General features: G+C 64.2%; 63 protein-coding genes and 1 pseudogene. 41 read left to right on the forward strand and 23 right to left on the reverse strand.

All coding sequences use genetic code 11. The features are described 5' to 3' along the window. Positions 1 to 72 precede the first annotated feature (72 nt). Entirely contained in the window at positions 73 to 630 is a 558-nt protein-coding gene (locus QPK31_RS24750) for a pseudouridine synthase (protein WP_290425559.1), read from the reverse strand. A 188-nt stretch (positions 631 to 818) separates the two neighbouring features. Between QPK31_RS24750 and icd the strand changes: the two genes are divergently transcribed. Further along, the gene (gene icd / locus QPK31_RS24755) at positions 819 to 2075 is read left to right on the forward strand and encodes an NADP-dependent isocitrate dehydrogenase (RefSeq protein WP_290425560.1); all 1257 of its coding nucleotides are present in this window, start codon (positions 819 to 821) and stop codon (positions 2073 to 2075) included. Positions 2076 to 2233: 158 nt separating this feature from the next. Here icd and QPK31_RS24760 read toward each other — a convergent pair whose 3' ends face one another. Beyond that, the gene (locus QPK31_RS24760; protein ID WP_020653506.1) at positions 2234 to 2437 is read right to left on the reverse strand and encodes a cold-shock protein; all 204 of its coding nucleotides are present in this window, start codon (positions 2435 to 2437) and stop codon (positions 2234 to 2236) included. 346 nt (positions 2438 to 2783) lie between these two features. Here QPK31_RS24760 and clpS point away from each other — a divergent pair, with 346 nt between their 5' ends. The 4 genes from clpS (at position 2784) to QPK31_RS24780 (ending at position 11037) form a co-directional block, all read left to right on the forward strand. Next, positions 2784 to 3086 (forward strand): ATP-dependent Clp protease adapter ClpS, encoded by a 303-nt coding sequence (gene clpS, locus QPK31_RS24765; protein WP_229438817.1) that lies wholly within the window; start codon positions 2784 to 2786, stop codon positions 3084 to 3086. Next, positions 3083 to 5383 (forward strand): ATP-dependent Clp protease ATP-binding subunit ClpA, encoded by a 2301-nt coding sequence (gene clpA / locus QPK31_RS24770; RefSeq protein ID WP_290425561.1) that lies wholly within the window; start codon positions 3083 to 3085, stop codon positions 5381 to 5383. The genes clpS and clpA overlap by 4 nt, the downstream gene beginning before the upstream one ends. Positions 5384 to 5836: 453 nt before the next feature. Continuing rightward, positions 5837 to 9223, forward strand: coding sequence for a S41 family peptidase (locus tag QPK31_RS24775; protein WP_290425562.1), 3387 nt, complete (start codon positions 5837 to 5839; stop codon positions 9221 to 9223). Positions 9224 to 9426: 203 nt separating this feature from the next. Then, a complete protein-coding gene (locus QPK31_RS24780; RefSeq protein ID WP_290425563.1) occupies positions 9427 to 11037 on the forward strand; it encodes a methyl-accepting chemotaxis protein in 1611 nt (536 codons plus the stop codon). A gap of 26 nt (positions 11038 to 11063) precedes the next feature. Here the strand turns inward: QPK31_RS24780 and QPK31_RS24785 are convergent, their stop codons facing one another. Continuing rightward, positions 11064 to 12242, reverse strand: a complete 1179-nt coding sequence (locus tag QPK31_RS24785; protein ID WP_290425616.1) for a PLP-dependent aspartate aminotransferase family protein — start codon at positions 12240 to 12242, stop codon at positions 11064 to 11066. 8 nt (positions 12243 to 12250) lie between these two features. After that, on the reverse strand, positions 12251 to 13639 hold the full coding sequence (locus QPK31_RS24790) for a pyridoxal-phosphate dependent enzyme (RefSeq protein ID WP_290425564.1): 1389 nt from the start codon (positions 13637 to 13639) through the stop codon (positions 12251 to 12253). Between the two features lie 381 nt (positions 13640 to 14020). Here QPK31_RS24790 and QPK31_RS24795 point away from each other — a divergent pair, with 381 nt between their 5' ends. Beyond that, the gene (locus QPK31_RS24795) at positions 14021 to 14683 is read left to right on the forward strand and encodes a hypothetical protein (RefSeq protein ID WP_290425565.1); all 663 of its coding nucleotides are present in this window, start codon (positions 14021 to 14023) and stop codon (positions 14681 to 14683) included. Positions 14684 to 14764: 81 nt separating this feature from the next. Here QPK31_RS24795 and QPK31_RS24800 read toward each other — a convergent pair whose 3' ends face one another. Then, complete coding sequence (locus QPK31_RS24800) at positions 14765 to 15106, reverse strand: helix-turn-helix transcriptional regulator (protein WP_290425566.1); 342 nt, start codon at positions 15104 to 15106, stop codon at positions 14765 to 14767. Positions 15107 to 15202: 96 nt separating this feature from the next. Between QPK31_RS24800 and QPK31_RS24805 the strand changes: the two genes are divergently transcribed. Beyond that, positions 15203 to 15667: a DUF2127 domain-containing protein gene (locus QPK31_RS24805; RefSeq protein ID WP_290425567.1), complete on the forward strand. Its 465-nt coding sequence runs from the start codon at positions 15203 to 15205 to the stop codon at positions 15665 to 15667. Positions 15668 to 15669: 2 nt separating this feature from the next. Here the strand turns inward: QPK31_RS24805 and QPK31_RS24810 are convergent, their stop codons facing one another. From QPK31_RS24810 to prpR, 5 genes are all read right to left on the reverse strand, one after another. Then, the gene (locus QPK31_RS24810; RefSeq protein WP_290425568.1) at positions 15670 to 16122 is read right to left on the reverse strand and encodes a hypothetical protein; all 453 of its coding nucleotides are present in this window, start codon (positions 16120 to 16122) and stop codon (positions 15670 to 15672) included. A gap of 20 nt (positions 16123 to 16142) precedes the next feature. After that, complete coding sequence (locus QPK31_RS24815; RefSeq protein WP_308634296.1) at positions 16143 to 16802, reverse strand: ADP-ribosylglycohydrolase family protein; 660 nt, start codon at positions 16800 to 16802, stop codon at positions 16143 to 16145. Between the two features lie 11 nt (positions 16803 to 16813). Beyond that, positions 16814 to 17083 (reverse strand): ADP-ribosylglycohydrolase family protein, encoded by a 270-nt coding sequence (locus tag QPK31_RS26285; RefSeq protein ID WP_313176068.1) that lies wholly within the window; start codon positions 17081 to 17083, stop codon positions 16814 to 16816. 61 nt (positions 17084 to 17144) lie between these two features. Continuing rightward, on the reverse strand, positions 17145 to 17801 hold the full coding sequence (locus QPK31_RS24820) for a CPBP family intramembrane glutamic endopeptidase (protein WP_290425569.1): 657 nt from the start codon (positions 17799 to 17801) through the stop codon (positions 17145 to 17147). 166 nt (positions 17802 to 17967) lie between these two features. Beyond that, positions 17968 to 19593, reverse strand: coding sequence for a propionate catabolism operon regulatory protein PrpR (prpR, locus tag QPK31_RS24825; protein WP_290425570.1), 1626 nt, complete (start codon positions 19591 to 19593; stop codon positions 17968 to 17970). Positions 19594 to 19794: 201 nt separating this feature from the next. Between prpR and prpB the strand changes: the two genes are divergently transcribed. The 6 genes from prpB to QPK31_RS24855 all read left to right on the forward strand — a co-directional run bounded on the left by prpB (position 19795) and on the right by QPK31_RS24855 (position 29448). After that, positions 19795 to 20679 carry a methylisocitrate lyase gene (gene prpB, locus QPK31_RS24830; RefSeq protein ID WP_290425571.1) on the forward strand — a complete coding sequence of 295 codons (885 nt, stop codon included), beginning with the start codon at positions 19795 to 19797 and terminating at the stop codon, positions 20677 to 20679. A 19-nt stretch (positions 20680 to 20698) separates the two neighbouring features. After that, positions 20699 to 21853 (forward strand): 2-methylcitrate synthase, encoded by a 1155-nt coding sequence (gene prpC / locus QPK31_RS24835; RefSeq protein WP_290425572.1) that lies wholly within the window; start codon positions 20699 to 20701, stop codon positions 21851 to 21853. Next, positions 21853 to 22389, forward strand: coding sequence for a GNAT family N-acetyltransferase (locus QPK31_RS24840; RefSeq protein ID WP_290425573.1), 537 nt, complete (start codon positions 21853 to 21855; stop codon positions 22387 to 22389). The genes prpC and QPK31_RS24840 overlap by 1 nt, the downstream gene beginning before the upstream one ends. After that, positions 22386 to 24986, forward strand: coding sequence for a Fe/S-dependent 2-methylisocitrate dehydratase AcnD (gene acnD, locus QPK31_RS24845; RefSeq protein WP_290425574.1), 2601 nt, complete (start codon positions 22386 to 22388; stop codon positions 24984 to 24986). Before QPK31_RS24840 ends, acnD begins: the two co-directional genes overlap by 4 nt. Positions 24987 to 25209: 223 nt before the next feature. After that, positions 25210 to 26400, forward strand: a complete 1191-nt coding sequence (gene prpF / locus QPK31_RS24850) for a 2-methylaconitate cis-trans isomerase PrpF (protein WP_290425575.1) — start codon at positions 25210 to 25212, stop codon at positions 26398 to 26400. A 177-nt stretch (positions 26401 to 26577) separates the two neighbouring features. Next, entirely contained in the window at positions 26578 to 29448 is a 2871-nt protein-coding gene (locus QPK31_RS24855) for an EAL domain-containing protein (RefSeq protein WP_308634301.1), read from the forward strand. A gap of 168 nt (positions 29449 to 29616) precedes the next feature. Here QPK31_RS24855 and xth read toward each other — a convergent pair whose 3' ends face one another. The 12 genes from xth to QPK31_RS24915 all read right to left on the reverse strand — a co-directional run bounded on the left by xth (position 29617) and on the right by QPK31_RS24915 (position 34991). Next, positions 29617 to 30381: an exodeoxyribonuclease III gene (gene xth / locus QPK31_RS24860; RefSeq protein WP_290425577.1), complete on the reverse strand. Its 765-nt coding sequence runs from the start codon at positions 30379 to 30381 to the stop codon at positions 29617 to 29619. 131 nt (positions 30382 to 30512) lie between these two features. Next, positions 30513 to 30692, reverse strand: coding sequence for an AlpA family transcriptional regulator (locus tag QPK31_RS24865; protein WP_290425578.1), 180 nt, complete (start codon positions 30690 to 30692; stop codon positions 30513 to 30515). Between the two features lie 2 nt (positions 30693 to 30694). After that, a complete protein-coding gene (locus tag QPK31_RS24870; protein ID WP_290425579.1) occupies positions 30695 to 30895 on the reverse strand; it encodes a hypothetical protein in 201 nt (66 codons plus the stop codon). Then, a complete protein-coding gene (locus QPK31_RS24875; protein WP_290425580.1) occupies positions 30892 to 31194 on the reverse strand; it encodes a hypothetical protein in 303 nt (100 codons plus the stop codon). Before QPK31_RS24875 ends, QPK31_RS24870 begins: the two co-directional genes overlap by 4 nt. Further along, a complete protein-coding gene (locus tag QPK31_RS24880) occupies positions 31191 to 31610 on the reverse strand; it encodes a hypothetical protein (protein ID WP_290425581.1) in 420 nt (139 codons plus the stop codon). Before QPK31_RS24880 ends, QPK31_RS24875 begins: the two co-directional genes overlap by 4 nt. After that, positions 31607 to 31774: a hypothetical protein gene (locus QPK31_RS24885; protein ID WP_290425582.1), complete on the reverse strand. Its 168-nt coding sequence runs from the start codon at positions 31772 to 31774 to the stop codon at positions 31607 to 31609. Before QPK31_RS24885 ends, QPK31_RS24880 begins: the two co-directional genes overlap by 4 nt. Next, the gene (locus tag QPK31_RS24890; protein ID WP_290425583.1) at positions 31774 to 32067 is read right to left on the reverse strand and encodes a hypothetical protein; all 294 of its coding nucleotides are present in this window, start codon (positions 32065 to 32067) and stop codon (positions 31774 to 31776) included. The genes QPK31_RS24885 and QPK31_RS24890 overlap by 1 nt, the downstream gene beginning before the upstream one ends. Positions 32068 to 32099: 32 nt before the next feature. Further along, positions 32100 to 32426 (reverse strand): hypothetical protein, encoded by a 327-nt coding sequence (locus QPK31_RS24895; protein WP_290425584.1) that lies wholly within the window; start codon positions 32424 to 32426, stop codon positions 32100 to 32102. After that, positions 32423 to 32935: a hypothetical protein gene (locus tag QPK31_RS24900; protein WP_290425585.1), complete on the reverse strand. Its 513-nt coding sequence runs from the start codon at positions 32933 to 32935 to the stop codon at positions 32423 to 32425. Before QPK31_RS24900 ends, QPK31_RS24895 begins: the two co-directional genes overlap by 4 nt. Before the next feature lie 549 nt (positions 32936 to 33484). Next, the gene (locus tag QPK31_RS24905; RefSeq protein ID WP_290425586.1) at positions 33485 to 33847 is read right to left on the reverse strand and encodes a DUF2513 domain-containing protein; all 363 of its coding nucleotides are present in this window, start codon (positions 33845 to 33847) and stop codon (positions 33485 to 33487) included. 36 nt (positions 33848 to 33883) lie between these two features. Further along, positions 33884 to 34267: an HIRAN domain-containing protein gene (locus QPK31_RS24910; RefSeq protein ID WP_290425587.1), complete on the reverse strand. Its 384-nt coding sequence runs from the start codon at positions 34265 to 34267 to the stop codon at positions 33884 to 33886. A gap of 13 nt (positions 34268 to 34280) precedes the next feature. Beyond that, positions 34281 to 34991 carry a S24 family peptidase gene (locus tag QPK31_RS24915; protein ID WP_290425588.1) on the reverse strand — a complete coding sequence of 237 codons (711 nt, stop codon included), beginning with the start codon at positions 34989 to 34991 and terminating at the stop codon, positions 34281 to 34283. Positions 34992 to 35094: 103 nt separating this feature from the next. On the opposite strand from QPK31_RS24915, the gene QPK31_RS24920 reads away from it, so the two are divergent. The 7 genes from QPK31_RS24920 (at position 35095) to QPK31_RS24950 (ending at position 40092) form a co-directional block, all read left to right on the forward strand. Then, complete coding sequence (locus QPK31_RS24920; protein WP_290425413.1) at positions 35095 to 35337, forward strand: YdaS family helix-turn-helix protein; 243 nt, start codon at positions 35095 to 35097, stop codon at positions 35335 to 35337. Positions 35338 to 35416: 79 nt separating this feature from the next. Continuing rightward, positions 35417 to 35737, forward strand: a complete 321-nt coding sequence (locus QPK31_RS24925) for a hypothetical protein (RefSeq protein ID WP_290425589.1) — start codon at positions 35417 to 35419, stop codon at positions 35735 to 35737. After that, positions 35734 to 36807, forward strand: a complete 1074-nt coding sequence (locus QPK31_RS24930) for a replication protein (protein ID WP_290425590.1) — start codon at positions 35734 to 35736, stop codon at positions 36805 to 36807. The genes QPK31_RS24925 and QPK31_RS24930 overlap by 4 nt, the downstream gene beginning before the upstream one ends. Then, positions 36804 to 38174 carry a replicative DNA helicase gene (gene dnaB / locus QPK31_RS24935; RefSeq protein WP_290425591.1) on the forward strand — a complete coding sequence of 457 codons (1371 nt, stop codon included), beginning with the start codon at positions 36804 to 36806 and terminating at the stop codon, positions 38172 to 38174. Before QPK31_RS24930 ends, dnaB begins: the two co-directional genes overlap by 4 nt. Beyond that, a complete protein-coding gene (locus QPK31_RS24940; protein WP_290425592.1) occupies positions 38171 to 38581 on the forward strand; it encodes an endonuclease in 411 nt (136 codons plus the stop codon). The genes dnaB and QPK31_RS24940 overlap by 4 nt, the downstream gene beginning before the upstream one ends. 423 nt (positions 38582 to 39004) lie before the next feature. Beyond that, entirely contained in the window at positions 39005 to 39679 is a 675-nt protein-coding gene (locus QPK31_RS24945) for a hypothetical protein (RefSeq protein ID WP_290425593.1), read from the forward strand. Positions 39680 to 39702: 23 nt separating this feature from the next. Next, positions 39703 to 40092: a hypothetical protein gene (locus QPK31_RS24950; RefSeq protein WP_290425594.1), complete on the forward strand. Its 390-nt coding sequence runs from the start codon at positions 39703 to 39705 to the stop codon at positions 40090 to 40092. A 206-nt stretch (positions 40093 to 40298) separates the two neighbouring features. On the opposite strand, the gene QPK31_RS24955 is transcribed toward QPK31_RS24950, so the two are convergent. After that, positions 40299 to 40502, reverse strand: coding sequence for a hypothetical protein (locus QPK31_RS24955; RefSeq protein ID WP_290425595.1), 204 nt, complete (start codon positions 40500 to 40502; stop codon positions 40299 to 40301). 93 nt (positions 40503 to 40595) lie between these two features. Here QPK31_RS24955 and QPK31_RS24960 point away from each other — a divergent pair, with 93 nt between their 5' ends. The 21 genes and pseudogenes from QPK31_RS24960 to QPK31_RS25060 all read left to right on the forward strand — a co-directional run. Continuing rightward, positions 40596 to 40808, forward strand: coding sequence for a hypothetical protein (locus tag QPK31_RS24960; protein WP_290425596.1), 213 nt, complete (start codon positions 40596 to 40598; stop codon positions 40806 to 40808). A gap of 1 nt (position 40809) precedes the next feature. Further along, complete coding sequence (locus QPK31_RS24965; protein ID WP_290425597.1) at positions 40810 to 41193, forward strand: hypothetical protein; 384 nt, start codon at positions 40810 to 40812, stop codon at positions 41191 to 41193. Then, entirely contained in the window at positions 41190 to 41444 is a 255-nt protein-coding gene (locus QPK31_RS24970; RefSeq protein ID WP_290425598.1) for a hypothetical protein, read from the forward strand. Before QPK31_RS24965 ends, QPK31_RS24970 begins: the two co-directional genes overlap by 4 nt. Next, the gene (locus tag QPK31_RS24975) at positions 41444 to 41602 is read left to right on the forward strand and encodes a hypothetical protein (RefSeq protein WP_290425599.1); all 159 of its coding nucleotides are present in this window, start codon (positions 41444 to 41446) and stop codon (positions 41600 to 41602) included. Before QPK31_RS24970 ends, QPK31_RS24975 begins: the two co-directional genes overlap by 1 nt. Continuing rightward, positions 41602 to 41940 (forward strand): HNH endonuclease, encoded by a 339-nt coding sequence (locus tag QPK31_RS24980; protein ID WP_290425600.1) that lies wholly within the window; start codon positions 41602 to 41604, stop codon positions 41938 to 41940. Before QPK31_RS24975 ends, QPK31_RS24980 begins: the two co-directional genes overlap by 1 nt. Positions 41941 to 42033: 93 nt before the next feature. Continuing rightward, positions 42034 to 42345 (forward strand): hypothetical protein, encoded by a 312-nt coding sequence (locus tag QPK31_RS24985; RefSeq protein ID WP_290425601.1) that lies wholly within the window; start codon positions 42034 to 42036, stop codon positions 42343 to 42345. Between the two features lie 2 nt (positions 42346 to 42347). Beyond that, positions 42348 to 44015 (forward strand): terminase large subunit, encoded by a 1668-nt coding sequence (locus tag QPK31_RS24990; RefSeq protein ID WP_290425602.1) that lies wholly within the window; start codon positions 42348 to 42350, stop codon positions 44013 to 44015. Next, a complete protein-coding gene (locus tag QPK31_RS24995) occupies positions 44016 to 45323 on the forward strand; it encodes a phage portal protein (protein ID WP_290425603.1) in 1308 nt (435 codons plus the stop codon). After that, positions 45274 to 46026, forward strand: coding sequence for a head maturation protease, ClpP-related (locus tag QPK31_RS25000; RefSeq protein WP_290425604.1), 753 nt, complete (start codon positions 45274 to 45276; stop codon positions 46024 to 46026). Before QPK31_RS24995 ends, QPK31_RS25000 begins: the two co-directional genes overlap by 50 nt. A 91-nt stretch (positions 46027 to 46117) precedes the next feature. Beyond that, complete coding sequence (locus QPK31_RS25005; protein ID WP_290425605.1) at positions 46118 to 47365, forward strand: phage major capsid protein; 1248 nt, start codon at positions 46118 to 46120, stop codon at positions 47363 to 47365. Between the two features lie 53 nt (positions 47366 to 47418). Beyond that, positions 47419 to 47577: a hypothetical protein gene (locus tag QPK31_RS25010; protein ID WP_290425606.1), complete on the forward strand. Its 159-nt coding sequence runs from the start codon at positions 47419 to 47421 to the stop codon at positions 47575 to 47577. Between the two features lie 4 nt (positions 47578 to 47581). Next, positions 47582 to 47770, forward strand: a complete 189-nt coding sequence (locus tag QPK31_RS25015; RefSeq protein ID WP_290425607.1) for a hypothetical protein — start codon at positions 47582 to 47584, stop codon at positions 47768 to 47770. A gap of 9 nt (positions 47771 to 47779) precedes the next feature. Further along, positions 47780 to 48193 (forward strand): hypothetical protein, encoded by a 414-nt coding sequence (locus QPK31_RS25020; protein WP_290425608.1) that lies wholly within the window; start codon positions 47780 to 47782, stop codon positions 48191 to 48193. A gap of 2 nt (positions 48194 to 48195) precedes the next feature. Next, positions 48196 to 48621 carry a hypothetical protein gene (locus QPK31_RS25025; protein WP_290425609.1) on the forward strand — a complete coding sequence of 142 codons (426 nt, stop codon included), beginning with the start codon at positions 48196 to 48198 and terminating at the stop codon, positions 48619 to 48621. Beyond that, on the forward strand, positions 48618 to 48992 hold the full coding sequence (locus tag QPK31_RS25030) for a hypothetical protein (protein WP_290425610.1): 375 nt from the start codon (positions 48618 to 48620) through the stop codon (positions 48990 to 48992). The genes QPK31_RS25025 and QPK31_RS25030 overlap by 4 nt, the downstream gene beginning before the upstream one ends. Before the next feature lies 1 nt (position 48993). Continuing rightward, the gene (locus QPK31_RS25035) at positions 48994 to 50508 is read left to right on the forward strand and encodes a hypothetical protein (protein WP_290425611.1); all 1515 of its coding nucleotides are present in this window, start codon (positions 48994 to 48996) and stop codon (positions 50506 to 50508) included. Next, positions 50505 to 51047, forward strand: coding sequence for a hypothetical protein (locus QPK31_RS25040; RefSeq protein ID WP_290425612.1), 543 nt, complete (start codon positions 50505 to 50507; stop codon positions 51045 to 51047). Before QPK31_RS25035 ends, QPK31_RS25040 begins: the two co-directional genes overlap by 4 nt. Continuing rightward, a complete protein-coding gene (locus QPK31_RS25045) occupies positions 51047 to 51361 on the forward strand; it encodes a phage head closure protein (RefSeq protein ID WP_290425613.1) in 315 nt (104 codons plus the stop codon). Before QPK31_RS25040 ends, QPK31_RS25045 begins: the two co-directional genes overlap by 1 nt. Then, positions 51358 to 51873, forward strand: a complete 516-nt coding sequence (locus QPK31_RS25050; RefSeq protein WP_290425614.1) for a hypothetical protein — start codon at positions 51358 to 51360, stop codon at positions 51871 to 51873. The genes QPK31_RS25045 and QPK31_RS25050 overlap by 4 nt, the downstream gene beginning before the upstream one ends. Then, positions 51870 to 52220, forward strand: coding sequence for a DUF3168 domain-containing protein (locus tag QPK31_RS25055; protein ID WP_290425615.1), 351 nt, complete (start codon positions 51870 to 51872; stop codon positions 52218 to 52220). The genes QPK31_RS25050 and QPK31_RS25055 overlap by 4 nt, the downstream gene beginning before the upstream one ends. Before the next feature lie 91 nt (positions 52221 to 52311). Next, positions 52312 to 52551 (forward strand): annotated as a pseudogene (locus QPK31_RS25060) (phage tail protein); the annotation flags it as partial.

The following is a 52551-nucleotide window of genomic DNA, read 5'->3' on the forward strand; positions in this document are numbered from 1 at the left end:
ATACACGCAACTCTACCTAAAGGCAAAAATTCAATCCTCTTCTTGCAAAACGGGTGGAGTCCATAGATACGGTCAGCGCAGCGATCCTGCCGGCACCTCGATGTATTCGCCCGGCATCAAGGGATGCGTCGCCAGCGAAAACGGCCCGATGCTGCTGCGCACCAACCTAAGCGTCGGCAAGCCCACCGCCGCCGTCATCCTGCGCACCTGCCGGTTCTTGCCTTCCTCCAGCGTGATCGCGATCCACCCTGTCGGCTTGTCCGCGCGCGCCCGGATCGGCGGGTTGCGCGGCCACAGCCACTCCGGCTCGGCAATGCGCACCGCGCGGCAGGGTTTGGTCACGAAATCGCCGAGGTCGATCGGCGCCTGCAGCCGCGCCAGCGCGTCCGCATCCGGCACGCCGTCCACCTGCACCAGATAGGTCTTGGCTTCCTTGTGGTCCGGATGGGCGATCTTGTGCTGCAGCTTGCCGTCGTCGGTGAGCAGCATCAGGCCTTCGCTGTCGGCATCGAGGCGGCCGGCCGGGTAGATGTTGGGAATGTCGAGGTAGTCGGCCAGCGACTGGCGGCCCTCCTGGGGGCTGAACTGGCACAGGACCTGGAAGGGTTTATTGAAGAGAATCAGGGGCATGGAAGGGCTGGAAAGGTTCGGACTGCCGAGCGTGGCGCATTGCACAAGACTGGTGCATAATGCAAGACGACATCTCTTATAGAGGACCCGCGGCGAAAGCCGGCATTGTAATGCAGTTCGCAGACCATGCCCGCGCGCCGGACCGGGCAAGTTTCCCGCCTGAGCACGCGATCATTTCGGAGAACACGATGTACCAACATATCAATGTACCCGCCGACGGCCAGAAAATCACCGTCAACGCCGATTTTTCGCTGACTGTACCAGACCATCCCGTCATTCCCTATATCGAGGGCGACGGCACCGGCGCCGACATCACGCCGGTGATGATCAAGGTGGTCGACGCGGCGGTGGCCCGTGCCTATGGCGGTGCGCGCAAGATCAGCTGGATGGAAATCTACGCCGGCGAAAAGTCGACCGGCGTGTATGGTCCGGATGTCTGGCTGCCCGAAGAAACCTTGACCGTGCTGAAGGATTACGTGGTCTCAATCAAGGGTCCGCTGACCACGCCGGTCGGTGGCGGCATCCGTTCGCTGAACGTGGCGCTGCGCCAGGAACTCGATCTGTACGTCTGCCTGCGCCCGGTGCGGTATTTCGCCGGCGTGCCGTCGCCTTTGAAACAGCCGGAAAAAACCGACATGGTGATTTTCCGCGAAAACTCGGAAGACATTTATGCCGGCATCGAATGGGCGGCGGGTTCCGAAGGCGTGCAGAAACTGATCGCCTTCCTGACGAATGAAATGGGCATCAAGAAGATCCGCTTCCCGGAAACCTCGGGCCTGGGCATCAAGCCGGTCTCGCGCGAAGGCACCGAGCGCCTGGTGCGCAAGGCGATCCAGTACGCGATCGACAACGACAAGCCATCGGTGACCATTGTCCACAAGGGCAATATCATGAAGTACACCGAAGGCGGTTTCCGCGACTGGGCCTATGCGCTGGCGCAAACCGAATTCGGCGCCGAATTGATCGACGGCGGCCCATGGTGCAAGTTCAAGAACCCGAAGACCGGGCGCGACATCATGATCAAGGATTCGATCGCCGACGCCTTCCTGCAGCAGATCCTGCTGCGCCCGGCCGAATACAGCGTGATCGCCACCCTGAATCTGAACGGCGACTATATTTCGGATGCATTGGCGGCCCAGGTGGGCGGCATCGGCATTGCGCCGGGCGCGAATATGTCGGATTCGGTGGCGATGTTCGAAGCCACCCACGGCACTGCACCGAAATACGCCGGCAAGGATTACGTGAATCCGGGTTCCCTGATCCTGTCGGCCGAAATGATGCTGCGCCATATGGGCTGGGTCGAGGCGGCCGACCTGATCATCGCCTCGATGGAAAAGGCGATCCAGTCGAAACGCGTGACCTACGATTTCGCGCGTTTGATGGAAGGCGCGACCCAGGTGTCGTGTTCGGGATTCGGCGACGTGATGATCGAGCAGATGGGCTGATCCGGCAGGCAGGTCGACACCCCGCACAGCCCCGTTCCGATACGGGGCTTTTTATTTGCGGAGCCGGACATATATATAAGGGCAGGGCGCGCTGAAATGCGGGCGAAAAAAAACCCCGCCGGAGCGGGGTTCTTCGCAGTGGCTTTCCACAGGGATGATTACATGCCCTGGATGTTGGAAGCTTGCTTGCCTTTAGGGCCTTGCGTGACTTCGAATTGGACTTTCTGACCTTCTTTGAGGGTCTTAAAACCGTTCATATTGATCGCGGAGAAGTGTGCAAACAGATCCTCGCCGCCGTCATCTGGAGTGATGAAGCCAAAGCCTTTGGAATCATTGAACCACTTAACAGTACCAGTTGCCATAAAAGAACTTTCAAATAAAAACAAATCACACGAGCCATAAAAGCAAGAAGCTTCTTGCCCCCTCCTCAGCCTGCTCACTTCTTATCAACAAGTACATAAGTACATGTCAATGTTTGCATTGTTGATGCACTAAAGTTGTAAGTCAAGCCCTTTAAGGCAACTGTTGCTAAATTCTTCACACGACCTGCATCACCCCCTCTTGATTTCCGCAATCGGAACGCCATCTGCGCTTTCAACGGAAAACAAGTAAGATGAAGGCGAGTCGAAGTGAGCAGAGTGAAGCGCTCCAGTCGAGTGATCTGATCTTTACGCTTTGCATCATCCTTGAAAGCATTAGAATACGCCCATGGCAACGAAGCACGATACCGAACAGCTGCTGGAGCGGCAGACGATTAAACCACCGCCCCTGTATCAGGTGGCGTTGCTGAATGACGACTACACACCGATGGAATTTGTGGTGGCCATCATTCAGGAGTACTTCAACAAGGATCGCGAGACGGCGACGCAGATCATGCTTTCCGTGCACCGCCATGGTAAAGGCGTGTGCGGCGTGTTTTCCAAAGATATAGCGTGTACCAAAGTGGAGTTTGTCTTAACGCATGCGCGCAAGGCGGGTCACCCCCTGCAGTGCGTGATGGAGGAAGTATGATTGCGCAGGAACTTGAAGTATCCCTACACATGGCCTTTGTCGAAGCCCGACAGGCAAGGCACGAGTTCATTACCGTGGAGCACTTGCTGCTTGCGCTCCTCGACAATCCCTCGGCCGCTGAAGTCCTGCGTGCATGCGCGGTCAATATCGATGACCTGCGCAAGACCCTGACCAATTTCATCGGTGACAATACCCCGACCGTGCCCGGCACGGGCGAGGTCGACACCCAGCCGACGCTCGGCTTCCAGCGTGTGATCCAGCGCGCGATCATGCACGTGCAGTCGGCGTCGAACGGCAAGAAGGAAGTGACCGGCGCGAACGTGCTGGTGGCGATCTTCGGCGAAAAGGATTCGCATGCCGTTTACTACCTGCACCAGCAGGGCGTGACCCGTCTCGACGTGGTGAACTTCATTTCGCACGGCGTGCGCAAGGACCAGCAGATCGACAGCCAGAAGGCGTCGGAAGGCGTGGAAGAGGCGCAGGTCGAAGGCGCGACAAAGGAAAGCCCGCTCGACCAGTTCACCCAGAACCTGAATAAATCGGCCGCCGACGGCAAGATCGATCCGCTGATCGGGCGCGAAGAGGAAGTGGACCGCGTGATCCAGATCCTGTGCCGCCGCCGCAAGAACAATCCGCTGCTCGTGGGCGAAGCCGGTGTCGGCAAGACCGCAATCGCGGAAGGGCTGGCATGGCGTATCGTCCAGGAAGACGTGCCTGAAATCCTGCAGAACGCAGTCGTGTTCTCGCTCGACATGGGCGCGCTGCTGGCCGGCACCAAGTACCGCGGCGATTTCGAGCAGCGCCTGAAGGCTGTCCTCAAGCAATTGAAGGACACCCCGAACGGCATCCTGTTCATCGACGAGATCCACACGATCATCGGCGCCGGCTCGGCCTCGGGCGGCACGCTCGATGCCTCGAACCTGCTGAAACCGGCCCTGGCCAACGGCCAGCTGAAGTGCATCGGCGCGACCACGTTCACGGAATTCCGCGGCGTGTTCGAGAAGGACCACGCCCTCAGCCGCCGCTTCCAGAAGGTCGACGTCAACGAGCCATCGGTCGAGCAGACCGTGCAGATTTTGCGTGGCCTGAAGTCGCGCTTCGAAGAGCACCATGGCGTGAAGTACTCGTCGTCGGCGCTCTCCACCGCGGCGGAACTGGCTGCACGCTTCATCAACGACCGTCACCTGCCGGACAAGGCGATCGACGTCATCGACGAAGCGGGCGCGGCCCAGCGCATCCTGCCGAAGTCGAAGCAGAAGAAGACCATCGGCAAGACCGAGATCGAGGAAATCATCGCGAAGATCGCGCGGATTCCCCCGCAGACCGTCAACCAGGACGACCGCAGCAAGCTGCAGACGATCGACCGCGATTTGCGCAACGTCGTCTTCGGCCAGGACCCGGCCATCGATGCACTGGCTTCGGCCATCAAGATGGCGCGTGCGGGCCTGGGCAAGCAGGACAAGCCGATCGGTTCCTTCCTGTTCTCGGGACCTACCGGCGTCGGCAAGACCGAGGTGGCCAAGCAGTTGGCCTTTATCCTCGGCATCGAGCTGATCCGCTTCGACATGTCGGAGTACATGGAGCGCCACGCGGTGTCGCGCCTGATCGGTGCGCCGCCGGGCTATGTCGGCTTCGACCAGGGCGGTCTGCTGACCGAAGCCATCACCAAGAAGCCGCACGCGGTGCTGCTGCTGGACGAGATTGAAAAAGCCCACCCGGACATTTTCAACATCCTGCTGCAGGTGATGGACCACGGCACGCTGACCGACAACAACGGACGCAAGGCCGACTTCCGCAACGTGATCATCATCATGACCACGAACGCGGGCGCCGAGAGCCTGACCAAGCGTTCGGTCGGCTTCGTGGATGCGCGTGCGACCGGCGACGAGATGGCCGACATCAAGCGCATGTTCACGCCGGAGTTCCGCAACCGCCTGGATTCGATCATCAGCTTCCGCGCGCTGGACGAAGACATCATCCTGCGCGTCGTGGACAAGTTCCTGATGCAGCTGGAAGAGCAATTGCACGAGAAGAAGGTGGAAGCCATCTTCACCGAGAAACTGCGCAAGTTCCTCGGCGCCAAGGGCTTCGATCCGCAGATGGGCGCGCGTCCGATGTCGCGCCTGATCCAGGACATGATCCGCAAGGCGCTGGCCGACGAGCTGCTGTTTGGACGCCTGGTCAACGGCGGGCGTGTGACGGTGGATTTGAACGAGAAGGACGACGTGGTGCTCGAGTTCCCGGAAGGGGATGCGCTGCCGCCACCGGCACCGGCCGAGACGGTCGAGATCGAGTAATTCAAGATGAATTGAGTTCGATCGCTTCACAAAAAAACCGCGCCTTGTGCGCGGTTTTTTTTCGTCCTGATTAATCGATGTATGTCCCGTACGGTGGGCACCCCGTGCCCACGCGGAAGCTTGCAACGCGTTAGCGCGGCGGATCATGGGGAATAAGGCGTTCCGACCAAGCATCCAAAAGCGCCTCGTTAACGCCCGCGATCGTGGTAACGCCGCGGAGCGAATCCCGGCAGCCGCCGACTCCGGACGAACACGTAACCGCGTGGGCACGGAGTGCCCACCATACGGGCAAGGCCGCAGGCCACAAATGCGCAAAGCCGCGGGCCACGAATGCACAAAGCCGCGGGCCCGCATTCCTCCGGTCGCGGGCCAGGTCTTTTTTTGCACGTATGCACGCCACCTCATGCATTCCATATGGCAAACTCATTTTCTTTTGCCAACGCCACCACTCGCATGAACCTGTCCCGCACCATCCTCGCGCAGTCATTGTCACTATCGCTCGCGCTCGTCGGCAGCCAGGCAGTCGCCGCCGATCCTTTTTTCCGCTTCCCTGCCGTGCGCGGCGACACGGTGGTCTTCACCGCCGAGGGCGACCTCTGGCGCACGACGACGAATGGCGGCAAGGCCACGCGCCTGACCACGCATCCCTCCGCCGAAACCCACGCCGCCATCTCGCACGACGGCAAGTTCGTCGCCTTTGCCGCCTCCTACGAAGGCGCCCAGGAGGCCTACGTGATGCCGATCGAGGGCGGCCTGCCCAAGCGCATCACCTTCGAGAACGGCGGCGTCACGGTCCTCGGCTGGACCAAAAACGGCGAGGTCCTGGTAAGCACCGAGAACTCGACCGGCCCCTCGAAACACCGCGTGGTCGCCGCGCTCGATCCGGTAAAACTCGCGCGCCGCGTGCTGCCGCTGGCCGATGCCAACGACGCCACCCTGAGCGACGACGGCAAGACCGTCTACTTCACGCGCATGGGCCTGGCCATGACCAACGATAACGTCAAGTCCTACCGCGGCGGCGCCACCGCCCAGCTATGGCGCTACGAGCTCGGCGGCAAAGGCGAAGCCCAGCAGCTGTTCAAGGGCAGCGATGCAAATGCCGCCAACAACCGCCGCGCCATGTGGTGGCAGGGCCGCCTCTACTTCATCAGCGACGCCAACGGCGCCGACAACCTGTGGAGCGCGAACCCGGACGGCTCCGACCGCCGTCAACTGACCAGTCATAAGGAATGGGACGTGCGCAGCGCCTCGCTCGGCGACGGCCGCATCGCCTACCAGCTGGGCGCCGACCTGCACGTGTTCGACATCGCCAGCGGCCAGGACAGCCGCCTGAACGCCAGCCTGTTGTCGGACTTCGACCAGCAGCGCATGCGCCGCGTGAAGTCGCCGCTGGATGCGCTGACCAGCATCGAGCCGGCCAGCAAGGCCGAGCGCATCGTGATCACCGCGCGCGGCCGTGTGACGATTGCCGGCACCGGCAAGCACCGCCGCGTCGAGATCGCCGTGCCGGACGGCGCCCGTGCCCGCAGCGCGGTCTTCAGCCACGACGACAAATGGGTCTACGCCTTTGTCGACGCCAGCGGCGAAAACGAGATCTGGCGCTATGCGGCCGACGGTTCCGGCAGCGGCGAGCGCCTGACCCGCGACGGCGCCTCGCACCGCGCCGCCCTGTATCCGTCCCCGGACGGCAAATGGCTGGCCCACACCGACAAGAAGGGCCGCACCTGGCTGCTGGACCTCGACAAGAAAACCAACGTCATCATCGACGACGCCGGCCAGGCCGGCATCGATCGCCCGGACCAGGTGGTATGGTCGCCGGACAGCCGCAACCTGGCGTTTGTCCGCGCCGGATCGAGCGAGCAGCGCAACCAGATCGGCATGTTCAACCTGGCCACGAAGCAGATGGCCTTCGTCACCACCGACCGCTACGAATCGCATGCGCCGGTGTTCTCGCCCGATGGCAAATGGCTGTACTTCCTCTCGGCGCGCAACTTCAACCTCGGTAACGCCTCGCCCTGGGGCGACCGCAACATGGGGCCGGTGTTCGACAAGCGCGTCGGGGTGTATGCGCTGGCGCTGCAGCCGGGCAGCCGCTTCCCGTTCAAGCCCGAAGACGAGCTGACCAAGCCGGAAGAAAAGTCGCCGGAGGCCGCCGCGCGCGAAGCGATCAAGTCGCCGGACGACCGCGACGCCGACAAGAGCGCAGCAGTGGCGGCAGCGACAGCTGCGGCCACTGCGACTGCAAAAGCATCGGCGGCGGCCGAGAAACCGAAGGCGCCGACCCCGGCCATCGTGTATGCCGGCCTGCGCGAGCGCCTGTACGAAGTGCCTGTCGAATCGGGCAACTACAGCGCACTGGCCGTCGACGACAAGCGCCTGTATGTGCTCGATGCGGAAGAAGGCGGCAAGGGTACGCTGAAGACGCTGGAGATCGCACGCAGCACGCCGAAGCTGGAAACCTTTGTCGCCAACGTGCGCGAGTTCGGTTTGACCACGGACCGCAAGCACGTCTTCTACCGTACCTTCGCCAAGGGCACGCCGGGCGACATGCTGATCGTCGACGCCGGCGCCAAGGCCCCGGCCGATCTGACCAAGGCGAAGATCAAGGTCGACGACTGGGCGGTGAGCTCGAACCCGCGCATGGAGTGGGTGCAGATGTTCAACGACGCCTGGCGCATGCACCGCGACTTCCTGTACGACGCCAACATGCGCGGCATCGACTGGAACGCCGTGCGCACGCGTTACGCGCCGCTGGTCGAGCGCGTGACCGACCGCGCCGAACTCGACGACGTGCTCGGGATGATGGTCGGCGAAGTCGGTGCGCTGCACTCGCAGATCCGTCCGGGCGAGCTGCGCCGCGCGGCCAGCGAAGGCACGCCGTCCACCCTGGGCGCGGTGCTGACCCGTACCGCCGAAGGCTACCGCGTCGACCGCGTCTACCGCAGCGAGCCGGAACTGCCGTCGGAAGCCGGTCCGCTCTCGATGCCGGACGTCGACGTGAAGGAAGGCGACATCATCCTGGCCGTGAACGGCAAGTCGCTGGTCGATGCGCGCGACATCGCCGATTTGCTGCTGGACCAGGCCGACAAGCAGGTGCTGCTGGGGGTGAAGACCCCGGGCGGCAAGCCGAGACAAACCATCGTCACGCCGGTGTCGATGGCGAAGCACGCCAGCCTGCGCTACGCCGACTGGGAACAGGGCAGGGCCCAGCAGGCCGATACGGCGTCGAAAGGCAAGATCGGCTACCTGCACCTGCGCGCCATGGTCGCACGCGACATCAACGCCTTTGCGCGCGACTTCTACGTCAACATCAACAAGGAAGGCCTGATCATCGACGTGCGCCGCAACAACGGCGGCAACATCGACAGCTGGATCATCGAGAAGCTGCTGCGCCGCTCCTGGGCCTTCTGGGCGTCGAACGGCAAGCAGCCGCAGTCGAACATGCAGAACACCTTCCGCGGCCACCTGGTGGTGCTGGTCGACGAGCTGACCTATTCCGACGGCGAGACCTTTGCCGCTGGCATCAAGGCGCTGAAGCTCGGGCCGCTGGTCGGCAAGCGCACCGCCGGCGCGGGCGTGTGGTTGAGCGACGGTAATGGGCTGCTGGATAACGGCATGGCGCGCGCGGCGGAGTTCGGGCAATTCTCGACCGACGGCGAGTGGCTGATCGAGGGCGTGGGCGTGACGCCGGACGTCGAGGTCGACAACCTGCCGCACGAGACCTTCGAAGGGCGCGACCGCCAGCTGGAGGTGGCGATCGAGCTGCTGCAGAAGAAGATGCGGGAGCAGCCGGTCAAGCCGTGGAAGCCGGCGGCGATTCCGGCGTTGAAGCGGGAGTGATGTGGTCCGCGGCGTGCGGGTGGCGCCGCGTCAATGCATGATGCGCAATGGTGGGTACGAGTACCCACCCTACGTAGGGTGGGTACTCGTACCCACCGCTTCATCCCCCGATCATCGGCAAAATCATCATCTCTCCGGCGTTCACATCCCTGTCACATTAAGTTTCTACACTGCAAGTATTCTCTTCACTTCACCCCACCGTGATGCGACTTGCAAAGCTCCACACCGGCACCAGGATCCTCGGTTCCTTCGCCATCGTTTCCCTCGTCATCGTCGTCATCGCCAGCGTCGCCCTGTGGCGCATGCAGGCCGCCGACGCCCTCACCGCCGACCTGGTCGAGGACAAGCTCGCCAAGCAGCAGCTGGTCTCCGACCTGCTTGGCCTCGAACGCCTGAACGGCTCGCGTACGATTGCCATCGCGCGCAGCGACAGCCTGGAACTGGCCGACTATTTCCAGGCCAAGCTGGCCGACGGCCGCAAGAACATCGCCGCCACCGCCGCCAAGCTGAAGAAGCTGCCCGCCAGCGAAAAAGAACGCAGCCTGAGCGCCGCCGCCGCCAGGCACGGCACGGCATTGGCCGCCGCCCAGGCCGACCTGTTCCGCGCCAAGGATCTCGGCCAGACCAGCATCGTCGAAGACATCATCCACAACCGCTGGGAACCGGCCTATCAGGCGCAGGCCGCCGCGCTGGAGGCGCTGCTCGCATATGAAAGCAGCGAAGCCCACCGCCTGGCCGACGCCTCTGCCGCCAGCACCGCCTTCAGCAAGGGCCTGCTGCTGGCGCTCGGCGCCACCGCGCTGGCCATCGGCGCCATCCTGGCCTGGCTACTGACCCGCAACATCGTCGGCCCGCTGCAGCAGGCCGTGCTGCTGGCCGAACAGGTTGCGCACGGCGACCTGCGCCCGACCATCGCCCACACCCGCCACGACGAAATCGGCCGCCTGTTCGATGCCCTGAACGGCATGACCGGCGGCGTGTCCAGCACCGTGGCCCGGGTGCTGCAAGGCGCCCACGCCATCGATTCGGCATCCAACGAAATCGCCGACGGCAACCACGATTTGTCGCAGCGCACCGAGCGCCAGGCCACGGCCCTGCGCCAGACCGTGGGCGCGATGGACGCGCTGCTCGAGGCCATCGCGGAGAACAATGCCAGCTCCCGGCACGCGAACAGCCTGGCCCAGACCGCGTCGAACGTGGCCGGCGAGGGCGCGCAAGCCGTCGAGCAGCTGGTGGCGCGCATGGGCGCGATCAAGGCGTCGGCCGCGCGCATCGTCGACATCACCGGCATGATCGACAGCATCGCCTTCCAGACCAACATCCTGGCCCTGAACGCGGCGGTGGAAGCGGCGCGCGCCGGCGAGCAGGGGCGCGGCTTTGCGGTGGTGGCGTCCGAGGTGCGCAACCTGGCGGCGCGCTCGGCCCAGGCGGCGAAAGAGATCAAGACCCTGATCGGCACATCGAGCGCGGAAATCGAATCGGGCACCGGCATCGCGAACGCGGCTGGCGCCACCATGCGCGCCGTGCTGGCCCACGTGCGCGAGGTGGCGGCGATCCTGGCCGCCATCGACAGCGCCAGTGCCAGCCAGGCCGGCGGGGTAGCCCAGGTGGGCAAGGCAATCGCGGAGATGGATGTCTCGACCCAGCAGAACGCGGCGATGGTCGAGGAAGCGGCGGCCGCCGCCGACGCGATGCGCGAGCAGGCGGCGGAACTCGCGCGCCTGGTCGGCACCTTCAAACTGCGTGGGGAGCCGGTAGCCGATGCCGCTGTGGCATTTGAGCCCGCGCCGCAGCGGCTGGCACTGGCCGCCTGAATACGCCGCCTGACTACGCCGGCTGACTACGCCGCCGCCAATGCGCGCTGCAGGTCGGCGCGCTGGTCTTCCAGGTGCTCGATGCCCACCGACAGGCGGATCAGGCTGTCGCCGATGCCGAGTTCCGCACGCTGCGCCGGCGGAATCGTCGCGTGCGTCATCAGGGCCGGATGTTCGATCAGGCTCTCGACGCCGCCAAGGCTTTCAGCCAGCGTGAAGACCTTGCAGGTTTCGAGGAAACGGCGCGCGCCCGCCAGGTCGGTATCGAGTTCGATCGAGATGATGCCCCCAAAAGCATCCATCTGGCGCCGCGCCAGCGCGTGCTGCGGGTGCGATTCCAGCCCGGGGTAATGCACCTTGCGCACCTTCGGTTCGCGCTCCATCCACTGCGCCAGCGCCAGGGCGTTGGCGCTGCTGCGCTCGACGCGCAGGGCCAGGGTCTTGATCCCGCCTAGCACCAGGAAGCTGTCGAACGGACCCTGGATCGCGCCCACCGCGTTCTGGATGAAGCCGAGCCCTTCGCGCAGCTCGGCATGGTGGGCTGCATTGCCGACCACCGCCACGCCGCCGATCACGTCGGAGTGGCCGTTCATGTACTTGGTGGTCGAGTGCACCACGATGTCGATGCCCAGTTCCAGTGGGCGCTGGTTGATCGGGCTGGCGAAGGTGTTGTCGCAGACGCTGATGATGCCGCGCTCGCGGCACAGGCCTGCAATCGCTTCCAGGTCGGCCAGTTTCAGCATCGGGTTGGTCGGCGTTTCGACCCAGACCATTTTCGTGTCAGGCGTGATCGCGGCGGCCAGCGCTTCCGGATCGGCCAGGTTCACGTAGCTGAAGCTGTGGCCGGCGCTCTTGCGGCGCACGCGCTCGAACAGGCGGTAGGTGCCGCCGTACATGTCGTCGCCGGCCACGATGTGCGAGCCGGCCGGCAGCAGTTCCAGCACTGCCGAAATCGCGGCCAGGCCGGAGGCGAAGGCAAACGCCGCGCTGCCGCTTTCGATGTCGGCCACGCAGCGCTCGAGCGCCCAGCGCGTGGGGTTGTGCGAACGGCCGTAGTCCAGGCCCTTGTGCACGCCCGGGCTCTCCTGCACAAAAGTCGAGGTGGCGAAGATCGGCGGCATGACGGCGCCGGTGCTCGGGTCGGGCGCCTGGCCGCCGTGGATGACGCGGGTGGCAAGATGCTGTTTGTTGTCGGTGTCGTTCACGGTAGTGGTCACGATAAGGTCCTGCGCAGATGGTTGAGAAGGTCGAAACGGGTGATCAGGCCATAGAACTTGTCGCCGTCCGCAATCACGGCGGTCAGGCCGCGGTCGAGGATGCTGCGCAACTGCGCCATGCTGCTCGATGGCTTCAGGGTTTGCAGATGCGCCGTCATGGTGTGCGACACCGGCGACTTGAAGTGCCCGGGTTCGTCGATCACATGCAGCAGCAGGTCGGATTCGTCGATGATGCCGACCAGGCGGCCGTTGTCGATGACGGGCATTTGGGCCAGGTCGCTGCTGCGCATGCGGTTGAAGGCGGTGAGCAGGGTATCGGTCGGCGCCAGGGAGACGACCTCGCCGGCGTCGAAGCGGCGCCCGATCAGGTCGCGCAAGTCGCCCAGTTTCGGCCGCTGCAGCAGGCCCTGGTCGACCATCCAGCCGTCGCTGTAGACCTTGGTGAGATAGCGGGTGCCGGTGTCGCAGACAAAGGTGACGACGCGTTTCGGCGTGGTCTGTTCGCGGCAGTAGCGCAGGGCGGCGGCGAGCAGGGTGCCGGTGGAGGAACCGGCCAGGATGCCTTCGTGCTGCAGCAGGGCGCGCGCGGTGTTGAAGCTTTCCTCGTCGCTGATGCTGTATGCGCTCTTCACGCGCGAGAGATCGGCGATGCCGGGAATGAAGTCTTCGCCGATGCCTTCGACCGCCCAGGAACCCGCGTCCTTCGACAGGTGCCCGGTCTGCACGTATTCGGTGAGGATGGAACCCTGCGGGTCGGCCAGCACGAATTCCAGGTTCGGCTGGGCGTGCTTGAAGTAGTTCGACAGGCCGGTGAGGGTGCCCGACGAGCCCACGCCGACCACGATGGCATCGAGATCGTGTCCGGTCTGCTGCCAGATCTCGGGGCCGGTGGTGGTTTCGTGGGCGCGCGGGTTGGCGAGGTTGTTGAACTGGTCGGCGAACCAGGCGCCGGGGATGTCGCGCGTCAGTCGCGCCGCCACGTCCTGGTAGTACTCGGGGTGGCCCTTGCCGACGTCGGAGCGGGTCAGGTGGATCTCGGCGCCCAGGGCCTTCAGGTGCAGCACCTTTTCGGCGGCCATCTTGTCGGGCACCACCAGCACCACGCGGTAACCCTTGATGCGCGCCACCAGGGCCAGGCCCAGGCCGGTGTTGCCGGCGGTGGCCTCGACCACGGTGCCGCCGGGCTTCAGGCTGCCGTCTGCCTCGGCCGCTTCGATCATGGCCACGCCGATGCGGTCCTTGATCGAGCCGCCGGGATTCTGCGATTCAAGCTTGAGGAAGAGCTGGCAGGGACCGGTGTCCATGCGCGTGACTTGTACCAACGGGGTATTGCCGATCAGCGAGAAGATCGCTGCCTGTGACAGGTGTTCCGTTTCGCGTTGCATGTTGCCTCCAAAGTGGCGCCTTGTGGGCGCCGTGAACGCAGGAAAGATGGCGCGGATGGGCGCCAGTTGTGAACAACAAGGTATCTTACGGCGATCTGGCGGTGCGGGGTTGAACTGTCATCATGGCACACCGCGCAGCGTCGAGGGGCGTCACATTAACATGTCTAGTCATGCTTGTTTAATAAGATAATCGCATATCGGTATGCGATTCATGAGGCACGCTTCTGAAGCATATCGGCAGCCTGGACGGGCTGCGCAGGCTCAATCGGTCTACCCCGCCAGCATATGATTTTGTCAATTTATATTGCCGGCCGGTGCTATACTGCTCCATCCTTTTCGCCCCCGGACGTCTATCTTATGAGCATCAAGCGCATTCTTTCCATGACCGCAGCCGCAGTGCTGCTCGTGTTGTCCGCCTGCGGCGGCCACGGCGTCGAGCTGGGCGATTTCCCGGCAATTAACAAGGTCGAAGGCGATGCTCCTTTCGACCTGGTTGCGCCAAGCTCGGACAGCCCGGGGCAGTTCGTCTTCACCAGCAGCAACCCGGCCGTGGCCACCATCGTCGGCAAGACCGTCACCGTGCACGTGGCCGGCACCAGCACCATCACGGCGTCGCAGCCGCAAACCGGGAGCTACAACCCGACCTCGACCAGCACCCTGCTGACCGTGACCGCGCGCGTCTGCGAGCCGCCGTCGGTGCGCGAAAACGGCCAGTGCGTGGCGCCCGCCACCACCGCCGCTTTCGTCACCCGCGGCGAAGTCGTGTGGATGCCGGCGTCGTTCGTGCTGGACTGGGCCAAGGCCGATGCCTTCTGCAAGAACACGACGATCCAGGGCAAGACCGGCTGGAAACTGCCAACCCAGGCCGAGCTGAAGGCGCTGATCGATTCAGGACAGCTGGTGGGGCAGAACTGGGCCACGGGCGACGCCTGGACGGCGGACGCCGGCGCCGGCGCCAGCACGCACGTGGCGCTGAATCTGGCGAGCGGCGTAGCGACGCCGTCGGGCAGCGACGTCAAGGCCTATGTGACGTGCATGCGTTGATCGGCATGGGCTGATCTGCCTGCGTGGATTGGCCTGCGTTGATCGGTCTGCGTTGATCAGCATCGGCTGCGCGCAACGCAGCTAGACCTGCGGAGAATCGAAGTAACGCGCCGGCGTCGTGCCGAACGCCTGGCGAAAGGTGGCCACAAAGCTCGACGCCGACTCGTAGCCCACGGCGAAGGCCACGTCGCCGACGCTGTCGCCATAGGCCAGGCGCTCCAGGGCCGCCAGGATGCGGTGGCGAATGCGCCAGCTGCCGAAAGACATGCCGGTTTCGGTGGCAAACAGGCGCTCGACCGTACGCGCGCTGGCGCCCGCCGCGCGCGCAAGTTCGGCAACGGTGCGGCGGTCGGCCAGGTCTTGCCGCACCATGGCCGCCACGCGCAAGGCGCGCGGGTCGAGCGGCTCGGGCAGGGCCGCCATCTGCGTTCCGGTGGCGTGCCGGACTCTCCCGTCCGCGCGTGCACGGGCGCTTCTGGCAAAATCCGGGACGGGTCAATCGCCGGGAGAGGAAGAAGCATGCGTCTGTCGCAAGGTATCCGCACCGTGGCCGCCATCGAGGCAGCAAAAGGCCTGGTCGTGCTGCTGACCGGTTTCGGCCTGTTCGCACTCGTGCACCGGAATGTGCAGCAGCTCGCCGAGGCCCTGGTCACGCATGCCCACCTGAACCCCGCCGCGCACACGCCGCGCGTGTTCCTCGCCTATGCGGGCAAGCTCGACGATGCGCACCTGATGGGGCTCGCCGCAGCGGCGCTCGCGTATTCCGCCGTGCGCATGGTCGAGGCCTATGGACTATGGTTCGAACGCGCCTGGGGCGAAGCCTTTGCCGCAGCCAGCGGCGCCGTCTACCTGCCTTTCGAGTGCCGGGAACTGTTTCACCGGCCCAGCCTGCTCAGCGCCGCGCTGCTTGCCGTCAACCTGGGCGTGGTCGGCTTCATGATCTACAGTTTGCGGCAACGCCGGGCGGCCCGGATCGCGCCCTGAAGTTAGCCGGCCACTGAGGACGGCGTTCCCGCATGGGCTGCCAACAGCGCCCGCATGACCCGCCGCCCGCGGCTGGCGATTTGGTACAGGCGCAGGCAGGCGAAGCCGCACAAGGCCAGCAGCACGGCAAGCGCCGCCCCCGGACCGATGAACAGCAGCGCGCCGCCCAGCAGGAAGGGCGCCAGCCAGGCGATGGCCGTCATGTCGGATAGCACGGCAAGCCAGGTGTTGTTCTTGAGCCGGCGCGTTCCCGTTTGCAGGTCGAGCCAGCCGAGGACCGTGGACCAGTCGCCAGGTTTGGCAAAGGCGATGAGGTAGGACGATCCGGCCTGCGGTATCAGGCCGCGCCAGAGATTCACGGCGTAGTGGGTTTGTCCCCCGCTCCGGAAACTGAAGTCGCCCGGTCCCGGCTGGACATCGAAGACCTCGTCGAAGTCGATGCGTTCGATATGCATGTTCGCCTCGTGGATTGACGCTATTGGCTGGACAGGGAGGAGACCTCGTGGCGTTCGGCAAGCAGCCTGTCTGCAAGCACCACGATATCGTCGCTCATCGCCAGCTTGTCGATCCAGGCCTGGGGAATGTCTCCCACGCCGTAGTATGCGCCCGCCAGTTGCCCGCAGATGGCCGCGGTCGTATCGGCATCGTCGCCCAGGTTGGCCGCTTGCAGTACGGCGTCCTTGAACGAGGTCGCGTGCCAGAAGCACCAGAGGGCGGCCTCGAGGGACTGGACGCAGTAGCCGCTGCCCTTGATCTGTCCGACCGGTTTATCGAGGAAAGCGCGGTTGGCGATCGCCGCCACCCGCGCGCTCAAGGGTTCGGGACAGGCGACGGACAGGATGGCTTCCTTCGAGGCGCCTTTCAAGGCCGCGCGCAATTGCAGGCCGAAGAGACGCGAGCATTCGATCGCCTCCTGCGCGCCGTGCGTCGTGCGCGTGCTGTCGCCGGCGTAGCGCAATACCGCCGTTTCGTCCTCGGCGTAATACATCGGCACCGGCGCAAGACGCATCAAGGCGCCGTTGCCGGCGGAAGAGGCATCCGTCGATCCGGCAAACGGGTTGCGGTCGTCAAGATACCTGCGCAGCGCCTGCGCCGTCGTGTTACCGATATCGAAGCACTCGCCGGTGCTGCTCATGTAGCCCCAGCTCATATAGCCCAGTTATACCAGTTGCAGTAGCGGTTCATCTGGTCGACCGGGTCGAATCCCCCGACATGCAGCAGGCTATGGGCCAGGCACAGGGCCATCGAGGTGTCGTCGGTCCATTCGCCCGGTTTCAGGTCGAAAGGACCGCCGCCGACCATGTCGGTCAATGGCGGGAAGCTGCCGCGCGGCTGGAATTCGACCGTGGTTCCGATGGCGTCGCCACAGGCGAGTCCGATAAGTGCGCCGCGATAGCGGTCTTGAATGGCAATCACTGCTGCTCCTGCTCGATACGGTTGGTGGTGTGCCCGATGTGGAAATTCTGCTGGATAGCGCCTACCAGGACAAGCCGATGATGTCGGCCAGGATGTGCGCGACGACCGCGGGCCAGAGCCGGCGGGTGCGCCAATAGGAAACGCCAAGCATGATGCCGAAGACGACGATGGACACGGCGCCCGCCGGACCCTGGTACAGGTGGTACAGGACGCGCACCAGCACGCTCAGTCCCAAAGCAAACGAGGCGCCGAACGAGGCGAAGCCACGCATCAGGTAGCCGAGCAGGAAGGTTTCTTCGTACAGGCCATTCAATACGGACGCGGCAAGCGCCACGGTCAAAGAAGGCTTGGCTTGCGCCAGCATCCGGGCCACCGGGTCGACCGCACCGGGGCTGGAAGGGAGCAGGGCGTTCACCACGCCACAGGCAATGATCGCCGCGCCGCACAGGACGGTGCCTTCCATGGCGCCGCGCCAGTCCGGTGCCGGCAGCAGGTCCTTCAATGCATGGCCGCGAAAGCGCAGGAAGGACAAGGCCATCGCCCCCAGCACCAGTTCCGTCACCATCAGGCCTACCAGGGAGGCATCCGAAAACGCCGCAGGCGTCGGGAAGCCGTCGAGTGCGGCGAACACCGACGAAAGAATGAACCATCCGAACACGATGGCTACCAGCACTGCTGCTTCGCTGTAGGAAGGACGTTGTTGTGCGGCGGAAGCCAAGGCGGCACTCGCAAATGGAAGGTTGAACAAGGCAACACGTGCGGCTGCGCCCCAGCGACGCGCATCGCACACCGCTGCTCAGTCTAAGAGAACGATTGTTCTCAAGGCAAGCCGCTTTTCAAGCGCTTGCGGGCATGCGCATCCAGGTGCCGTCTCCGGCGTCCTCTCAGGTGTTGTCTTTCAGGCGCCGCCACAGCGTGGTGCGGCTGATCCCCAGGTGCCGCGCCGCTGCCTCGCGCGAGCCGCCGAAGCGCGCCACGATGTCGGCGGTGCTTTCCGCAGGACGGGACGGGGGCGCGAACGTGGCGGCGGGCGTGCCCGGAGCGACGGCCAGGGTAGTGTGTCCCAGTTCCGGCGCCACCGACAGCAAAAAGCCCGGCGTCAGCGCCTGCAAGGGTTCCGCCGCCAGGAACAGGGCCAGGCGCTCCATCAGGTTGCGCAGCTCGCGCACATTCCCCGGCCAGCCATAACGCTCCAGCAGCGGCGCGCAGGCCGTCAACTCCGCATGCAGGTTCGGATGCGGCCGCGCACCCAATGCCGCCAGCGACTGCTTCAGCGACCATTCGGCCAGCGGCGCGATGTCCGGCACGCGCGCGCGCAGCGGCGGCAGCGCCAGGCGCAGCACGGCAAGACGATAGAACAGGTCGGCCCGGAAGCGCCCCTCGCGCACGCGCGCCTCCAGGTCGCAGTGGGTGGCGCTGATTACCCGCACCTCGATCGGCACCGGCCGCGTGCCGCCCACGCGCATGACTTCGCGCTCTTCCAGCACGCGCAGCAAACGCGTTTGCAAGGCCAGCGGCATCTCGCCGATCTCGTCGAGGAACAGCGTGCCGCGATTCGCGGCCTCGAACAAGCCCGCATGCCCGCCACGGCGCGCGCCGGTAAAGGCGCCTTCCTCGTGCCCGAACAGTTCCGACTCCAGCAAGGACTCGGCAATCGCCCCGCAGTTCACCGCCACGAAAGGCCGGTTCGCGCCCAGGTTGCGCGGGCCTTCGCGGTGGATGGCCTGGGCCACGAGTTCCTTGCCGCTGCCGGTCTCGCCCTGGATCAGGACCGTCGCCGGCGAGCGCGCATACAGCACCACCGACTGGCGCAGCCGCTCCATCGCCTCGGACTCGCCGCGCAGGTCGTTCAGGCCGCGCCGCGCGCGCCGCGTTTCGTTGGCCGGCCCACGGCGGATGCGGTTTGCTTCCAGTTGCGTCAGGCGGGCGAGCTCCAGCGCATCGTCGAAGGCCTGGCGGATCGAGGCCGCCGAGTACAGGAACACGCCGGTCAGGCCCGCTTCCTCGGCCAGGTCCGTGATCAATCCGGCGCCGACTACGACCTCGATCCCGGCCGTCTTCATCTCCTTGATCGCCGCTCGCGCATCCTCGCGCGTCACATACGTGCGCTGGGCGATGGTGAGGCCGAAGGTGGCGCTGAAGTCGGCCAGTTCCGGCAAGGGCTGCTGGTAGCTGATCACGCCGATGCGGCTGGAGACCTTGCGGGCCCGCGCCAGCGCCCCCATCACGTCGAAGCCGCTGGCCTTGGCCACGACCACCGGCGCCGAGACGCGGCCTTTCAGGTAGGCGCCGTTCGAGCCGGCCGCAATCACCACGTCGCAGCGCTCGCTCGCCATGCGTTCGCGGATATGGCGCGCAGCTTCGTCGAAGCCGAGGTTGATCGGCTCGATGGTCGCGAGGTGGTCATACTCGAGCGTGATGTCGCGCAGCAGGTCGGACAGGCGCGACACCGAGACGGTCCAGATCACGGGCTTGTCGACTTCTTGCGGCAGGGGAGAGAGAGGGCGCATGTTGCAATTCTACTGCAACACTGTTTCGAACATGTTTCAATGTGAAACACGGATGAAACAACGTAGATATTGATGCAGGAGGCTGCTTGACGCTAAATGCCTGAACCATCAGGCTTTTCGACAGCCCAAACCGTGTCGGCTGCGCTGGCACGCTCCTTGCAGTTATCGAAGCATCCATTCATCGAACCACCAGGAGACACCATGATCCAATCGCCAGGCGCGCTGTTCCGCCGCGCCGTCCAGGAAGAATCGCCGCTGCAGGTTGTCGGCGCCATCAACGCCAACCACGCCCTGCTGGCCAAGCGTGCCGGCTTCAAGGCCATCTACCTGTCGGGTGGCGGCGTGGCGGCCGGTTCGCTCGGCCTGCCGGACCTGGGCATCTCGAACCTGGACGACGTGCTCACCGACGTGCGCCGCATCACCGATGTGTGCGACCTGCCGCTGCTGGTCGACGTCGACACCGGCTTCGGTTCCTCGGCATTCAACGTCGCCCGCACCGTGAAGTCGATGATCAAGTTCGGCGCCGCCGCCATGCACATCGAGGACCAGGTCGGCGCCAAGCGCTGCGGCCACCGTCCGGGCAAGGAAATCGTCTCGAAAGCCGAGATGGTCGACCGCATCAAGGCAGCGGTGGACGCCCGCACCGACGAGAACTTCGTGATCATGGCGCGCACCGATGCGCTGGCCGTGGAAGGCATCGACGCCGCCATCGACCGCGCCGTCGCCTGCGTCGAAGCCGGCGCCGACATGGTCTTCCCGGAAGCGATGACGGATCTCGCCATGTATTCGAAGTTCGCGAAAGCCGTCGGCGTGCCGATCCTGGCCAACATCACCGAGTTCGGCTCGACTCCGCTGTTCACGGTCGACGAACTGAAGACGGCCGACGTCGGCCTGGTGCTGTACCCGCTGTCCGCCTTCCGCGCCATGAACAAGGCGGCCGAAAACGTCTACACTGCGATTCGCCGCGACGGCAGCCAGCAGGCCGTGGTCGACACCATGCAGACCCGCGCCGAACTCTACGAGCGCATCAATTACCACGACTTCGAACAGAAGCTGGATGCCCTTTTTGCCGCACAAAAGAAATAATCGAAAACAGGAGACCAACATGAGCGAACAACAAACCCCAACCTTCAAGCCGAAGAAATCCGTGGCCCTGTCGGGCGTCGCCGCCGGTAACACCGCCCTGTGCTCGGTCGGCAAATCGGGCAACGATCTGCACTACCGCGGCTACGACATCCTGGACGTGGCCGACTCCTGCGAATTCGAGGAAATCGCCTACCTGCTGGTGCACGGCAAACTGCCGACCGCCGCCGAACTGCGCGGCTACAAGGCCAAGCTGAAAATGCTGCGCGGCCTGCCGCAAGCCGTGAAGCTGGCGCTGGAAGCCCTGCCGGCCGGCAGCCACCCGATGGACGTGATGCGTACCGGCGTCTCGGCGCTCGGTTGCGCGCTGCCGGAAAAAGACGACCACAATGTCGCCGGCGCACGCGACATCGCCGACCGCCTGATGGCCTCGTTCGGCTCGATGCTGCTGTACTGGTACCACTACAGCCATAACGGCAAGCGCATCGAGACCGAGACCGACGACGATTCCATCGGCGGCCACTTCCTGCACCTGCTGCACGGTCATAAGCCATCGGACGAGTGGGTACAGGCGATGCACACCTCGCTGATCCTGTACGCCGAACACGAATTCAATGCCTCGACCTTCACCGCGCGCGTGATCGCCGGCACCGGTTCGGACATGCACTCGGCGATTACCGGCGCCATCGGCGCGCTGCGCGGTCCGAAGCACGGCGGCGCCAACGAGGTTGCGCTGGACATCCAGAAGCGCTACGAAAACGCCGACGAAGCCGAGGCCGACATCCGCAACCGCGTGGCGAACAAGGAAGTCGTGATCGGCTTCGGCCACCCGGTGTACACCATCAGCGACCCGCGCAACGTGGTGATCAAGGAAGTGGCGCGCAGCCTGTCGCAGTCGGCCGGTTCGATGAAGATGTTCGACATCGCCGAGCGCCTCGAGTCGGTGATGTGGGAAGTGAAGAAGATGTTCCCGAACCTGGACTGGTTCTCGGCCGTGTCGTACCACATGATGGGCGTGCCGACCGCGATGTTCACGCCGCTGTTCGTCATCTCGCGCACCTCGGGCTGGGCCGCCCACATCATCGAGCAGCGCATCGACAACAAGATCATCCGCCCGAGCGCGAACTACGTCGGTCCGGAAGACCTGCAATTCGTGCCGATCGCCGACCGTACATAATGCACACGCTGCCCGCCACCGCTCTCACGCTGCGCCGGCTCGGCCCCGCCGATGCCGCGCGCTACCGTGCGCTGCGGCTGGCGGGCCTGCGCGCCTTTCCGCACGCCTTTCGTCCCTCGTATGACGAAGCGCTGCTGCAACCGCTGGCCTGGGCCGAGCAGCGCCTGGACAAGGCCGGCGACTACTGGTTCGGCGCCTTCGACGGCATCGAGCTGGCCGGCGCCATCTGCTTGCGCACGCAGGACGGGCAGAAGAACCGCCACTCGGCCAGCCTGAATGCCCTGGTGGTCGATCCCGCACGCCAGCGCCGCGGCATCGCTTCCGCGCTGGTAGCGCACCTGATCGGCTTCGCCCGCTCGCTCGGCTTTATCCGCCAGATCACGCTCACCGTCATCGACGGGAATGCGGCGGCCATCGGCCTGTACGAGCGTTTCGGCTTCAGGCAGTTCGGCCTGGAGCCGGACGCCTTTTTGCATGACGGCCAGTATTACGCCAAGCAGCATCGACAACTATCTCTCGTAACACCGACATCATGAACAACGCATACCGCAAACCCCTGCACGGCACCAATCTGCATTACTTCGACGCGCGCGCAGCCGTCGACGAGATCGAAGCCGGCGCCTGGGACAAGCTGCCCTACACCTCGCGCGTGCTGGCCGAAAACCTGGTGCGCCGCTGCGAGCCCGTGTCGCTGGTGCCGTCGCTGAAGCAGCTCATCGAGCGTAAACGCGACCTCGACTTTCCCTGGTTCCCGGCGCGCGTGGTCTGCCACGACATCCTGGGCCAGACCGCCCTGGTCGACCTGGCCGGCCTGCGCGACGCCATCGCGCTCGAAGGCGGCAATCCGGCCCTGGTGAACCCGGTGGTGCCGACCCAGCTGGTGGTCGACCACTCGCTGGCGGTGGAGTGCGGCGGCTTCGACCCCGACGCCTTTGCCAAGAACCGCGCCATCGAAGACCGCCGCAACGAAGACCGTTTCCACTTCATCGACTGGACCAAGAAGGCCTTCCAGAACGTGGACGTGATCCCGCCCGGGAACGGCATCCTGCACCAGATTAACCTGGAGCGCATGTCGCCGGTCATCCAGACCAAGGATGGCGTGGCCTTCCCGGATACCCTGGTCGGCACCGATTCGCACACCCCGATGGTCGACGCGCTGGGCGTGATCGCCATCGGCGTGGGCGGCCTGGAAGCCGAGAGCGTGATGCTGGGCCGCGCGTCCTACATGCGCCTGCCCGATATCGTCGGCGTCGAACTGACCGGTAAACCGCAGCCGGGCATCACCGCCACCGACGTGGTGCTGGCGTTGACCGAGTTCCTGCGCGCCTCGAAAGTGGTGTCCACTTACCTCGAGTTCTACGGCGAAGGTGCGGCCAAGCTGACCCTGGGCGACCGCGCGACGATCTCGAACATGGCGCCGGAATTCGGCGCCACTGCCGCGATATTCTACATCGACGAGCAGACCATCAAGTACCTGAAGCTCACCGGCCGCGAAGACGAGACCGTGAAGCTGGTCGAGCTGTATGCGAAGGAAACCGGCCTGTGGGCCGATGCACTGGTCACGGCCGAATACGAGCGCGTGCTGCGCTTCGATCTGTCGACCGTGGTACGGAATATCGCCGGCCCGTCGAACCCGCACAAGCGCGTGCCGACCTCGGAGCTGGCGGCGCGCGGCATCGCTGGTGTCGTGGAAAATGAGCCGGGCCGCATGCCGGATGGCGCCGTCATCATCGCGGCGATCACCAGTTGCACCAACACGAACAACCCGCGCAACATGATCGCCGCCGGCCTGTTGGCACGCAATGCCAACGCACGCGGCCTGCTGCGCAAGGATTGGGTCAAGTCCTCGCTGGCGCCGGGCTCGAAAGCGGTGTCGCTGTATCTGGAAGAAGCGGGCCTGATGCCGGAACTGGAAAAGCTGGGCTTCGGCGTGGTCGCCTTTGCCTGTACCACCTGCAACGGCATGAGCGGCGCGTTGGATCCGGTCATCCAGCAGGAGATCGTCGAGCGCGACCTGTACGCCACCGCTGTGTTGTCGGGCAACCGCAACTTCGACGGCCGTATCCACCCGTACGCGAAGCAGGCCTTCCTGGCCTCGCCGCCGCTGGTGATCGCCTACGCGATTGCCGGCACGATCCGCTTCGATATCGAGAAGGATGTGCTGGGGCTGGACACGAACGGTCAGCCGGTGAAACTGGCCGATATCTGGCCGAGCGACGCCGAGATCGATGCCGTGATCGAGCAGAGCGTGAAGCCCGAGCAGTTCCGCAAGGTCTATACGCCGATGTTCGCGCGCGTGGCCGACGATGGCGAGGCCGTGTCGCCGCTGTACGACTGGCGCGAGATGAGCACTTACATCCGCCGTCCGCCGTACTGGGAAGGCGCGCTGGCCGGTGTTCGTTCGCTCACCGGCATGCGTCCGCTGGCGGTCCTGGGCGACAACATCACCACCGACCACCTGTCGCCGTCGAACGCGATCATGGGCGACAGCGCGGCCGGCGAATACCTGTTCAAGATGGGCTTGCCGGAGGAAGACTTCAACTCCTACGCCACCCACCGCGGCGATCACCTGACGGCGCAGCGCGCGACGTTCGCCAATCCAACCCTGAAGAACGAGATGGTGCGCAATGCGGACGGTTCTGTCCGTGCCGGCTCGCTGGCGCGCATCGAGCCGGAAGGGCAGGTCACGCGCATGTGGGAAGCGATCGAGACCTACATGGAGCGCAAGCAGCCGCTGATCGTGGTGGCCGGCGCAGACTACGGCCAGGGTTCGTCGCGCGACTGGGCGGCCAAGGGCGTGCGCCTGGCGGGCGTGGAAGCAATCGTGGCCGAGGGCTTCGAGCGCATCCACCGCACGAATCTCGTCGGCATGGGCGTGCTGCCGCTGGAGTTCCTGCCGGGCGTGAACCGTCTCACGCTGGGACTGGACGGGACCGAGACCTATGACGTGGTTGGCGAGCGCACGCCGCGTGCGCAGCTCACCTTGGTGGTCAACCGCAAGAACGGCGAGCGCGTCGAGGTGCCGGTGACCTGCAGGCTGGATACGGCGGAAGAGGTGTCGATCTACGAGGCGGGTGGGGTGCTGCAGCGGTTTGCGCAGGACTTCCTGGCGTCGTCGAAGGTCGCCGCATAAGGCTGACGTTTGCGGGCGGTGCGTCACCGTTGCGGGTGCAAGGTGACGCACGTAACCGCGTGGGCACGGAGTGCCCACCGTACGGTCCCGGCAAACCCCATTGTCAACCGCAGTCGAGACGCATCCCGTACGGTGGGCACGCCGTGCCCACGCGGTGACGCACCCCACACCCGGCCACGTACAGCGAGGCATCGCCCGCAAACCAAACTGGATCAACGAAAAAATGGCACACCAACCCCAAATCAAAATCCCCGCCACCTACATGCGCGGCGGCACCAGCAAGGGCGTCTTCTTCCGCCTGCAAGACCTCCCCGAGGCCGCCCAACAACCCGGCCCAGCCCGCGACAAGCTCCTGCTGCGCGTGATCGGCAGCCCCGACCCCTACGGCAAGCAGATCGACGGCATGGGCGGCGCCACCTCCAGCACCAGCAAATCCGTCATCGTCGCCAAGAGCACGCAAGCCGGCCACGACGTCGACTACCTGTTCGGCCAGGTCTCCATCGACAAGGCCTTTGTCGATTGGTCCGGCAACTGCGGCAATTTGTCCTCGGCCGTCGGCTCGTTCGCCATTAGCGCCGGCCTGGTCGACAAGGAACGCGTTCCGCAAAACGGCATGGCCACGGTCCGCATCTGGCAAGCCAACATCGGCAAGACCATCATCGCCCACGTGCCGATCACGAACGGCGAAGTCCAGGAAACCGGCGACTTCGAACTCGACGGCGTGACCTTCCCGGCCGCCGAAGTCCAGCTCGAATTCATGGACCCGGCAGCCGACGAGGAGGGCGCGGGCGGCTCGATGTTCCCGACCGGCCAGCTGGTCGACGACCTGGACGTGCCGGGCGTCGGCACTTTGCGCGCGACCATGATCAACGCCGGCATCCCGACCATCTTCCTGAACGCCGCCGACATCGGCTACACCGGCGCCGAGCTGCAGGACGCCATCAACGGCGACCCCAGGGCACTGGTGCTGTTCGAGACCATCCGTGCGGCCGGCGCCGTGCGCATGGGCCTGATCAAGCACGCCGACGAAGCCATCGGCCGCCAGCACACGCCCAAGGTGGCCTTTGTCGCGCCGCCGCTGGACTACACCGCGTCGAGCGGCAAGCAGGTGCAGGCCGGCGACATCGACCTGGTCGTGCGTGCGCTCTCGATGGGTAAACTCCACCACGCCATGATGGGCACGGCGGCCGTGGCCATCGGCACCGCGGCGGCGGTGCCGGGCACCCTGGTCAACCTGGCGGCCGGCGGCGGCAAGCCGAGCGCGGTGCGCTTCGGCCATCCGTCGGGCACCCTGCGCGTGGGCGCCGAGGCCGTCGAGACGAACGGCGAATGGAGCGTGACCAAGGCGGTGATGAGCCGCAGCGCGCGCGTACTGATGGAAGGCTGGGTGCGGGTACCGGGCGACACTTTCTGACCGGGATGCACAAAGGAGCGGGGCAGGTGGCGTCAATACGACGGCGCCTGCCCGTTTTTGCTTCGAATATTTCCATTGTGCTAGTAGTTTTTCTCGTACGTGGTTTATCATCTGGCAACGAAATATGCGGCCCGGATCCGGAGGCTGCCGCCTGGGATGCACCTGAAGATGGACAGAATGTCGAGCCAACCCGCCCTCGTCGCCGATGCCTTGCGGCTGCTGGGCGCCCCTGCCTGCGCCTGCGATGGCGCCGGCGTCATCATTGCCGCCAACGAGGCGCTGGACCTGCTGCTGGGCGCCTCGCCGCTGGGCCGCAACCTGCCCGAACTCTTCGTCGACGCCGCCGCCCAGACCGCCGAAGGCCAGCTGGCCCAGGCCCTGCACCTCGATTGCAACTGGCATGGCGTGCTGGGCACGGCGCGGGGCAAGGTGCAGGTGCTGGTCCGTTCGCAGCCGCTCGCGCAGGGCGGCGCCAGCATCGTCTTCGCCGACGTCTCCGCCTACGAGCAGGGCCGCGAGACCCTGCGCACCACGGTGCTGGAGCAGCGCGTGCTGATCGAGAACGCGCCGGTCGGCATCCTGTTCACCCAGGGCGGCCAGATGCGCAGCTGTAACCCGCGCCTGGCCGCGATGGCCGGCTACAGCCCGGAAGAGCTGGCGCGCGTGGCGCCGGTCGACATGTTCGAGTCGCCCGAAGCCTTTGTCCGCTTCATGGACGGCGCCTTCGGCACCATCGCCCAGGGCGAGGTCTTCGAAAAGGCGGGCCAGCGCTTCCGCCGCCGCGACGGCTCGCTGTTCTGGTGCCGCGTGCGCGCGCATCTGGTCGAACCGGGGCGGCGCGAAGCCGGCACCATCTGGATCGTCGAGGACGTCACCGAAGCGCGCCGCGCCCAGCTCGAAGTCGAGGCGCTGCTTACCAACTCGGCGCTGGCGATCATTTTCACGCGCCACCGCGGCATCACGCGCTGCAATGGCGGCTTTCGCGAGATGTTCGGCTACCGCGGCGACACGCCGCTCCCGCACCACGTGCGCCAGCTGTACCGGACCGACGCCGTCTGCGATGCCGTCGGCGAGGCCGCGCTGGTGCAGTTCGCCGGGGGCCGCTCCTACACCACCGAGGTCGAGATGGTGCGCGCCGACGGCGTGCCGCTGTGGGTGCAGCTGATCGGCTTCATGGTCAACCCGGAAGAGCCGGCCCACGGCCACGCCTGGATCATCGAGGACCGCACCCGCCACAAGCGCAGCGAGGAATCGCTGCGCGACGCGCTGCTGGAAAACCAGGCCATCCTCGACAGCGCGGTGCTCGGCATCGCCGTGGTCGAGAACGGCCACACCCTGCATTGCAACCGCAAGATGGAAGCGCTATTCGGCTGCGGCGCCGGCGGCATCAGCGGGGTGTCGGTGCGCTCGCTGTACCCCGACAGCGACGGCTGGCAGGCGGCGCGCGCCGAGACCGCGCGCGACTTCGCGGCCGGGCGCGTGCACGTGTCCGAGCACCGCCTGATGCGGCGCGACGGCGAAGTGTTCTGGGCGCGGCTGTCCGGCCGGCCCTTCGACCTGGAAAATCCCGGCGGACGCAGCGTCTGGATGGTGGACGACGTCACCGCCCAACGCGAAGCCGCCGAGGAGGTGCGGCGCGCGCGCGACGAGCTCGAAGTGCGGGTGGCCGAACGCACGGCGGAACTGGCCGGCGCCAACGCGCTGCTGCAGGACGAGATCCTCGAGCGGCGCCAGGCCGAGGCGCGCGTGCACCACATGGCCTACCACGACAGCCTGACCGGCCTGCCGAACCGCGCGCTGCTCGCCGACCGCATGGAGCAGGCGATCCTGGCGGCGGGGCGCTCGCATACCAAGCTGGCCGTGATGTTCATCGATCTCGACCGCTTCAAGAACATCAACGATTCGCTCGGCCACCTGACCGGCGACTACCTGCTGAAGGAAGTCGCGAACCGCCTGTGCCGCGCGGTGCGCGCGAGCGACACCGTGGCGCGCCTGGGCGGCGACGAATTCGTGGTGCTGGTGCCGGGCGTGCACGCAAGCAGCGAGTGCGACGCCGTCGGCGACAAGATCATCGAGGCCCTGGCCCAGCCGGTGCCGGTGGATGGCCACAGCCTGCACATCTCGCCCTCGATCGGCATCTGCCTGTATCCGGACGACGGCCAGGATGTCGAGACCCTGATGCGCCATGCCGACGCGGCGATGTATCACGCCAAGGCGGCCGGCCGCAACAACTACCAGTTCTTCGAGCAGCACATCAACCAGGCCGCGGCGCGCCACTTCGAGCTCGAAACCAGCCTGCGCACGGCCCTGGCGAACGGCGAGTTCGAACCTTTTTACCAGCCGATCATGGACATGGCCACGCGCCGCGTGCATGCGCTGGAAGTGCTGCTGCGCTGGCGCCGCCCCGGCATCGGCCTCGCCCTGCCGGACGACTTCATTCCGATCCTGGAAGAAAACGGCATGATCGTGCCGGTGGGGGAATGGGTGATCCGCCGCGCCTGCGAGCAGAGCATGGCCTGGCAGCGCCAGGGCTTGCCGGCGGTGCCGCTGGCGATCAACCTGTCGGCGCGCCAGTTCATGCACCGCGCGCTGGTGGCATCGATCCGGCGCATCGTCGAGGAGACCGGGATCGACCCGACCCTGGTCGAATTCGAGATCACCGAGTCGGCGCTGATGCAGCACAGCGAACAGACGCTGGAGATCCTCGGCCAGATCAACCGCATGGGCATGCGTTTGTCGATCGACGACTTCGGCACCGGCTACTCGAGCCTGGCCTACCTGAAGCGCTTCCCGGTCAGGAAGATCAAGATCGACCGCGCCTTTATCCGCGAACTGGAAGCGAGCAGCGAGGACCGTGCGATCGTCGCCGCCGTGATGGCGCTGGCGAACAGCCTGCAGCTGCAGGTGGTGGCGGAAGGGGTAGAGACCGAGGAGCAGCTGGCGCTGCTGCGCGGGTATGGCTGCCAGTATGTGCAGGGCTGGCTGTTTGCGAAGGCGCTCGATAGCGCCGCGACGCAGGATTTGCTGGCCGCCGATACTGGCGCGTGACCGCTAAAACCCGCGCGGGCACGTCATTGATGCCATTGGCATCAATGACCCCACCCTACGTGTCCGAAGCCACGGGCCGATGCATGCGTAGGGTGGGCGCCCCCGTGCCCACGCGGTGATCGTTAGCGCATCGTAGCCGCACGCGCGATCGAAGCCACGATCAAACAATCAATCCAGCGTCGCAATCACCGGCGTATGATCCGACGGCTGCTCCCACTTGCGCGGCTCGCGGTCGATGGTGCAGGCCGTGCAGCGCTTGGCCAGTTCGGTCGACAGCAGGATATGGTCGATCCGCAGCCCGCGGTTGCGGCGGAAGGCCATCATGCGGTAATCCCACCAGCTGTACTGCTTTTCCGGCTGCTCGAACATGCGGAAGGCGTCCACCATGCCCAGGTCGACCAGTCCCGCCATCGCCGCCTTTTCCTTGTCCGAGAAATGGATCTTGCCTTCCCATTCGGCCGGGTCGTGCACGTCGCGGTCTTCGGGGGCGATGTTGTAGTCGCCCAGCAGCGCCAGTTGCGGATGCGCGCGCATCTCGGCCGCCAGCCACTCGTGCAGCGCCTTCAGCCAGGCCAGCTTGTAGACATACTTGTCCGAATCGACCGCCTGCCCGTTCGGGATGTAGGCGCACACAAAGCGTACGCCTTCGATGGTGGCGGCGATGATGCGCTGCTGTGGATCCTCGAAGCGCGGGTTGTTCCTGACCACGTCGGTAATCGGGAATTTCGAGAGGATGGCGACGCCGTTGTAGGTCTTCTGGCCGGTGTAGACGACCTGATAACCGGCAGAATTAATTTCCGCGAGCGGGAACTTATCGTCGGTCAGCTTGGTCTCTTGAAGGCAGAGTACGTCAACCGGACTGGTTTCCAGCCACTTCAGCAAGTGGGGCAGGCGAACCTTCAACGAGTTGACATTCCATGTTGCTATTTTCATTTTTCATCCAGATGCAGTGTTCATGCGGTTTTTGGCGGATTGTGAGCCTGCGTTTTGTTGTTAGCTACAATGCTGGCTACAAACCGCATGTGCTTCAGTAAGAGACAATCGCCGGGCCGCATGATACCGGATCAGCTCTTCGCTTTGCCGGCCGCGATAGCCTTGTCGATGCTCTCGGCAGTAACACGGGTGGCGCGCTCACTGATCTTCACCAGGACAAGTTCGCCGCGGCTGGCCATCCGGTAGATCGTCGCCCGGCACACGTCCAGCTTCTTCATCGCGCTCGATACTTTGTACAGCGTCTGTTCCATTTCTACTCCTTATTAATTTTGGTAGCGGCGCGCTGGCGTCGAAGTTCGCGCGCGCTGTCGATCAGCATCCATCCGTGCATGATGGCGACGAATAACCACAACGCCGCCCACCAAGGCTGGCCGGTGGCCATTCGCTGTAGCGCGATAAAGGCGGCGCCCGGCGCCGAAAGGGCGCTCAGGGCTATCTGAACCCGAGCCTTCATTGCGCTGCTCCGCATCCCATGTGCGTCGTTCCATCGGCGGCGATGCGCGGCGCCAGGCCGGCCGAGTTGTGGGTGCTGAGGTACTGGCAGCCGGTATCGTGGTCTGCGAACACGTAAGGCGCGTACGCGATGCCGGCTCCTGGTGCTGGCGCTGGTTGCTGCGGCGCTTCTACATCGCGTGGCGTGAATGCGACCACTACGCCGGTCAGGAGGATGAAGGCCACCAACCCCATCAGCATCGGGTCGACGCTGCCGACCGCGCTCCGGCCGCGAGCTGCGTGATGGTTTCGCGCGCTCATGCCAGTTGCCCCGCGTCGATGCCAGACAGCAGGCCCTCGATCACCGCCTGGGCCAGTACGCAGGTGGACGCCAGGTCGACGTCCCCGCCGGCCGCGTGGCGCGCCAGATCGCGCTGCAGCCGCGTGATGTCGGTCACCTTGACGCCGGTCTTCGGCAACGTCGTGCCCTGCGCCAGCGCAGTACTCACGCGGCGCGTAGCAAGCTCGACCCACATGCTCCAGTGCTCGCGGACCTCCGTCGATTTGTAGCCGAAATCGTCACGCGCGAGTGCTTCTGGCAGCCACGGCCCGCTTTTCCCGGTCGCCCAGGCTTCGAACTTCTGGCGCTCAAGCTCGATCCCCTCGAAAGGCTCCGGCTCGCAGTACAGGCGCTCATCCGGCGGCGTCTCGTTCAGTTCGGTGGTGTGCGTGTTCATTTCGTGATGTTCTCCAGTACGGTCAGGACGATGCCGGCTAGGCCATCCAGCGCAAGGCCGGCCAGCAGAATCAGGGTGATAAACCCGGCCTCGGCGGCCGGCTTGCTGCGCGCCAGGCGGACGACCGCCGGCGCAGTGGTGCGATAGATGGTGTAGCCAGGCATTACTTGCCTCCGTTCTGTGAGCTGGCCGACGCCAGCCCTTGTTGGATGATCTCGACCACTTTCGGGCTGCCCACGCGGGCGACCAGGGCATCGAAGACTGGGATCAGGCGGGTAGGGTGGGTGCGGGCTGCCAGCATCGTCTCGAGGATGTCGGCCTGCTCGAACTTGGCCGCGCGCGCCGCCGCCATCACCTGGTCGATGACACACGCCGCGCGGACCTTGCCTTCCGCGCCACTGTCGGGGCTGTGAATCGCATCGGCCACCACCGCCAGGGTGGCCGCGAGTGACAGCAAGTACTCGCCGCCGCGCTTTGTGAAATGGGCCTTCATGCGCCACCTCGCTGCTGTCCCGCGAACTGGCGAGACGCCTCAGCCAAGTCCGACATCTGGTCGAAGTGATCGTCGATGCAGAACTCGATCATGTTCATCGACGCGATCGACATGCGGGTCAGGCGCAGAGCATCTGCTGCGTCTACAATCGGCGCGTCGCCACGCTCCGCATCCAGCTGCTGGCGCTCGACCATAGCCAGCACCACGCCAACGCCGCAAGCGAGGTCGCGAATGTTGCACAGCATCGTGTAGCGGCCGGTGTCCCGCTGGTCCTTCGGCGCCACCCACGCAAACGGCTTGAACAGCGGTGCCGGGGCGCTCATGCTGCACCTGCCGTTTCGCGGCGCGCTTGGCCTAGGTCGAAGTGCTTGGCCAAGCCGGCCATCAGCTCGGCCTGGTCGTCGGCGCCGAACTGGTCGAAGCGCCACAACGCCTCTTCCAGCGTCATTCCGCAGCGGCCGGCATGCGAGCGTACGGCGATGCCGGTGAACGTCGTAACACCCAGATTGTGGTGGAGCAGGGTGAGCGTCCCTTCGTGGCGCCAGTCATCCTTGCTTTCGCCGAGGCTGGCCATTTCGGCGCCCATCAGCGCATATGCACCGAGGCCGAAATGGATCGCAACGTCATTCAGCAGCCGGAATTGCTCCCGTTCTTCTTCGAAGCGGTCGAGGTGGCGCAGAACCCACTCCAGAGGCTGGTCGTAGAGTCGCTGACCATTGCTGTCGGCGAAATCAATCGATGGCTCAGCATTGCCGGTCAGGCCCAAATCACCGCCGGTGTAGCGCAGCGGCAGCTGAAGCACCATGCCTTCCACGACCAGCGTTTGCGTCATCCTTGTTGTATAGTTTTCACATGGCAAATTATTGCTTGTGCTCGACATTTCCTTTTTGATACTATTAGCGTGCACCATTTCCCACCCCAGAAATTAGGTTGTACGAGGCCATCCAGTGTTCCAGCACCGGGTGGTTTTTTTATTTGCGAAGCTGCAACTTGAAGAGCAAGCTAAGCAGAGACGGGTTCATATTAGGAGAAGCTAATATGCCTGTCAATAGGAGTGGCTAATTATTTTCTCGGCGTTCTCTCTCTGTGACGGTAAACTAGGCATGCTCGAATCGTCGGGCAAAAAAATACCCGCGCTGGGCGGGTGGGGAGCCGGGAATGGAAGCACAGTCGAGCACGCGATCTACGTCCGATGACGAGTCGCTGCAGCAGCCGAAAGGCGCGCCAACTTCATTAGAAACGGCTGCGCTGATGCGCCTTGTGCTTGAGTGGGAGCAGAGCGCAAGAAGTCAGTTCCAGTGCGCGGAACGCACCATGGATCCGATGGGGAAGCGCCTTGTCGAGCACGGCGCTACTTGTTACTTCAATTGCGCTCAGAGTCTTAGGAAATACCTGTACGGGTCTTGAGTTCGTGCAAAATATATTCTTTTGCAAAGGAAAAGACAAATCCTCCAGCCGGCTGAATGACCGACTTTTTAATTCGCTCCCAATCCGATGGAGCCTTAATTCCGTTGAGAAATTCATGGCCATCCCACGTCAGATGAGAGGGGATGTAATTAGGGAGGAGATTTTCCGTATCGGTGGCGTCAACGGCGACGATTAACCCGGCTTGAGCAAGCAAGTAGCAGTGATAGCCAATTTTCTCTTCATCATAACCATCTAGTTTTAGCTGCTCATATCGAGGAATATCGTTCTGCTCGAGATCGAGCAAGATAATCCGTGCAAGGTCCATGTCACGCTTCATATATTCCTTCCATCGGCGCTACGCTATTGCTTTGCCTCAATCATCGTCCAGATTTAAATCCAGCCGCACGCCAAAATGGCCGGTGCCGTCTTCGCCACGGTCCCACCCACCGCATATGATCGCGGCGCACTCAAATGTCTCGTGCATGCTCAGCTCGCCATACCGCACCGTGCGACGAAAGGCGCGTGCGTGCTCGCGTGACAGGTGACCGACAGGATGCCCCTGGATCGAAACTCGAACCGCATGCTTGTCGTGCGGGTTGTCATCTTGCAGGTCAAGCTGGGCCCGAGCTTCGATATTGACTCCATCTTCTCGGCGCGGTCCGCAGAGGAAAGCAAAACTTTCGGGATAGAAGCTTTCGCCAGCGACATTGATGAGGTATCGCCCTGGACCTTTAATAAATGGGATCTCGAACTTCATTCGTTTATAGGTCTTAGAACCGTTCCGATTCTTTGCGCACAACTCGGCCGATAATGATGCACCCATCGCCCTCGCAAAGTTTTCGCGGGAAACGCCGCTGATCAGAATTATCTGATGTAAGCCACCATTGACCAGCATCACGGGTCATTCGCTTTACAACAGGCTCACCCTCGTAATTGATGGCAAATACACCGCCATCGACAGGTTCTTTATCAGCTGTGTTAAGCACTGCTGTATCTCCGGCATAGAACGTCGGCTCCATACTCTCGCCGCGGACGTCAATTGCAATCAAGTGCTCTTTCTTAAACCCGCGATCACGCATCCAGTGAGTCGGAACCGTCGAGGTAGAATCGTCACCTAATTCGGCTTCCACATGAAACCCGCTGATCCCGGCGGTTAACCGCAGACGTACCTTTGGAATTAAGGTAATCCGGGGGTCATCATCGTCAACTGCAACCACCTTTCTAAAGGTACCTGACGGTAAGCCGTGCTCTTGAGCTATGTCAGCACCCACATGCATCGGCCCACTTCCAGTAGCCAGCCAATCCTGGCTTACCCCTAGAACGCGCGCCGCCTTGAGCAAATTCTCGCCACGCAAGAACTTAGACTTACCGCTCAGCCAGCCATGGACACTCGGCGCCTTGACGCCGCACGCGCGCGCTAGATCGGCCTGGCTAGTGCCAGAAGCCTCCATCGCTTTTCTTAGTCGTTCTGATAAGTTCATTAGGACATCCTAACATGAAAATAGTTAGGAGTGGCTATTGACTTTGAAATTAGTTACTCCTAACATGAGTTCTTGAAAAAGTTAGGCTGCCTAAGGAGCGAGTGTGATACCTACTTCCAGTGAATTGATCGATAAGCTTGGTGGGCCCGCCGTAGTTGCGCGTCTGCTTGGCATTAAACCGCCTTCTGTTGTCGGCTGGCGTGCGAATGGCATACCCGACGACAAGCTGATCCGGCTCGCGCCAACGCTTGAGAAAGCGGGGATTGCTACCCGCCGCGAGCTACGGCCTGACGACTGGCAATCCATCTGGCCAGAGCTGGCGCAAAGCATAGCCGCAACGAACTGATCCATTAGATCTTGTATCGACGCCGACCGGGGTTCCGCTCGGCATAGGGACTCTTTACGCCCAAATTTTGGAGAGTAGCATGGCATTCCCCACCGCGACACGCGCCGGCCAGGCCGACGCAACCCGCATAAGCGGCACGGCGCCGCCGCAACTCGATGTCCCGCCGCTGGCCGCGCGCGCGTATCTTCTCAAGTGCCACGGCAGCGACCTCGTATCGTGCACCTCGTGTGTGCGCCGGCTGGCGCCGGCCGCCGAGGTTGGCCAGCGCTGGATCGAGCCGACACGCATCGGCGCCTGCGGCTATTACGCGAACGTCGACGAGGTCGCCTGGGTGTATGGCCATGGCGCTCCACCCGACGAAGCGCCCGACACCGGCCGCCCAGGTGACGGCCAAAAATGAGCACGCCCCAGCTTGAAGACGGCTTCATCCGGATCGCCAATGAGCTGTTCGAGGCCATCCTGTCCCATGGGTTCAGCCAGCGCGAGCTGCTGGTGCTGCTGACAATCGTCCGCAAGACCTACGGCTACGGCAAGAAGGAGGACGACCTGTCGGCATCGCAGATCGGCGACCTGTGCGCGCTCGCGCGCCCGCACGTGACGTCCACGCTCAACGCGCTGGCGCTGCGCAATGTGATCACGAAGCGCCCGGGCCGGTTCGGGTCGATGATCGGCATCCAGAAAAACCACACGAAGTGGGTGAGTGCTGACCAGCTGAAAAGCACGCCAGATAGTACCGAATCAGTACACCCTAGTACCGAATCGGTACATGTACCGAATGAGTACAGGGGTAGTACCGAATCGGTACAGGTCGATAGTACCGATTCGGTACACACAAAAGACAACCTTCCAAAAGACAACCACCAAAAGAAAAGTTCTTGCGCTCCGGCGGTCGGCGAGCAGGACGAAACGGAAACCGGTGAGGATGATGCCGTGGCGGCTGGGAAGCCTCAGCGCCGCACAGCCGACCAGGTGCAAGCAAGGTTCGAGCGCTTCTACGAGGCCTACCCCCGGAAGCGGTCGCGCAACGACGCCGTCAAGGCGTTCACGAAGCTCAACCCCGACGACACGCTGCTCGAGCAGATCCTGGCCAGCCTGGAGCAGGTCAAGGCATCGGGCGAGTGGAGCGATCCGAAGTTCATTCCGTACCCGGCCTCGTGGCTCAATGCCGCCGGCTGGCTCGACGAGGTGCAGGCCGCGTACAGCACCGACGAGGTTGCCGTGATCGACGCGTTCAACCACGTGCTGGGCGCCCAGCTGGGCGACGTGTCCACGTCGATCTTCGTGCCGGCGCGTGCCGCAGCGATCAGGGAGTTCGTCACGTTCTCGCAGAAGCCAGGCTTCGTCGAAAAGTTCTTCCCCTGGGTGCGCGACAACGCGGCCATCCCGCCGCGCGCAGGGTTCGATTGGATCATCAGCCGAAAAGGCTTCGCCGACATCAGCGGCGGTCAACACGGAAAGAAAGCAGCATGAGCAACATGGCAGACCACAACCCCATCCCGCAGTCGATCGAGGCCGAGCAGGCCGTGCTGGGCGCGCTGCTCAGGGTCAACGACGCCGTCGACAAGCTGGGCGACCTGCAGGTGAAGCATTTCACCCGCGACGACCACCGCGCGATCTACGCTGAGATCCTGGCGTTGATCAAGCAGGGCCACGCCGCCGACCCGGTTACCGTCTGGGCCGCGCTGCAAGCTCGTGGCGGTCCGTTCCTCGACGGCCTGGGAGAGTACCTCATCAAGCTGTCGCAGAGCGTGCCGAGCGCCGCCAACGTCAGCCGCTACGTCAGCATCGTGGTCGACCGCGCTCTGCTGCGCGGCGTGATGCACGTGGCCGATTCGATCAACGGTCTGGCCCAGAACACAAAGGGAAAGTCCGCCGACGAGATCCTGGATGCCATGCAGTCGATGGTCACCAGCCTGGCCGAGCGGCGCGTGCGCAACGAGCCGCGGATGATCCGCGATGTGCTGCAGGGCGTGCTGGAACAGATCGAGAAGCGCGCCGAGGGCGAGAGCGGCGCCATGCCGACCGGGATCGCACCGATTGACCGCCTGTTCAACGGCGGCCTGCGTCCTGGCCAGCTGATCATCGTCGCCGGCCGCCCCTCGATGGGCAAGACCGCGCTGACCTCCGACATCGGCCTGAACATGGCGGCGGACGTCAGCGTGCTCAACTTCAGCATGGAAATGGAGAGCCAGGAAATCGCGGCGCGCGCGCTCTCCAACCGCGGCCGCGTGCCGCTGGCGTCGATCCTGGGCGACATGTCCGGCGCCGAGGACTGGCCCGGGGTGACGAACGGCTGCATCAAGCTCGACAGCCTGCGCTTTGCCATCGACGACACCCCGGCCATCTCGCTGCTCGACCTGCGTATGAAGGCGAAGGCCTGGAAGCGCCGTCACGGCCTCGACGTCATCATCGTCGATTACCTGGGCCTGATGAGCGGCGGGGAGGGCGAGAAGCGCCACGAGCAGATCGGCTCATACTCGCGCGGGCTGAAGGCGCTGGCCAAGGAACTCGGCGTGGCCGTCATCGCGCTGGCCCAGCTCAATCGAGCGGTCGAAGGGCGGCCCGACAAGCGCCCTGTGCTTTCTGATCTGCGCGACTCGGGCGAGATCGAGCAGGACGCTGACATCGTCATGCTGGTGCACCGCCCCGAGATGTACGAGCCGGAGAACGCCGAGCTACGCGGCTTTGCCGAGGTGCTGGTGCGCAAGCAGCGCAGCGGCGCGCTGGGCGACATCCAGCTGCGCTTCGAGGGAGCAACGTGCCGCTTCGAACCCTGGAGCGGCTGCCCACCGCAGGCGGCGCCAGGCCGTGGTCGCAGCAGCCCGAGGTTCGAATGACGCGCCCGGCCATCCTGGTGACCCTGCCATTCCCCGACCGCCGCCTGAACCCGAACAACTCGAAAGGCAAGCACTGGGCGTCGACGGTGGCGCTGCGCAAGTCGGCCCGCGCCGGCGCCGCGCTGCTGACCCAGGCTGCCGCCACCGGCCAGCGCTTCGAGCCGGGCGCCGAGCTGGCGCTGGTGATCACGTTCGTACAGCCCGACCGCCGCGCCCGTGACCGCGACAACCTGCTGGCCGCGTGCAAGCCGATGCTGGACGGCGTGGCTGACGCCCTGGGCGTGAACGACAGCCAGTTCGAGCCGGTGACGATCCGGCGCGAGTATGGGGGAAAGCCTGGCGCGGTGCGGGTGGAGATCGGCGGCGCGTTACGGTTTGGGGAGGCTCACGATCCGCTCGCACTCTGACGCGAACTTCTCGCGCGAAGGCTCCTTGCCAAGGACTGAGTGGGGATGCCACTTACTACCGTTCACACTGCGCGCGTCGAACTTCACAAGGTCGCCCGGGAGGATATCGACGACCTTGAGCTCTTGATTGCTGGGGGTGGCATAAACACCTCCCTTTACTACTTTTGATTGGTCAATAGGCATACTTTTTCCTTTTTCGATTAATGGTTTTTAGAGGGTTGCTGCGGTACACAGCAAGACCACTATAACTTCAATTTTTCGCTTCTCCGATCGAGAAATTCCCAGAAACTTTGATCGAAACAGGCCCGATTTTGTGGTAGCAACGCGACAGTAAAATAATTTCCAAAATTTAACATTTATCACTGGAATAATTCCTCTCGGCATGCTACGCTCACCCGGTCGTCTTTCGCTGAAGGTTAAATCATGGGATTCGCAGACCGTTACATCCACGCACTGAGCGCGCCGAATCTCAAGGACGACGAGCGCCACCACCAGGCCGAGCCGCTGCTCGCGGCAGCCTTCGCTGCTGCTGAGGTATCGGGCGATCTCGGCCCGCTGCTGCACCGCGTGAAGTTCGCCGCCGCCACTGCGCGGAATATGGCCCATGCTGCCAGTGCTCGCGAGCGCGCGGAGAAGGGGCTGGCCGAGGCGATCCGCGCGAAGGATGCGCACCGCGAAGCCGACTGCCGGCAGGCGCTGGCCGGCGACGCGGTCGAGTCGGAACGTGGCGTTGCATGTTTGGCCCAGCTGCTGCGCCTGTGGACCGCCGAGGTGATCAAACGCGGCCGTGCGCGCCGCTGGGTGCCCGAGAACACCGCCTGGGACGCTGACGCCGCTCAGAAGCTGTACCGCATGGTGGCCGAGCACTCGCTGGCGCACTGGCTCGATGGGAACTGTTCGCCGTGCGGCGGCACTGGCGTAGTCGAGAGCCGCACCTGCAAGCCCTGCTGCGGCACTGGCGCGGCGGATCTTCCCATGGCGGCCGGCTTCGTCCGCGAGCACACGCTGAACATGGTGAGCGAGCTGCACAGCATCGTGGACAGCCACGCTGCTCGTGCCGCGTCAAAATTGCGCCAATATATCCCTTCAGCGAGTTGAATTATTGAAAATGTTCCAGCGGCATGTTAACGTTCAGCTTGCTACTTTTGGCAATGTGCTTTTCACCATCGCAGGAGATTTTGATGCGCCCAGCCCAGTACCGAGACACTGCAGGAAAAGCAGTCATAATGGCGTTTATCATGAGTTGCTTTCTTGCAATTCCATATGCCGGCGCGGTTATTGGGGCGGTCATCGTCCTGTTGCTCATGATCCGGATTTCAGTCGACTCAAAAAGTAAGCTGACCCATGCCGGCATTCTCTTTTGTACGATTTTTGTTTATCTTGCCGTTACGGTTAAAGGCATCATGGTAAAGGCAGAGATTATCAATGTCGCCATGGCCCTTTTTATCGTCAGCTTTGTTGGGCTGATGATCTTGGCTCGGGGCGGCGTGGAGTGGTACAAAGGTGACTGATAGACCTGTATGTTGACGAAGGCATCGAACGTACTATGCAACTCAACAGTACTTAAGATAAACTTCAGTTTCCCATTCTTCCGGCCTCGTAATGTGCGCCCCGCGCCACCGATAACCGGGACTCGCGACAGTACCCAGCCATTGATGCTGTCGCACGCCCATAGAAAAAGCCTGAACTGAATGTTCGGGCTTTTTCTTTTAGCGCATCACTTCCGCGAATACAAGAACACCACTTTGTCTGAATTGAAGAAGTAGGTCCTTTCGCCACTCATCAATGCATAGCCGCCATCGCCAAGGATGCCAATAGTCCCGTCTTTCGTTACTCCGTTGACGAAGGAAACTGACCATTCCGCTTCCCCGTGCCCTGGGTTCTCCTCGCGCTGAACCAAAGCGTATTCAACAATATCCATAGTGCGCCCTTTCGTGATGAGTGAAAGGCAACATTTTACCAATGCCGTCTGCTGCAGTAATGCGCCAGCGGCATTTTTATTTCCCAGGTCACCATGAAGAATAAAATCGCAATCAAGTCATCATCCCTGCCTGTGCGCTCGCCGCTGATGTTTGCCATCGTGATGTGGCTGCTGTGCGATCGGCTGGCGGCGCCTGCCTGGGCGTATGGCGTGCTGTGGACAATCGTGGCGCTGTGGACGGTGGTGTTCGTCATCAGCCTGTTCAGTACCACCTTCCGCGATGTGCCCGGCTTCGGCGAGAAGTAGCGTGGATCGGCCAATCCCAAGCCTACGGGTCCAGATCGGCAGCGAGATCGTGCTGCGCCGAGCCGAGCCGCATGTGCTTGAGTGCGACGAGCTGACCAGCCGCGCCACGGTGGTGCATCTGCGCCCGCAACTGCGCCCCGGCGAGATCCTGGTCGAGCGCATGGGCGACATTCCACTGATCGTCGTCGACGAGAGCCTGATCTTCCCGACGCCGACTGCTGAGACCATGGGCTTCGATACCTGGATGAAGCAGCGCACCGACCTGGCGCACGCCGAGTTCATGCGCCGCACCTCGCGTCTGCTGTGGTGTGACTGGCGCGCCGCCACGACGCCGGCCGAGATCGCGCGCATCTACGGCATCCGGGCTGGCGAGGTGAAGCCGTGAGTCCGCTCGCCATCGTCTATCAAGACAAGATCATCCGCAGCGTGGTCGCTGACCGGCCCGCGATGTGCTATCCGGTGCACCAGCCGCTGGCGCTGGAAGACATTTGCAACTTGCTCGCCGACGGCGCCGAGGCCAAGCGCCTGCTGCGCGCCAAGGGCTGGGGCCAGCCCGGCATGACCGTGCTGGAGATCGCGCAGTTGCTGCCGTGCGCGCCGCAGCGCCCGGCACGCAAGAAGAAAGGAAAGCGCTGATGGCTACGACAACGTTGATGTTTAAGCTGAAGGTGCGCTGGTGGCTCAAGCTCTACTTAGCTGGCGTGATGATCACCGCGAGGCTGACGCGCGCCGAGCCGAACTGGGAGCGTGTCCGCTACTGGATCGGCAAGGGCACGAAGATCGAGGTGCGCTGATGCCGAAGCTGCGCACCCTGAGGTCGAGCTTGAAGGCGCCAGTCGGCCGCCTCGCCATGCCAGCGCCAGCCAGGCCTGGAGTCGTCGAGCGCAAGCGCGGCTCGGCAGGCGTCAAGGACCGCGAGCGCATCCGAGAGCGAGACGGCGGCCTGTGCCAGGAGTGCAAGCGGCGAGGGCGCACAAGCGTCGGCACCGTGGTGGACCACATCAAGCCGCTCTGGGCTGGCGGGTCCGACGACGACGAGAACAAAGAGCTGCTGTGCCAGACGCCCTGCCATGACGCCAAGACGGCGAGGGAAGCAAGGCAGCGCGCCGCTGGCGGTCTCATCGAGGGCTGACAGAGGGGGGGTATCAAACCTTTGCGACCTCGACCTCAGGACACCGACTAGCTTCCCATTCGCAGAATAAATCCCCCTTTCGAAAGAATTCAAATGGCAGGCCAACCAGGACGGAGCGGCGGCGCCCGGCCGGGTGCTGGCCGACCGAAAAAAACACCCGTCGTGCTGCCCCTCTCGGTGCCGTACAGCGATCCCCTCGACTTCCTCAGGGCGGTAATGAACGACTCCGGCACCGAAGCGAAGCTGCGTGTCGACGCGGCCCGCGCGCTGATGCCGTTCGTGCACCAGAAGAAGGGCGAGGGCGGGAAGAAGCAGCAGAAGGATGAGGACGCGCAGAAGGTGGCCAGCAAGTTCGGCCAGGCGGCGCCACCGCGGCTCGCCGCTGCTGACGGCAAGAAGATATGACGATGGAGTGGACGACAGCATGTCCCGATTGGGAGCGACGCCTGCAGGCTGGCGAGTCGATCATTCCAGCGCCGATCTTCCCCGAGCAGGCGGCCCAGGCGCTGGCCATCTTCAAAGAACTGCGCGTGGTCGACTTGGCCGGCAAGCCGACATTCGGTGAGTGCAGTGAGCAGTGGGTATTTGATTTCGTCGCCGCCATCTTCGGCGGCTACGATGGCGAGACCGGCAAGCAGCTGATCCGGGAGTACTACCTCTTGATCAGCAAGAAGAACACGAAATCGACGATCGCCGCCGGCATCATGCTGACGGCCGTTATCCTCTGCTGGCGCAACGAGGAGGAGCACCTGATCCTGGCGCCGACCAAGGAGGTAGCCGACAACAGCTTTAAGCCGGCCGCCGCCATGGTGCGCGCCGACGACGAGCTGTCCGCCCTGTTCCATGTCCAGGACCATGTTCGCACCATCACTCACCGTGTGTCGCGTGCCTCGCTAAAGGTGGTGGCCGCTGACACCGACACCGTGTCGGGCAAGAAGTCCGGGCGCATCCTGGTGGACGAGCACTGGCTGTTCGGCAAGCGCGCCAATGCCGCGGCGATGTTCATGGAGGCCCTGGGCGGGCAGATCTCGCGGCCGGAAGGTTGGGTCATCTACCTGACCACCCAGAGCGACGAGCCGCCGGCCGGCGTGTTCAAGGAAAAGCTCGACTACTACCGGGACGTCCGCGACGGAAAAATCTACGACCGCAAGTCGCTGGGCGTCTTGTATGAATACCCGCCGTCCTTGGTAAAGGCGAAAGCCTACCTCGACTCGTCGACCTACTACATCACCAACCCGAACATCGGACGCTCGGTCAGCAGCGAGTGGCTTGAGGACGAGCTCAAGAAACTGCTGCACAAGACCGACGGCTCGCTGCAGAAATTCCTAGCCAAGCACCTGAACGTGCAGATTGGCATGAACCTGCGCGCCGACCGCTGGAGTGGCGCCGACTTCTGGGAGCGGCAGGCGAAGGCGCCAGGCCTGACGCTCGAAGAACTGCTCGACCGATCCGAGGTCGTCACAGTCGGCATCGACGGTGGTGGCCTGGACGACTTGCTGGGCTTCGCAGCTCTGGGCCGCGAACGGGGCACGAAGAAGTGGCTCGCCTGGACGCGCGCGTTCGCACATCCGATCGCCATCGAGCGCCGCAAGAGCGAAGAGACCAAGTACAGCGACTTCGAGCAGCAGGGCGACCTGGTGATCATCGACGAACTGCCCGGCGACGTCGCCGCGGTGGCTGCGCTGGTCAAGCAGGTGGACGACAGCGGGTTGCTCGCATCGGTCGGTCTGGACCCGGAAAAGACGCACAAGGTCATGTTCCAGGCCCTGGTCGACGAGGAGATCGACGAAGAGAAGTGCTTCGCCATCTCGCAGGGCTGGAAGCTGATCGGCCCAATCAGCGTCGCCGAACGCAAGCTCGCCGAGGGCGTGCTGGTGCACGGCGGCCAGCCGCTCATGACCTGGTGCGTCGGCAATGCCAAGGTCGAGCCGCGCGGGAATGCGGCGCTGATCACCAAGCAAGCGTCGGGTACCGGAAAGATCGACCCGTTGATGGCGCTGTTCAATGCCGTCTCCCTCATGGCGCTCGACCCGGAAACGCCAGACGCACCCGAAATTATCGTATTGGACTTCTGAATGACCGGAACACTACTGAACCTGGAGGCCACGCGGCACGAATCGCGCGTGCTGGGCTCCTGGATGGCCGGTCGAGACGGCGCATCCGAACGCGCCGGCGTCGTTGCCCTGGGCGAGAACTCGCACAGCGAGCTGTCGATGGACGGCCTGGCCTCGCTGCTCGGCGCCGCGCACCGCTCCTCGTCCGGCGCCGCCGTGACGGCAGAGACGGCCATGCGCGTGTCGGCGGCCTACGGCTGCATGGCGCTGGTGGCTGGTGCCATCGCGACGCTGCCGATCGGCATCTACGAGCGCAGCGGCAACGACCGCGACTCGGCCGACCACGATTACTGGTGGATGCTGAACGAGAAGGCGAGCGACGGCTGGACGGCCTCGGCCGCCTGGGAGGCCATCATGCTGTCGAAGCTGTCTCACGGGGACGGTTTCGGCGAGTGGATCCGGCCAAGCTTCTACAGCAACCGCGTGATCGGCTGGAAACCGCTGCCGCGCCATACCGTGCAGCCGTTCAAGGACCGGGATGAGGTCTACTACCGCATCAGCCCGGGCGACAAGCCGTCCTACGTGCTCCACCGCGACGACATTATCCATCTGCCGAGCCTGGGTTTCGATGGCCTGACCAGTCCCAGCCCGCTCACCTATGCGGCGCTGGAGGCGATCGGTACCGCGCTGTCTTCGCAGGAACACGCGGGCAGATTCTTCTCCGGCGGCGCCAACTTCGACTACGCGCTGACGTCCGAGAAAAAGGTGGACGACAAGCAGCTGCTGGCGCTGAAGGCCTCGTTGATCGCTCGCGTGCAGAACGGCGGCCGCGGGCCGCTGATCCTGACTGGCGGTCTGAAGCCGGCGCAGCTGAGTGTCAATTCGAAGGACGCCGAGATTCTGGCGACGCGCCTGTTCACGGTTGAGGAAATCTGCCGCATCTTCGGCGTGCCGCCGCACATGGTCGGGCACACCGAGAAGCAAACGAGCCACGGCAGCGGCATCGCGGAACAGGGCATCAGCTTTGTCCGCTACACGCTGCAGCGGCATCTGACGCCGATCCAGCAGGAGCTGAACAGCAAGCTCTGGCCTGTGCGCCAGAAGTACTTCGTCGAGCACATCACGGCGGCGCTCGAGCGCGGCGACATCAAGGCACGGTATGAGGCGTACAGGATAGGGCTGGGCCGCGCCGGCGAGCAGCCGTTCTTGACCGCAGATGAAGTTCGGCGGCAGGAGAACATGCCGCCGAACACCAAATTGAAAACGAATGGAGGCACGAGTGCCGAAAAACCTGACCCAGCTTCTGGCGAGCAACAAGAAGCGGCCTGACCGGCTGCCGCAGTCGCGCATCGTCGCCAGCGCTGACGAGACCGAGATCTATATCTACGATGCGATCGTGGCCGACGAGGACACCGCGTACTGGTGGGGCGGCGTCTCTGCCGAGGCCCTGGTGCCGGCCATCCGCAATATCAAGGGCGGCACGATCCACCTGCGCATCAACAGCCCAGGCGGCGACGTGTTCGCAGCGCAGACCATTTGCCAGGCGATCCGAGACACTGGCGCCAAGGTCATCGCGCACATTGACGGCTACGCGGCCAGCGCCGCCACCGTCATCTCGATTGCGGCCGACGAGGTCGAGATCGCGGCCGGCGGCTTCTTCATGATCCACAACGCCTGGACCTGGGCGATGGGCAACGCCAACGACCTGAACGCCACCGCCGTCCTGCTCGGGAAGATCGACAGCAGCCTGGCTGCCCAATATGCAGCGAAAAGCGGCCTGGCTGTCGACGACGTGCGCGCGGCGATGGACGCCGAGACCTGGTACACCGCCGAGGAAGCAGTGGCCGCCGGCCTGGTCGACCGCATCGCCGCCGGCAAGAAGGCCGAGGCCTCCTGGAACATGAGCGCCTACGCCAAGGCGCCGAAGATCGAAAACAAGGAACCCGACCAGGTCGACCCGGTCGCCACCGAAGAACACCGCGCCCGCCAGCTGCAACGCATCAGCATGATGGCCCGCACCCAAGTTAGCTGACGCTCTCGCGCCACTAAGCCAGCCGCCTCCGGGCGGCTTTTTTATTGCCCCAACCAGCCGCGAGAGCGGACTACCCACCGAAAGGCACCACATGAGCAAGCTCGCCCAACTGCGCGAAAAACGTAACGCCGCGGCCAAGAAGGCCCACGACCTGAACAACAAATATCCCGCTGACCAGCGCATGCCGGCCGCCGAAGCCGCGCAGCTGGACGGCTTCCTGGCCGAAGTCGAAGCGATCGACGCCGAGATCGCGCGCGAACAGCGCATCGCCCAGATCGCTGGCGAAAACCCTGATGCACAGCACGACGCCGCGATGCAGGCTGCAGCGCGTGGCGGCGTGCGCGATGCTGATGAAGGTGCCGCTCTGCGCGCGATGCTGTCGGGCGGCCTGTCGGCCCTGAGCGCCGAGCAGCGCAGCGCGATGAACGCGCGTGTGAACGGCGACATCCGCGCCGCGATGTCGACCACCACTGGCTCGGAAGGCGGCTACACCGTGGCCACCGAGTTCAACAAGACGCTGATCCAGGCCATGAAGGCGGCGTTCTCGGTGCGCAGTGTCGCCAGCGGCATCCAGACCTCGACCGGTGCGCAGATGCTGTTCCCGACCGCCGATTCGACCAACGAGGAAGGCGAGATCGTCGGCCAAAGCGTTGGCGCCAGCAACGGTGACACCGGTTTCGGCCAGGCGTCGATGGACGTGTACAAGTACTCGTCGAAGTCGATCGCGCTGCCGTTTGAACTGATCCAGGACTCGATGTTCAACATCGAGGCATACATCCAGAACCTGCTGCAGCTGCGCCTGGGCCGCATCCAGAATCGTCACCACACCGTCGGCACCGGCACCAACCAGCCGCGCGGGATCGTGACGGCGTCCGGTGCCGGCAAGGTGGGCGCGACCGGCCAGACCGGCACCGTCACCTACGACGACCTGGTCGACCTCGAGCACTCGGTGGACCCGTACTACCGTGCGACCGCCAAGTGGATGATGCACGACGACACCCTGAAGGTCCTGCGCAAGCTGAAGGACGGCAACGGCCGCCCGATCTTCGTGCCGGGCTACGAGCAGGGCAACCCGGGCGGCGCGCCCGATCGCCTGATGGGTCGCGAGATCATCATCAACCAGCACATGCCGGTGATGGCCGCGAACGCCAAATCGATCCTGTTCGGCGACTTCTCGAAGTACCTGATCCGCGACGTGATGGACCTGACCCTGTTCCGCATGACCGACTCGAAGTACACCGAGAAAGGCCAGGTCGGCTTCCTCGCCTTCCAGCGTTCGGGCGCCAACATGGTCGACGTCGGCGGCGCGATCAAGTACTACCAGAACTCGGCCACCTAATCACAACCGGCGGCCAGCTGCGGCTGGCCCCTCCCAACCTGTAGGAGAAAGACATGGCAGATGCCAAAAAAGTGAAGGCCCGCGTGCTGGTCAAGTGCCCGCTGGGCGAGATCGACGACGTCGTCGAGGTCGATGCCGACGAAGCGAAAGCGCTCGCTGGCGTCGTCGACACCGCGCCGGCCGCGGTGAAGTACGCCGAGTCGCTGAAGTAAGCCGATGGGCATCGGGCCCGCCACCGCCGCACTGCTCGCCGATCTGCGCGAGTGGGCGGCCGACCCGGGCGCCTGGTGCTACCCGGTCAAAACCACACGCGGCCGAGCCGTCCTCTTTCCGGAAGACGTCGCCGGCCGCACCGATGAACAGCTGATCGCGGTGATCTGCGACCGGCTGAACGGAAACAAATAGCGAGGGCCCATGGCCGCATTCACCAAACTGCAGAAATTTATCGAAGCGGTCGCGCACGGCAAGCACAACTTGTCCACAGCGCAGCTGAAGATCGCGCTGACGAACACGGCGCCCAATGCGGCCACGGCCGGTGTTCTCGCCGACCTCACCGAGATCGCATACACCAACTGCTCGAGCAGGAATGTGACCACGAGCGCATCGGCGCAGACGGGCGGCTCGTACAAGCTGACCTGCGCCGACTTGACGTTGACGGCCGGCGGCGGGCCGGTGGGGCCGTTCCGCTACGCGGTGCTGTACAACGACTCGGCGGCCGGCAAGGATCTGATCGGTGTCTACGACCGCGGCGACAACATCACGCTGCTCGACGGCGAAAGCATCCTGATCGACTTCGACCAGGCGGCCGGCGTCTTCACGATCGGCTGATCATGACGCCCGACCAACAAGCAGCGCTGCGCACCGCCGCGCGCAGCAACCCAGCATGCGCCGCGCCGCTGGCTGCCAAGGACTGCGCCGCGCTGGCGTTGATCCTGTCCGCCGGCCGCACGCGCCCGAGCGCGACGGAAATCGGCTACGGCACGATCCTGGAAGTGATCGGTATCGCTGCCGGCAACCAGCTGATCGACTTCATCAAGGGCAACCCCGAGCTGCGCCACGTCGTGCCGCTGCTCGAGCAGGGCCGGTTGCGCATTGGATCTCCGGTCACCCAGGAAGCCGTGCAGTCCTTCGTCGGCGCCGGCGCCGTAACCCAGGCGGACGCGGACAAGCTCTGCGCCCTGGGCCGCGAGCCCGCCCCGCTGACGCTACTGGAAGTGGCCGATGCCCTGTACAACCCTGACGGAAGCGAGAAATGACAGCACCAACGCGACAGACCGTTGAAATATTGGCGGCCACGCAGATGACTCCCGGCACCTCTGAAGCCGCGCCGTTTGTCGTTGGCCCGTGGGTGTCGGTTGCTGCTTTGAACGGCGGCCAACTCGCCGCATTCCTCACCAACACATCCGCTCCGGGCGTGGCCGGCCAGTTCATCTGGCAGGGCTCGGACAAGAACGACGGCACCAACATTGTCGAGATCTGGCGCGGCGCTGGCAACACGAACGCCAACAGTACCTCGACGCCGGTGCCGATCGACCTGCCAAGGGAAATTTCGTACGTGCGCCTGGTCGGCTACGGCAATACGCTGCAGCCGGTAACCCTGCGCGGCGTGCTATTCGCGAAGGGTTGATATGGCCGGCATGCGCTACCAGCCGCAGGGCAAGCTGCAGCTGAACCGCCAGCACTCCCTGGCGCCGGCCTTGCGCCTGCTGTCCCTGCCTGGTGTGCACCGCGGCTTCGACGCCGTGGCCCAGCAGGCGGCAACCATTGTCGGTGTGAAAGTGCTCAGCACGCCGGACGGCGTAGTGGGCGGATTCGGCGCCGCCGTCGGCGCTGGCAGCACGGACCGGGTAACGACCGGGCTGACTGGCGACTTCCCGCTGAGCGGTCGTTCGTACATCTTCCGATTCCGGCGCAACGGTTCCGGCGGGGGAGGCCTTGGCAGACTGTTCGATAAAACATCGGGTGGCTCGGGGCAGTTCGCGATGTGGTACGCATCGCGAGCATCGATTTGCTACGGCTTCTATACCGGCAGTACCGAACGGAATATCGATATCCCAGGGACGGCGACGACCGCCGCCCCTGGTCAGGACTGCGTCCTGATCGTGACGCACGCCTACGACGGCGTGACCAGCACGATCAACGGCTACACCGGCGGCCAGCGCGTCTTGACTGACAGCGTTGTTACCGGCGCGCTGCGCGATGCCCCGAACACCCCGTTCACGTTCGGCAACCGCGCGAGCGATAGCGCCAGGGTGTGGGACGGTTCGATCGAACTTGCTGGAGTAATCGACCTGGTGGTGTCTCCGGACCAGGCCACCGCGCTGTCCGGCGGCATCTACCAGGTGCTGGCGAACCCCTATGCAGACGACGAAGACGAAGCCCAGCCGAGAAGCTACACCCTGACGGCTGCGGCTGGCGCGTTCGCTGTTGCCGGCAGCCCGGCCGGCCTCCGGGTCGCTCGCCGAATTGTGGCTGCGCCAGCGGCTTTCTCGCTGGCCGGCGCCGCCACCGCGTTGCGCGCCGTTCGCCGCCTGCAAGTCGAGCCGGGAGCATTCGCTCTCACTGGCTCGGTTGCCGGGCTGCGGGCTGCCCGCAAGTTCGCAGCTGCTCCTGGCGTGTTCAGCCTGGCGGCCGGCGTGGCCACGCTGGTCGCGGCGCGTCGGTTGTCTGCGGCAGCTGGCTCATTCGCTGTCGTCGGCCAGACCGCCACGCTGGTGCACACCGCGGCGCCGGCGCCAGGCGGCCCGACCTACGTTCTTACGGCGGCACCCGGCAGCTTCGCGCTGGCCGGCGCGCCGGTGGCGCTGGTCGTGGCGCGGCGGATGACCGCCGGGGCCGGATCGTTCGATGTGGGGTATTCGCCCGTCAGCCTCACGGCACAGCGCCGCTTGGCCGTGGGGCCTGGGGCGTTCGAAGTCGTCGGCGCCGGCGCGCTACTCAAGGTGGCGCGCCGGCTCCCGGTCGCCCCCGGCACCTTCGTGATCGGTGGCAGCGACGTGATGTTCAGGCAGGGCGCCCAGATCGAGTATGCCCGCGCGCCGGCCGGATCCGGCTACACGCCGCGGCGCCAGGAATACCAATCTCGGCCCGCTCAGGTGTCCACCGGCGGCCGGCTACCAGCAAGACAGGAAAACTACCGATGACTCCGAAAGTGATCACGCCGCCGGCGCAGCTGGCGGTCTCGCTCGATTCCGCCATCACGGCGGCGCGCGCAAACGGCGCCGGCCTGGACGGCGAAGTCGAGCAGGCCGTCAAGACAGCTACGGCGGAGGCGGAGTTCGAGACGCAGCGCGCGTTCATCACGCAGACCCTGCGCCTGACGCTCGACCGCTTCGACGATTCGATCAAGCTGCCGCGCCCGAGACTGATCGAGGTCGTGCACGTCAAGTTCATAGACCAGGCCGGCCAGCAGCAGGAGCTGCACCCGCAGGACTACCAAGTCGATGCCGAAAGCGAGCCGGCCTACATCGTGCCGGCGCCCGGCAAGACCTGGCCGGCGACCGCCGCGCGCATCAACGCGGTCGAGGTCCAGTACGTCGCCGGCTACGGCCCGGATCACACCAGCGTGCCGGATTCGGTTAAGGGCTTCATCCTGCGCCGAGTGGCCGAGCAGTTCGGACAGCTGTCCGCATCAATGGCGGCCAGTGCGGTGCACCTGCTCGATGGGGAGGTGGTGTACTGATGTTCAACGACTACCTGACGTTTTTCAAACCGTCGCAAGAGCGCGACGCGGCAGGCCAGCGAAAGCCTGGCCAGGCGTGGGTGCCAGTCGAGCCGGGCATGCGGGGCGATGTTCGCCATCTGCGAGGCTTGGAAACGCTGCGTGCAGACACCGAGGTTTCGGTGCTGCGCGCATCGATCCGCACCTGGTACCGGGCCGATATCGACGAGACCATGCGGGTCGTGCACAACGAACGGACCTATGCGATCAAGGCGCCACCGCTGCGCAACGTCGACCGGCGCTTCATGGATCTGGTCTGCGAGGCCGTCAAATGATGCGGTTCGACACGTCGTCACTCATCGAGGCGGTAAAGCAGACTGCCGAGCAGGTCGTCAAATCGATAGACGAGCCGACGCTGCGCACTGTTGGATTCGCCGGCGCCGATCTGTTCCGCGATCAGGCGAAACAGATTGCGCTGTACAACATGAAGACCGGCATGCTGTTCGACAGCATCATCGTAAAGCGCCTCGACGAGGAATCGGACGGTGGCCAGGTGCAGGTCTACCTGGTAACAGTGCGAAATGGCAATGCATCCAGAGACGGCGCCTACTACTGGCGCTGGGTGGAAAAGGGCCACAAGTTCGTCCCGAAAAACACGAATGTGAGCGCGAGGACGGGCCGTACCATTGGCTGGGCAGCGCACCGCCGCGCCGCAGAGCTCGAATACGGGAATGCCCGAGTTCGCGCGTACCCGTTCATGCGGCCAGCGTACGAGACCAGAAAGCGCGACGCGGTCGACCTGATGACGCGCACGCTGGCCCAACAACTGGCGAGGAATTCAACATGACCCCACACGAGCAGATTCGGTTGGTGCTGGGCGAGCTGGCCGGCGGCCGGGTGTTCCCCGGGATCGCAGACGCCGGTACGCCCACCCCGTACGTCACCTTCCAGGTGATCGGCGGGCCGCCCATCAACTTCATCACCGGCGAGGTGCCGGCCAAGCGCTTCATGCGCGTGCAGATCAACGTCTGGTCCGACACCTCGATCGAAGCATTCGAGGTGGTCGAACAAGTCGAGAACGCTTTTCATGCAGAAAAGGTGCTGCAGATGGAAGTCTTAACCAACCCCAGCGACACCTACGACGAACTGACAGAGCACCGCGGAGCAATGCAGGAATTCCAGCTGTTCCTCTGACTCAGCACTACCCCATCCAGGCCGCCCTGAGCAATCCGGGCGGCCTTTTCTTTGCCCGGCCTCCCGGGCTCTTTACCTGAAAGGCCTATCAATGCAACTGCCAAACAACATCGCGTTCGCCGTGGCGAGCGTCTTCGCCACCGCTGTGGCCATCACCGCGGCGAGCAACGCCGCCGAGGCGGTGTGCACCGCGACCAACACCTTCGCCGCCGGCGACTTCGTCGAGTACACCGGCGGCTGGAGCAAGGCCAACGGCCGCGTGTTCCGCCTGAAGGCCGCCACCGGCACCTCGTTCACGCTTGAAGGCCTGGACACCACCGACGTCACCCTG

Source organism: Massilia sp. YIM B02769 (assembly GCF_030411995.1).
Taxonomy (GTDB): Bacteria; Pseudomonadota; Gammaproteobacteria; order Burkholderiales; family Burkholderiaceae_D; genus Telluria.

Bases quoted from the DNA above. Each gene is read 5' to 3' on its own strand.
- QPK31_RS24750 (WP_290425559.1), bottom strand. From the start codon at position 630: ATGCCCCTGATTCTCTTCAATAAACCCTTCCAGGTCCTGTGCCAGTTC.
- icd (WP_290425560.1), top strand. From the start codon at position 819: ATGTACCAACATATCAATGTACCCGCCGACGGCCAGAAAATCACCGTC.
- QPK31_RS24760 (WP_020653506.1), bottom strand. From the start codon at position 2,437: ATGGCAACTGGTACTGTTAAGTGGTTCAATGATTCCAAAGGCTTTGGC.
- clpS (WP_229438817.1), top strand. From the start codon at position 2,784: ATGGCAACGAAGCACGATACCGAACAGCTGCTGGAGCGGCAGACGATT.
- clpA (WP_290425561.1), top strand. From the start codon at position 3,083: ATGATTGCGCAGGAACTTGAAGTATCCCTACACATGGCCTTTGTCGAA.
- QPK31_RS24775 (WP_290425562.1), top strand. From the start codon at position 5,837: ATGAACCTGTCCCGCACCATCCTCGCGCAGTCATTGTCACTATCGCTC.
- QPK31_RS24780 (WP_290425563.1), top strand. From the start codon at position 9,427: ATGCGACTTGCAAAGCTCCACACCGGCACCAGGATCCTCGGTTCCTTC.
- QPK31_RS24790 (WP_290425564.1), bottom strand. From the start codon at position 13,639: ATGCAACGCGAAACGGAACACCTGTCACAGGCAGCGATCTTCTCGCTG.
- QPK31_RS24795 (WP_290425565.1), top strand. From the start codon at position 14,021: ATGACCGCAGCCGCAGTGCTGCTCGTGTTGTCCGCCTGCGGCGGCCAC.
- QPK31_RS24800 (WP_290425566.1), bottom strand. From the start codon at position 15,106: ATGGCGGCCCTGCCCGAGCCGCTCGACCCGCGCGCCTTGCGCGTGGCG.
- QPK31_RS24805 (WP_290425567.1), top strand. From the start codon at position 15,203: ATGCGTCTGTCGCAAGGTATCCGCACCGTGGCCGCCATCGAGGCAGCA.
- QPK31_RS24810 (WP_290425568.1), bottom strand. From the start codon at position 16,122: ATGCATATCGAACGCATCGACTTCGACGAGGTCTTCGATGTCCAGCCG.
- QPK31_RS24815 (WP_308634296.1), bottom strand. From the start codon at position 16,802: ATGAGCAGCACCGGCGAGTGCTTCGATATCGGTAACACGACGGCGCAG.
- prpR (WP_290425570.1), bottom strand. From the start codon at position 19,593: ATGCGCCCTCTCTCTCCCCTGCCGCAAGAAGTCGACAAGCCCGTGATC.
- prpB (WP_290425571.1), top strand. From the start codon at position 19,795: ATGATCCAATCGCCAGGCGCGCTGTTCCGCCGCGCCGTCCAGGAAGAA.
- prpC (WP_290425572.1), top strand. From the start codon at position 20,699: ATGAGCGAACAACAAACCCCAACCTTCAAGCCGAAGAAATCCGTGGCC.
- QPK31_RS24840 (WP_290425573.1), top strand. From the start codon at position 21,853: ATGCACACGCTGCCCGCCACCGCTCTCACGCTGCGCCGGCTCGGCCCC.
- acnD (WP_290425574.1), top strand. From the start codon at position 22,386: ATGAACAACGCATACCGCAAACCCCTGCACGGCACCAATCTGCATTAC.
- prpF (WP_290425575.1), top strand. From the start codon at position 25,210: ATGGCACACCAACCCCAAATCAAAATCCCCGCCACCTACATGCGCGGC.
- QPK31_RS24855 (WP_308634301.1), top strand. From the start codon at position 26,578: ATGTCGAGCCAACCCGCCCTCGTCGCCGATGCCTTGCGGCTGCTGGGC.
- xth (WP_290425577.1), bottom strand. From the start codon at position 30,381: ATGAAAATAGCAACATGGAATGTCAACTCGTTGAAGGTTCGCCTGCCC.
- QPK31_RS24865 (WP_290425578.1), bottom strand. From the start codon at position 30,692: ATGGAACAGACGCTGTACAAAGTATCGAGCGCGATGAAGAAGCTGGAC.
- QPK31_RS24870 (WP_290425579.1), bottom strand. From the start codon at position 30,895: ATGAAGGCTCGGGTTCAGATAGCCCTGAGCGCCCTTTCGGCGCCGGGC.
- QPK31_RS24875 (WP_290425580.1), bottom strand. From the start codon at position 31,194: ATGAGCGCGCGAAACCATCACGCAGCTCGCGGCCGGAGCGCGGTCGGC.
- QPK31_RS24880 (WP_290425581.1), bottom strand. From the start codon at position 31,610: ATGAACACGCACACCACCGAACTGAACGAGACGCCGCCGGATGAGCGC.
- QPK31_RS24885 (WP_290425582.1), bottom strand. From the start codon at position 31,774: ATGCCTGGCTACACCATCTATCGCACCACTGCGCCGGCGGTCGTCCGC.
- QPK31_RS24895 (WP_290425584.1), bottom strand. From the start codon at position 32,426: ATGAGCGCCCCGGCACCGCTGTTCAAGCCGTTTGCGTGGGTGGCGCCG.
- QPK31_RS24900 (WP_290425585.1), bottom strand. From the start codon at position 32,935: ATGACGCAAACGCTGGTCGTGGAAGGCATGGTGCTTCAGCTGCCGCTG.
- QPK31_RS24905 (WP_290425586.1), bottom strand. From the start codon at position 33,847: ATGAAGCGTGACATGGACCTTGCACGGATTATCTTGCTCGATCTCGAG.
- QPK31_RS24910 (WP_290425587.1), bottom strand. From the start codon at position 34,267: ATGAAGTTCGAGATCCCATTTATTAAAGGTCCAGGGCGATACCTCATC.
- QPK31_RS24915 (WP_290425588.1), bottom strand. From the start codon at position 34,991: ATGAACTTATCAGAACGACTAAGAAAAGCGATGGAGGCTTCTGGCACT.
- QPK31_RS24925 (WP_290425589.1), top strand. From the start codon at position 35,417: ATGGCATTCCCCACCGCGACACGCGCCGGCCAGGCCGACGCAACCCGC.
- QPK31_RS24930 (WP_290425590.1), top strand. From the start codon at position 35,734: ATGAGCACGCCCCAGCTTGAAGACGGCTTCATCCGGATCGCCAATGAG.
- dnaB (WP_290425591.1), top strand. From the start codon at position 36,804: ATGAGCAACATGGCAGACCACAACCCCATCCCGCAGTCGATCGAGGCC.
- QPK31_RS24940 (WP_290425592.1), top strand. From the start codon at position 38,171: ATGACGCGCCCGGCCATCCTGGTGACCCTGCCATTCCCCGACCGCCGC.
- QPK31_RS24945 (WP_290425593.1), top strand. From the start codon at position 39,005: ATGGGATTCGCAGACCGTTACATCCACGCACTGAGCGCGCCGAATCTC.
- QPK31_RS24950 (WP_290425594.1), top strand. From the start codon at position 39,703: ATGTTAACGTTCAGCTTGCTACTTTTGGCAATGTGCTTTTCACCATCG.
- QPK31_RS24955 (WP_290425595.1), bottom strand. From the start codon at position 40,502: ATGGATATTGTTGAATACGCTTTGGTTCAGCGCGAGGAGAACCCAGGG.
- QPK31_RS24960 (WP_290425596.1), top strand. From the start codon at position 40,596: ATGAAGAATAAAATCGCAATCAAGTCATCATCCCTGCCTGTGCGCTCG.
- QPK31_RS24975 (WP_290425599.1), top strand. From the start codon at position 41,444: ATGGCTACGACAACGTTGATGTTTAAGCTGAAGGTGCGCTGGTGGCTC.
- QPK31_RS24980 (WP_290425600.1), top strand. From the start codon at position 41,602: ATGCCGAAGCTGCGCACCCTGAGGTCGAGCTTGAAGGCGCCAGTCGGC.
- QPK31_RS24985 (WP_290425601.1), top strand. From the start codon at position 42,034: ATGGCAGGCCAACCAGGACGGAGCGGCGGCGCCCGGCCGGGTGCTGGC.
- QPK31_RS24990 (WP_290425602.1), top strand. From the start codon at position 42,348: ATGGAGTGGACGACAGCATGTCCCGATTGGGAGCGACGCCTGCAGGCT.
- QPK31_RS24995 (WP_290425603.1), top strand. From the start codon at position 44,016: ATGACCGGAACACTACTGAACCTGGAGGCCACGCGGCACGAATCGCGC.
- QPK31_RS25005 (WP_290425605.1), top strand. From the start codon at position 46,118: ATGAGCAAGCTCGCCCAACTGCGCGAAAAACGTAACGCCGCGGCCAAG.
- QPK31_RS25010 (WP_290425606.1), top strand. From the start codon at position 47,419: ATGGCAGATGCCAAAAAAGTGAAGGCCCGCGTGCTGGTCAAGTGCCCG.
- QPK31_RS25015 (WP_290425607.1), top strand. From the start codon at position 47,582: ATGGGCATCGGGCCCGCCACCGCCGCACTGCTCGCCGATCTGCGCGAG.
- QPK31_RS25020 (WP_290425608.1), top strand. From the start codon at position 47,780: ATGGCCGCATTCACCAAACTGCAGAAATTTATCGAAGCGGTCGCGCAC.
- QPK31_RS25025 (WP_290425609.1), top strand. From the start codon at position 48,196: ATGACGCCCGACCAACAAGCAGCGCTGCGCACCGCCGCGCGCAGCAAC.
- QPK31_RS25030 (WP_290425610.1), top strand. From the start codon at position 48,618: ATGACAGCACCAACGCGACAGACCGTTGAAATATTGGCGGCCACGCAG.
- QPK31_RS25035 (WP_290425611.1), top strand. From the start codon at position 48,994: ATGGCCGGCATGCGCTACCAGCCGCAGGGCAAGCTGCAGCTGAACCGC.
- QPK31_RS25040 (WP_290425612.1), top strand. From the start codon at position 50,505: ATGACTCCGAAAGTGATCACGCCGCCGGCGCAGCTGGCGGTCTCGCTC.
- QPK31_RS25045 (WP_290425613.1), top strand. From the start codon at position 51,047: ATGTTCAACGACTACCTGACGTTTTTCAAACCGTCGCAAGAGCGCGAC.
- QPK31_RS25050 (WP_290425614.1), top strand. From the start codon at position 51,358: ATGATGCGGTTCGACACGTCGTCACTCATCGAGGCGGTAAAGCAGACT.
- QPK31_RS25055 (WP_290425615.1), top strand. From the start codon at position 51,870: ATGACCCCACACGAGCAGATTCGGTTGGTGCTGGGCGAGCTGGCCGGC.